The 57,671-nt window shown below is 54.9% G+C and carries 54 protein-coding genes and 1 pseudogene (2 of these 55 only partly in view); 21 read left to right on the top strand and 34 right to left on the bottom strand.

Features of this window, described 5'->3' with window-relative positions; genetic code table 11:
* Together recG and EV681_RS09910 are read right to left on the bottom strand one after the other, a co-directional pair.
* Nucleotides 1–1,247, bottom strand: the 5' portion of a protein-coding gene (gene recG / locus EV681_RS09915) for an ATP-dependent DNA helicase RecG (protein ID WP_130303838.1). The gene continues 802 nt to the left of window position 1, outside the view; only the first 1,247 of its 2,049 coding nucleotides appear in the window; it begins with the start codon at nt 1,245–1,247; the stop codon falls past the left edge of the window.
* Nucleotides 1,248–1,260: 13 nt separating this feature from the next.
* Nucleotides 1,261–1,647 (bottom strand): Rid family detoxifying hydrolase, encoded by a 387-nt coding sequence (locus EV681_RS09910; protein WP_128394259.1) that lies wholly within the window; start codon nt 1,645–1,647, stop codon nt 1,261–1,263.
* 407 nt (nt 1,648–2,054) lie between these two features.
* Here EV681_RS09910 and EV681_RS09905 point away from each other — a divergent pair, with 407 nt between their 5' ends.
* The 3 genes from EV681_RS09905 (at nt 2,055) to EV681_RS09895 (ending at nt 5,590) form a co-directional block, all read left to right on the top strand.
* A complete protein-coding gene (locus EV681_RS09905; protein ID WP_130303837.1) occupies nt 2,055–3,086 on the top strand; it encodes a Fe(3+) ABC transporter substrate-binding protein in 1,032 nt (343 codons plus the stop codon).
* Between the two features lie 138 nt (nt 3,087–3,224).
* Nucleotides 3,225–4,889, top strand: coding sequence for an ABC transporter permease (locus EV681_RS09900; protein WP_130303836.1), 1,665 nt, complete (start codon nt 3,225–3,227; stop codon nt 4,887–4,889).
* Nucleotides 4,889–5,590 (top strand): ABC transporter ATP-binding protein, encoded by a 702-nt coding sequence (locus tag EV681_RS09895; RefSeq protein WP_130303835.1) that lies wholly within the window; start codon nt 4,889–4,891, stop codon nt 5,588–5,590. Before EV681_RS09900 ends, EV681_RS09895 begins: the two co-directional genes overlap by 1 nt.
* Before the next feature lie 54 nt (nt 5,591–5,644).
* Here EV681_RS09895 and ntrC read toward each other — a convergent pair whose 3' ends face one another.
* The 6 genes from ntrC to rph form a co-directional block, all read right to left on the bottom strand.
* Nucleotides 5,645–7,210, bottom strand: a complete 1,566-nt coding sequence (gene ntrC / locus EV681_RS09890) for a nitrogen regulation protein NR(I) (RefSeq protein WP_130303834.1) — start codon at nt 7,208–7,210, stop codon at nt 5,645–5,647.
* A complete protein-coding gene (locus EV681_RS09885; protein ID WP_130303833.1) occupies nt 7,207–8,346 on the bottom strand; it encodes a two-component system sensor histidine kinase NtrB in 1,140 nt (379 codons plus the stop codon). The genes ntrC and EV681_RS09885 overlap by 4 nt, the downstream gene beginning before the upstream one ends.
* Nucleotides 8,347–8,534: 188 nt before the next feature.
* Nucleotides 8,535–9,947, bottom strand: coding sequence for a type I glutamate--ammonia ligase (gene glnA / locus EV681_RS09880; protein WP_128394265.1), 1,413 nt, complete (start codon nt 9,945–9,947; stop codon nt 8,535–8,537).
* A 251-nt stretch (nt 9,948–10,198) separates the two neighbouring features.
* A complete protein-coding gene (gene hemW, locus EV681_RS09875; protein ID WP_130303832.1) occupies nt 10,199–11,416 on the bottom strand; it encodes a radical SAM family heme chaperone HemW in 1,218 nt (405 codons plus the stop codon).
* Nucleotides 11,413–12,006: an RdgB/HAM1 family non-canonical purine NTP pyrophosphatase gene (gene rdgB, locus EV681_RS09870; protein WP_130303831.1), complete on the bottom strand. Its 594-nt coding sequence runs from the start codon at nt 12,004–12,006 to the stop codon at nt 11,413–11,415. Before rdgB ends, hemW begins: the two co-directional genes overlap by 4 nt.
* Nucleotides 12,007–12,320: 314 nt before the next feature.
* Complete coding sequence (rph, locus tag EV681_RS09865; protein ID WP_130303830.1) at nt 12,321–13,067, bottom strand: ribonuclease PH; 747 nt, start codon at nt 13,065–13,067, stop codon at nt 12,321–12,323.
* A gap of 161 nt (nt 13,068–13,228) precedes the next feature.
* On the opposite strand from rph, the gene EV681_RS09860 reads away from it, so the two are divergent.
* Nucleotides 13,229–14,161: a YicC/YloC family endoribonuclease gene (locus EV681_RS09860; protein ID WP_128394269.1), complete on the top strand. Its 933-nt coding sequence runs from the start codon at nt 13,229–13,231 to the stop codon at nt 14,159–14,161.
* 39 nt (nt 14,162–14,200) lie between these two features.
* Here the strand turns inward: EV681_RS09860 and EV681_RS09855 are convergent, their stop codons facing one another.
* The 3 genes from EV681_RS09855 to EV681_RS22530 form a co-directional block, all read right to left on the bottom strand.
* The gene (locus EV681_RS09855; RefSeq protein WP_130303829.1) at nt 14,201–15,094 is read right to left on the bottom strand and encodes a pirin family protein; all 894 of its coding nucleotides are present in this window, start codon (nt 15,092–15,094) and stop codon (nt 14,201–14,203) included.
* Between the two features lie 119 nt (nt 15,095–15,213).
* Nucleotides 15,214–15,975 (bottom strand): SDR family oxidoreductase, encoded by a 762-nt coding sequence (locus tag EV681_RS09850; RefSeq protein ID WP_128394271.1) that lies wholly within the window; start codon nt 15,973–15,975, stop codon nt 15,214–15,216.
* 101 nt (nt 15,976–16,076) lie between these two features.
* On the bottom strand, nt 16,077–16,235 hold the full coding sequence (locus EV681_RS22530; RefSeq protein WP_165392996.1) for a hypothetical protein: 159 nt from the start codon (nt 16,233–16,235) through the stop codon (nt 16,077–16,079).
* On the opposite strand from EV681_RS22530, the gene gmk reads away from it, so the two are divergent.
* The 3 genes from gmk (at nt 16,234) to EV681_RS09835 (ending at nt 19,473) form a co-directional block, all read left to right on the top strand.
* Nucleotides 16,234–16,842 (top strand): guanylate kinase, encoded by a 609-nt coding sequence (gene gmk / locus EV681_RS09845; protein ID WP_128394272.1) that lies wholly within the window; start codon nt 16,234–16,236, stop codon nt 16,840–16,842. The genes EV681_RS22530 and gmk overlap by 2 nt on opposite strands.
* 41 nt (nt 16,843–16,883) lie before the next feature.
* Entirely contained in the window at nt 16,884–17,090 is a 207-nt protein-coding gene (gene rpoZ / locus EV681_RS09840; RefSeq protein WP_100696355.1) for a DNA-directed RNA polymerase subunit omega, read from the top strand.
* Nucleotides 17,091–17,337: 247 nt separating this feature from the next.
* Entirely contained in the window at nt 17,338–19,473 is a 2,136-nt protein-coding gene (locus EV681_RS09835; RefSeq protein ID WP_423191201.1) for a RelA/SpoT family protein, read from the top strand.
* On the opposite strand, the gene EV681_RS09830 is transcribed toward EV681_RS09835, so the two are convergent.
* The gene (locus EV681_RS09830) at nt 19,445–20,140 is read right to left on the bottom strand and encodes an ABC transporter ATP-binding protein (protein WP_128394274.1); all 696 of its coding nucleotides are present in this window, start codon (nt 20,138–20,140) and stop codon (nt 19,445–19,447) included. The two genes, EV681_RS09835 and EV681_RS09830, sit on opposite strands and share 29 nt — an antisense overlap.
* On the opposite strand from EV681_RS09830, the gene EV681_RS09825 reads away from it, so the two are divergent.
* Complete coding sequence (locus EV681_RS09825) at nt 20,139–20,795, top strand: arylesterase (protein ID WP_130304060.1); 657 nt, start codon at nt 20,139–20,141, stop codon at nt 20,793–20,795. The genes EV681_RS09830 and EV681_RS09825 overlap by 2 nt on opposite strands.
* Here EV681_RS09825 and EV681_RS09820 read toward each other — a convergent pair.
* On the bottom strand, nt 20,770–22,734 hold the full coding sequence (locus EV681_RS09820) for a SurA N-terminal domain-containing protein (protein ID WP_130303828.1): 1,965 nt from the start codon (nt 22,732–22,734) through the stop codon (nt 20,770–20,772). The genes EV681_RS09825 and EV681_RS09820 overlap by 26 nt on opposite strands.
* A 233-nt stretch (nt 22,735–22,967) precedes the next feature.
* Between EV681_RS09820 and ugpQ the strand changes: the two genes are divergently transcribed.
* Nucleotides 22,968–23,729 (top strand): glycerophosphodiester phosphodiesterase, encoded by a 762-nt coding sequence (gene ugpQ / locus EV681_RS09815; RefSeq protein WP_130303827.1) that lies wholly within the window; start codon nt 22,968–22,970, stop codon nt 23,727–23,729.
* Between the two features lie 11 nt (nt 23,730–23,740).
* Entirely contained in the window at nt 23,741–24,598 is an 858-nt protein-coding gene (locus EV681_RS09810) for a 23S rRNA (adenine(2030)-N(6))-methyltransferase RlmJ (RefSeq protein ID WP_130303826.1), read from the top strand.
* Here EV681_RS09810 and greB read toward each other — a convergent pair.
* The 9 genes from greB to EV681_RS09765 form a co-directional block, all read right to left on the bottom strand.
* Nucleotides 24,579–25,136: a transcription elongation factor GreB gene (gene greB, locus EV681_RS09805; protein WP_128394278.1), complete on the bottom strand. Its 558-nt coding sequence runs from the start codon at nt 25,134–25,136 to the stop codon at nt 24,579–24,581. The two genes, EV681_RS09810 and greB, sit on opposite strands and share 20 nt — an antisense overlap.
* A gap of 4 nt (nt 25,137–25,140) precedes the next feature.
* A complete protein-coding gene (locus EV681_RS09800) occupies nt 25,141–25,989 on the bottom strand; it encodes a 3',5'-nucleoside bisphosphate phosphatase (protein ID WP_128394279.1) in 849 nt (282 codons plus the stop codon).
* Between the two features lie 214 nt (nt 25,990–26,203).
* Nucleotides 26,204–27,127 carry an alpha/beta fold hydrolase gene (locus EV681_RS09795; RefSeq protein WP_130303825.1) on the bottom strand — a complete coding sequence of 308 codons (924 nt, stop codon included), beginning with the start codon at nt 27,125–27,127 and terminating at the stop codon, nt 26,204–26,206.
* Nucleotides 27,128–27,263: 136 nt separating this feature from the next.
* On the bottom strand, nt 27,264–29,609 hold the full coding sequence (locus EV681_RS09790) for a DNA internalization-related competence protein ComEC/Rec2 (protein WP_165392995.1): 2,346 nt from the start codon (nt 29,607–29,609) through the stop codon (nt 27,264–27,266).
* Nucleotides 29,610–30,256: 647 nt separating this feature from the next.
* A complete protein-coding gene (locus EV681_RS09785; protein ID WP_130303823.1) occupies nt 30,257–31,057 on the bottom strand; it encodes a TatD family hydrolase in 801 nt (266 codons plus the stop codon).
* Nucleotides 31,058–31,102: 45 nt separating this feature from the next.
* Nucleotides 31,103–31,813, bottom strand: coding sequence for a lipoprotein-releasing ABC transporter ATP-binding protein LolD (gene lolD, locus EV681_RS09780; RefSeq protein WP_128394283.1), 711 nt, complete (start codon nt 31,811–31,813; stop codon nt 31,103–31,105).
* A complete protein-coding gene (locus EV681_RS09775; protein ID WP_242612226.1) occupies nt 31,806–33,038 on the bottom strand; it encodes a lipoprotein-releasing ABC transporter permease subunit in 1,233 nt (410 codons plus the stop codon). Before EV681_RS09775 ends, lolD begins: the two co-directional genes overlap by 8 nt.
* Nucleotides 33,039–33,780: 742 nt before the next feature.
* Nucleotides 33,781–34,407 carry an OmpA family protein gene (locus tag EV681_RS09770; RefSeq protein WP_242612184.1) on the bottom strand — a complete coding sequence of 209 codons (627 nt, stop codon included), beginning with the start codon at nt 34,405–34,407 and terminating at the stop codon, nt 33,781–33,783.
* Between the two features lie 4 nt (nt 34,408–34,411).
* Nucleotides 34,412–34,855: a hypothetical protein gene (locus tag EV681_RS09765; protein WP_128394284.1), complete on the bottom strand. Its 444-nt coding sequence runs from the start codon at nt 34,853–34,855 to the stop codon at nt 34,412–34,414.
* 552 nt (nt 34,856–35,407) lie between these two features.
* On the opposite strand from EV681_RS09765, the gene EV681_RS09760 reads away from it, so the two are divergent.
* Together EV681_RS09760 and EV681_RS09755 are read left to right on the top strand one after the other, a co-directional pair.
* Nucleotides 35,408–35,617, top strand: coding sequence for a hypothetical protein (locus tag EV681_RS09760; protein WP_130303822.1), 210 nt, complete (start codon nt 35,408–35,410; stop codon nt 35,615–35,617).
* 241 nt (nt 35,618–35,858) lie between these two features.
* A complete protein-coding gene (locus EV681_RS09755) occupies nt 35,859–36,191 on the top strand; it encodes a DHCW motif cupin fold protein (RefSeq protein WP_128394286.1) in 333 nt (110 codons plus the stop codon).
* 268 nt (nt 36,192–36,459) lie between these two features.
* Here EV681_RS09755 and EV681_RS09750 read toward each other — a convergent pair whose 3' ends face one another.
* Nucleotides 36,460–36,657, bottom strand: a complete 198-nt coding sequence (locus EV681_RS09750; protein ID WP_130303821.1) for a hypothetical protein — start codon at nt 36,655–36,657, stop codon at nt 36,460–36,462.
* A gap of 165 nt (nt 36,658–36,822) precedes the next feature.
* Between EV681_RS09750 and EV681_RS09745 the strand changes: the two genes are divergently transcribed.
* From EV681_RS09745 to lysS, 7 genes are all read left to right on the top strand, one after another.
* A complete protein-coding gene (locus tag EV681_RS09745) occupies nt 36,823–37,218 on the top strand; it encodes a hypothetical protein (RefSeq protein ID WP_128394288.1) in 396 nt (131 codons plus the stop codon).
* 440 nt (nt 37,219–37,658) lie between these two features.
* Complete coding sequence (locus EV681_RS09740) at nt 37,659–38,627, top strand: hypothetical protein (RefSeq protein ID WP_165392993.1); 969 nt, start codon at nt 37,659–37,661, stop codon at nt 38,625–38,627.
* Entirely contained in the window at nt 38,615–40,327 is a 1,713-nt protein-coding gene (recJ, locus tag EV681_RS09735) for a single-stranded-DNA-specific exonuclease RecJ (RefSeq protein ID WP_130304059.1), read from the top strand. The genes EV681_RS09740 and recJ overlap by 13 nt, the downstream gene beginning before the upstream one ends.
* 141 nt (nt 40,328–40,468) lie before the next feature.
* Entirely contained in the window at nt 40,469–40,615 is a 147-nt protein-coding gene (locus tag EV681_RS22525; protein ID WP_165392992.1) for a hypothetical protein, read from the top strand.
* A gap of 131 nt (nt 40,616–40,746) precedes the next feature.
* Nucleotides 40,747–41,851, top strand: a protein-coding gene (gene prfB, locus EV681_RS09730; protein WP_130303819.1) for a peptide chain release factor 2 whose coding sequence is annotated in 2 segments (ribosomal slippage) — nt 40,747–40,827 and nt 40,829–41,851 — 1,104 coding nt in all. Because the reading frame shifts where the segments join, the coding sequence is not laid out codon by codon here.
* Between the two features lies 1 nt (nt 41,852).
* Nucleotides 41,853–42,605: an SDR family NAD(P)-dependent oxidoreductase gene (locus EV681_RS09725; protein WP_130303818.1), complete on the top strand. Its 753-nt coding sequence runs from the start codon at nt 41,853–41,855 to the stop codon at nt 42,603–42,605.
* Between the two features lie 114 nt (nt 42,606–42,719).
* A complete protein-coding gene (gene lysS / locus EV681_RS09720; protein WP_128394292.1) occupies nt 42,720–44,246 on the top strand; it encodes a lysine--tRNA ligase in 1,527 nt (508 codons plus the stop codon).
* 184 nt (nt 44,247–44,430) lie between these two features.
* Here lysS and EV681_RS09715 read toward each other — a convergent pair whose 3' ends face one another.
* The 5 genes and pseudogenes from EV681_RS09715 to EV681_RS09700 all read right to left on the bottom strand — a co-directional run bounded on the left by EV681_RS09715 (nt 44,431) and on the right by EV681_RS09700 (nt 50,368).
* Nucleotides 44,431–46,110: a LysR family transcriptional regulator gene (locus tag EV681_RS09715; RefSeq protein WP_242612182.1), complete on the bottom strand. Its 1,680-nt coding sequence runs from the start codon at nt 46,108–46,110 to the stop codon at nt 44,431–44,433.
* A gap of 39 nt (nt 46,111–46,149) precedes the next feature.
* Nucleotides 46,150–46,332 (bottom strand): annotated as a pseudogene (locus EV681_RS22830) (helix-turn-helix domain-containing protein); the annotation flags it as partial.
* Between the two features lie 14 nt (nt 46,333–46,346).
* Entirely contained in the window at nt 46,347–47,696 is a 1,350-nt protein-coding gene (locus EV681_RS09710) for an MFS transporter (RefSeq protein ID WP_130303816.1), read from the bottom strand.
* Nucleotides 47,697–47,726: 30 nt separating this feature from the next.
* Nucleotides 47,727–48,992 carry a Zn-dependent hydrolase gene (locus EV681_RS09705; RefSeq protein WP_130303815.1) on the bottom strand — a complete coding sequence of 422 codons (1,266 nt, stop codon included), beginning with the start codon at nt 48,990–48,992 and terminating at the stop codon, nt 47,727–47,729.
* Nucleotides 48,989–50,368 carry a dihydroorotase gene (locus EV681_RS09700; RefSeq protein ID WP_130303814.1) on the bottom strand — a complete coding sequence of 460 codons (1,380 nt, stop codon included), beginning with the start codon at nt 50,366–50,368 and terminating at the stop codon, nt 48,989–48,991. The genes EV681_RS09705 and EV681_RS09700 overlap by 4 nt, the downstream gene beginning before the upstream one ends.
* 461 nt (nt 50,369–50,829) lie before the next feature.
* On the opposite strand from EV681_RS09700, the gene EV681_RS22520 reads away from it, so the two are divergent.
* Nucleotides 50,830–51,006: a hypothetical protein gene (locus tag EV681_RS22520; protein ID WP_165392990.1), complete on the top strand. Its 177-nt coding sequence runs from the start codon at nt 50,830–50,832 to the stop codon at nt 51,004–51,006.
* A 61-nt stretch (nt 51,007–51,067) separates the two neighbouring features.
* On the opposite strand, the gene EV681_RS09695 is transcribed toward EV681_RS22520, so the two are convergent.
* Both EV681_RS09695 and EV681_RS09690 read right to left on the bottom strand, forming a co-directional pair.
* Nucleotides 51,068–51,262 (bottom strand): helix-turn-helix transcriptional regulator, encoded by a 195-nt coding sequence (locus EV681_RS09695; protein ID WP_128394297.1) that lies wholly within the window; start codon nt 51,260–51,262, stop codon nt 51,068–51,070.
* Nucleotides 51,259–51,630: a hypothetical protein gene (locus EV681_RS09690; RefSeq protein ID WP_130303813.1), complete on the bottom strand. Its 372-nt coding sequence runs from the start codon at nt 51,628–51,630 to the stop codon at nt 51,259–51,261. The genes EV681_RS09695 and EV681_RS09690 overlap by 4 nt, the downstream gene beginning before the upstream one ends.
* Before the next feature lie 238 nt (nt 51,631–51,868).
* On the opposite strand from EV681_RS09690, the gene EV681_RS09685 reads away from it, so the two are divergent.
* Nucleotides 51,869–53,818, top strand: coding sequence for a PhoX family protein (locus EV681_RS09685; protein ID WP_130303812.1), 1,950 nt, complete (start codon nt 51,869–51,871; stop codon nt 53,816–53,818).
* A gap of 958 nt (nt 53,819–54,776) precedes the next feature.
* On the opposite strand, the gene fdx is transcribed toward EV681_RS09685, so the two are convergent.
* The 4 genes in view from fdx to iscA are tightly spaced (at most 24 nt apart) and all read right to left on the bottom strand, a layout consistent with a single transcriptional unit that may run on beyond the window.
* Nucleotides 54,777–55,118, bottom strand: coding sequence for an ISC system 2Fe-2S type ferredoxin (fdx, locus tag EV681_RS09680; RefSeq protein WP_130303811.1), 342 nt, complete (start codon nt 55,116–55,118; stop codon nt 54,777–54,779).
* Nucleotides 55,119–55,142: 24 nt separating this feature from the next.
* On the bottom strand, nt 55,143–57,005 hold the full coding sequence (gene hscA, locus EV681_RS09675) for a Fe-S protein assembly chaperone HscA (RefSeq protein WP_130303810.1): 1,863 nt from the start codon (nt 57,003–57,005) through the stop codon (nt 55,143–55,145).
* A 12-nt stretch (nt 57,006–57,017) separates the two neighbouring features.
* Complete coding sequence (gene hscB / locus EV681_RS09670) at nt 57,018–57,545, bottom strand: Fe-S protein assembly co-chaperone HscB (protein ID WP_242612181.1); 528 nt, start codon at nt 57,543–57,545, stop codon at nt 57,018–57,020.
* A 2-nt stretch (nt 57,546–57,547) separates the two neighbouring features.
* Nucleotides 57,548–57,671, bottom strand: partial view of an iron-sulfur cluster assembly protein IscA gene (gene iscA, locus EV681_RS09665; RefSeq protein WP_128394312.1) — the end only. It continues 200 nt past the right edge of the window; the window shows 124 of its 324 coding nt (coding positions 201–324); its start codon lies beyond the right edge, outside the window — the gene reads right to left on this strand; it ends in the stop codon at nt 57,548–57,550.

Below are 57,671 nucleotides of genomic sequence, written 5' to 3'. Positions count from 1 at the left end.
ATACTCAGTTGATGAGGCGCGACCGCCTCCTGTTCGCCTTTGCGGGCCAGGCTCAGGCGCTGTCCGACACCGAAACGATGCTGCTCATCCACAACCATCAGCCCCAGTTTGGAGAACGTCACATGCTGCTGAATCAGCGCCTGGGTGCCGACGACCAGTTGCGTGGTGCCGTCGGCCACCAGCGCCGCAGCCTGCTGCTTTTTTTTCGGCGTCAGACTGCCGGCCAACCAGCCGGTGCTGATGCCCAGCGGCTCAAACCAGGCGGACATTTTTCTGAAATGCTGTTCAGCCAGGATTTCGGTGGGTGCCATAATGGCAACCTGAAACCCCTGATCGATCGCGTGTGCTGCCGCAATGGCGGCCACCACGGTTTTACCGCTACCCACATCTCCCTGCAGCAATCTTTGCATGGGAAAGGTGCGTTGCATATCGGCCAGAATCTCCTTGCAGACGCGTTCCTGCGCTGCGGTCAAGGCAAAGCCCACCCGGGCAAGCAGGCGCTGTACCAGCCCGGAACGCTTGCGCTGCATGGCATAGGCCTTCTTGCTCTGTCGCGTGGCACGCGCCAGCGACATCGCCAATTGCTGAGCCAGCAGCTCATCAAATTTGATCCGCTCCCATGCTGGATGTGTTTTTTCAATCAGCGCCAGCGTATCTGCCTGCTTGGGTGGGTTGTGCAGCAGTTGAATGGACTCGGCAAAGGAAGCAAGCTGATATTTGCGCTGAACTGCCTCGGGCAGCGTATCGTCCAGCCGCACCCGGGACAACGCCGCATTGACCGCCTTGCGAATTTGCGGCTGGTTCAGACCTTCTGTCGCCGGGTACACTGGCGTTAAGCGATCCGAGAGCGACGCGCCGGCGCGGCTGACTTTGGGGTGCACCATTTCAAACCCCCAGAACGATCCGCCACGCACTTCGCCACGCACGCGAATAAGCCTTCCTTCTTCAACCGCTTTGATCTGGCTTGGATAAAAATGCAGCCAGCGCAGCGACAATTGGCCGGATCCATCATCAATCGTGGCGGTCAACTGTCTGCGGCCACGGATAAGAACCTGGGCTTTGCGCACGATCCCTTCGACCTGCGCCATTTGGCCTGGATACAGGGAGTCAATGCGATGCAGCGCCGTCTCGTCTTCGTAACGCAGCGGCAAATGCAAAACAAAATCAAAATCCTGGACCAGTCCGAGGCTTGCAAATTTCTTGCTAATGGCCGTAGGACTATCGGTTCTCGCGGAAGCAGCAGGCATGGCAACCAGATGGTCAGACGACGATGATAGCCTCTACCTCGAACAGAGCGCCTTTGGGCAAGGCGGCCACTTGAACGGTCGAGCGGGCGGGAAACGGCTCGGGGATCAATTCCGACATTACCGTGTTTGCGATGCCAAAGTCGGCCAGGTCGGTCAGAAACAAGGTAAGTTTCACAATACTGTGCAATGAGCCGCCGGCTGCATGAATGACTGCGCTCATATTGTTGAATGCCTGCCGAACCTGTTCTTCGACCTGTTCAGAAACCAGGTCACCGGTGGCCGGATCCAGGCCGATTTGGCCGGAAAGATAGACGGTGCTGCCCGCGGGTGCAACGACTGCCTGGGAATATGGGCCGATGGCGTTGGGGGCTTTGTCTGTCTGAATGACTTGTTTGGTCATGAGATTCTCCAATGAACGAGGCGTTTACTATAGGCAATAACAATAGTATATACACTTTCGGCCAAAAAAAAATCGTGTGCTGGCAGGCGCAGACCACCCAATTTCACGTTGCAGAACCCCACAGCGGGCGATGCATGTCTGCACCCTTGTGCCTGTATCAAGACTAACGTAACAAGCAAAACCTGACGGCCAGGTCAACACGCGTCGCATTTTTTGCTTTTTTGGCAAAATTTTAGAAAAAAAATTGATTTATTTCGTAGCTGAAATTTTGCTGAAGTAATATAGTGAAAATCATTCTTATTGTCAGCAACATTCGATTTGCCAATATCCGACGATATCTGACGATATCCGATTAACCGCAACGAATGGTCCGGTTGGATTTATTCTCACATTAATTAAAGGCAGTCATGAAATCTCTTTCTATCCTTACTCAGGCGCTCACATGCGCAGGTGTTCTTTGTGGCGCTCAGGCCTATGCTGCGGGTGAAGTCAACATCTACACGACGCGCGAACCCAAGCTGATTCAACCCATTCTGGACAATTTCACCAAGGAAACCGGCATCAAGACCAATACGGTTTTCATGAAAGACGGCCTGGCCGAGCGTGTAAAGAGCGAAGGTGAGCGTTCACCTGCCGACCTGCTCATGATGGTCGATTATGGCAACCTGATTGATCTGGTGACTGCCGGCATCACCCAACCGGTGCAATCGGACGCGCTGACCCAGGCTATTCCGGCCAGTTTGCGTGATCCGGGCGACCAGTGGTTTGCACTGTCGACACGGGCCCGGGTGCTGTATGCCGCAAAAGACCTGAACCTGGACAAGTTTACTTATGAAGAACTGGCCGATCCCAAGTGGAAAGGCAAGGTATGTATCCGCTCGGGCCAGCATCCATACAATACCAGCCTGTTTGCTGCGATCATTGCCCATGACGGCGCCGAAAAAGCGCAGGCCTGGCTCAAAGGCGTCAAGGCCAACCTGGGCCGCAAGGCAGCCGGCGGCGACCGTGACGTTGCCAAAGACATTCTTGGCGGGATATGCGATATCGGTATTGCCAATTCTTACTACGTCGGCCAGATGCGCAATGCAAAACCCGATTCGGACCAATATAAATGGGGCAATGCAATCAAAGTTATTTTGCCAACCTTTGCTGGTAGCAAAGACGGTGGCACCCATGTCAACGTGAGCGGCGCAGCCATCGCCAAACACTCAGCCAACAAGGACAATGCAGTCAAACTGCTGGAATACCTGGCTTCGGAAAAAGCGCAGGGTCTGTATGCCAGTGCCAATTACGAATACCCGGTACGCCAGGGCGTACAACTGGATCCGACGGTAGCCAGCTTCGGCACATTGAAAGCCGATACCCTGCCGTTAGCGGACATTGCCAAGCACCGCAAGCAAGCCAGCGAACTGGTTGACCAGGTCGGGTTCGATCAATAACTATCGCTTATTGCGCTCCGAGAACGGAAAGCCTGGCAGTCGTGTCAGGCGTCAACCACAGTCGATCAACCGTTCTCCTTTTTGTATTTTGCTGTCTGGCGGGCATCAAGCCCGCCGCATGCGTTTGGTAAACTCGGTATGGTCTCCCCCTCTTCTGCCGCCTTGTCCGCTACCCGTCGCTGGCCTCCGAGCCAGTGGATAGCTGCCGCTCTGGCATTGTGCGTACTTGCGCCGGTACTGGTGTTGACTGCGCTGGCGCTGTCCGGCGATACTGGTCACTGGCTGAACCTGTTGCACAATGTGCTCCCGGTTTCATTGTCGAACACCGTGCTCTTGTTGTTGGGTGTGGGTATCCTGAGCGCACTGATCGGCGGTGGCAGCGCCTGGCTGACTACCGCCTATCTGTTTCCTACCCGCCGGCTAGTCACCTGGGGCTTGCTGTTGCCCCTGGCCGTGCCCACGTACATCATGGCGTTTGCTTATCTGGATGTGCTGCATCCACTGGGACCGATACAAAGCCTGATCCGTGACCTGCTGGGCTACGACTCGCCACGCCAATTCCGGCTACCCGACTTGCGCTCCATGGCTGGGGCCATCATTTTGCTGGGGCTGGTGCTGTATCCGTATGTCTATTTAAGTGTCCGGGTCATGTTCATGACGCAGGCCGCCAGCCTGCTGGAAGCGGCCAGGACACTGGGATGTTCGCGTCGCGAAGCCTTCTGGCGCGTGGTGGTGCCACTGGCTCGTCCGGCCATGGCGGTGGGCTTGAGCCTGGTGCTGCTGGAAACCCTGAACGATGTGGGAGCCTCGGAATTTCTCGGCATCCAGACCATGACCATCTCCATTTATACCACGTGGATCACCCGCTCCAATCTGCAGGGTGCAGCGCAAATTGCGATTGTCATGCTGGCCGTGGTCACGCTGCTGATTTACATGGAGCGCTATGCGCGGCGCCGCCAACGCTACGCCATCACTCAGCGCATGCACCCGATACAACCGGTGCAACTGCGCGGCATTGCTGCTCTTGTGGCCATGCTGTTGGGTTGGTTCCCCATCATTACCGGCTTTATTATCCCCTTCTGGTTTCTGGTGAACGAATCAATCAAGCGCCTTTCGTCGCTGCAAGCGGTATCAATGGAGCTGCTCAGGGCCACATATAACACAGTATCCGTATCGCTGGCAGCCACTGTCGTCACCATCTGCTGCGGGTTGATTATTGCCTGGTCTGCACGTCATGCACGCAGCGGCACCGCACGCCTGCTTGCCCGTTGTAGTAGCCTGGGGTATGCCATTCCCGGCACCGTCCTGGCAACGGGCTTGTTGATTCCGTATTCGTGGTTTGACCGGCTCATTTCAGGCGCCATGACCGCGCTGGCAGGCATCCCGCCGCAGCTCTATATCATGGGCTCGGCAGGCGGCATCGTCTGCGCCTATACCCTGCGCTTTATGGCCATTTCGGTTGGCAGTATTGAATCGGGCCTGGCGCGAATTCCCCCTTCGCTGGAACAGGCCTCGCGCAGTCTGGGACACACTGCCTTTCGCAGCTTCCTGCGGGTTCACTTTCCGCTGCTGCGTCCGGCGCTGGGCGCAGCGGCGCTGCTGATTTTTGTGGATGCCATGAAAGAATTGTCGGCCACCCTGTTGCTGCGCCCGCTCAATTTTGAAACGCTGTCGACCTGGCTTTATGCCGAGGCTGCACGTGGCACCTATGACGAGGGGGCAATTGCCGCCCTGATTATTGTATTTGCCGGGCTGATCCCGGTAATCTTGCTGGCCCGCACCCAATTGAAGGCAAATTACTGATGCACGCAACACCCATTTTGCAAATCAACGATATCCGGCTGGGCTACAAACAGGACCGCCGGATGAAGGTAGTGGTCGACGGCTACACCATGCAGGTGCCTGCGGGTGAGATCGTTTGCCTGCTAGGCCCGTCCGGCTGCGGCAAAACCACGGTCCTGCGCGCCATTGCCGGATTCGAGCCGGTGTACGCAGGACAGATTCTGCTGGACGGTCAGGTCATTGCCGAACCTGACCGCATGGTCGAACCGGAACATCGCCGCATTGGCATGATGTTCCAGGATTATGCCCTGTTTCCGCATCTGACGATTGAACAAAATGTCGCGTTCGGCCTGCGAAAGCAAACCCAACAAGCACGCAGACAGCGTGTGGATGAATTGCTGGAACTGGTACGCCTGGCTGATCTGCGTGACCGCTACCCGCACGAACTGTCCGGTGGCCAGCAACAGCGCATTGCACTGGTGCGCTCACTGGCGCCCTCACCCAAACTGCTGTTGCTGGACGAAGCCTTTTCCAATCTGGATACGGAAATTCGCCGGCAACTGGTTGTAGAAGTGCGCAGCATTTTGAAGCACAGTGGCATCAGCGCCATTCTGGTGACACACAATCTGGAAGAAGCCGAAGCCATTGCCGATCATATCGGCACAATGAAAGATGGCAAGCTGCAGGCCTGGCGTCGCATGGACAAGACGCCAACTCAATAGCAAAGCTGCAGTAGACCGGCAGTTGAAGCGGCCGCACTACTGCCACACCGATGATCAGAGGTTCTCTATTCCCAGTTCCTTGAGCTTGCGCGTCACCGTGTTGCGACCAATGCCCAGCCGGGCCGCCGCGTCAATACGTCGCCCCCGGCAATTCTCCAGCGTTGTGGTCAGCACAATCCGCTCGAACTCCTGCGTCAGATGCGTCATGATGTCTTTCTCATTGCTTTGCAGGCGTTGCTGAACCTCAAGCCCCAGTTTGTCCAGCCAGTTCTGCTGACTGTTGTCGGCCCCCGGTTGCGGCATATGGGGCACATGACCTGTGGCTGCTGCAGTCGGCGCAGAAAACCAATGCGCCGCCGTATCAGAGGCGCCACCGACTGCGCCAGCCGTCGGTGCCACGCCATCAGAGGCCCGCTCCGTTCCAGGAGAAAAACTCAGGCTTGCCATAAGCTCAGGCGGCAGGTCGTTCCTATCGATCCGCTGCGCCGGCGACATGACAGTAAGCCAATGACAAAAGTTCTCGAGTTGGCGTACATTGCCCGGAAAATCGAACTGCTGGAGAATGTCCAGCGCCTCAGGGCTCAATTGCTTGGGCGCCACGCCCAGACTGCTGGCTGCAACCTTCAGAAAATGCCCTGCCAGTTGACCGATATCCTCCCGGCGCTCACGCAATGGCGGCACCCGCAAGCGGATGACATTCAGGCGATGGAACAGATCTTCACGAAAGGTACCCTGCTCGACCCGCACCTCTAGCGGCTGATGGGTCGCCGCAATAATGCGTACGTCCACACTCACTGGTTGTGAACCACCGATTCTGTAGAAATTGCCTTCGGCCAGCACTCGTAGAAGACGAGTTTGCAACTCCAGCGGCATGTCGCCGATTTCATCAAGGAACAGCGTTCCACCATTGGCCTCTTCAAAGCGACCACGGCGCTGTGCGCTGGCGCCGGTAAACGAACCGCGCTCATGCCCGAACAGTTCCGCTTCAAGCAGGTCACGGGGAATGGCCGCCGCATTCAGCGCCACAAAAGGTTTCCCCGCCCGTGTGCCATGCTTGTGCACTGCGCGGGCAATCAATTCCTTGCCGGTACCGGATTCACCCGTAATCAGCACGGTAACCTTGGACGGCGCCAGGCGGCCAATGGCGCGAAAAATTTCCTGCATCTGCCTGGATGACGATTGGGTCATCATCTTGTCGTAATCGGCGGCCAGCGCCGGCGCCAGGACAGATTGTTCGGCTGCATGTCCCGCGTTTTCACGGCCATGTTCGTAGGCCCGCTCAATCAGCGCCACCGCTTCATTCACATCAAACGGCTTGACCAGATAGTCAAACGCGCCTTCATGAAAAGCCGTCACCGTACTATCCAGATCGGTATAGGCTGTCATCACAATAACCGGCAAATCTGCCGCCCGCTGTTTGATCGCCTTGAGCAGATCAATCCCCGACATATCCGGCATGCGAATATCCGTAACCAGTACATCGGGTCGTTCCGTTTGCAACGCATCGAGCACGTCTCTGGCCCGCTCAAAACAGGTCGGTGCCATCCCGGCGCGCTGCAGCGCCTTGTCCAACACCCAGCGAATGGCCTGATCGTCGTCGACAATCCAGATTGTTTTCATACTTGCTCCAACGGTAACAACATTCTGAACTCGGTATGACCCGGTTCTGAATCAAATTCGATAATTCCGCCGTGCTGATGCACCAGCTCCTGGGCCAGGCTCAGGCCCAACCCGGTGCCCTCTGCGCGGCCGGTGACCAGAGGGTGGAAAACCCGGTCTTTCAATTGTTTTGGCACGCCTGCGCCGTTATCCACGACAGAGACCACGACCACCAGGCGGTGCACTTTATTGAGCAGATAAAATTTATTCAGTATGCGAGTACGCAGCGTCAGCAGCGGCCCAACATGCTCCAGGCTATCGTCGGTGCGTTCAATATACCCATTGCCTTCAGATGCCTCGTGCCCCTTGTCGGACGGCGATCGCGCTGCAGTGTCGCCAAGCAGCGACTGCGCGGCGTTGCGCGCCAGATTGAGGTAAGCCTGCACCAGTTTGGCCATATCGGCCTTCATATCCGGCACCGACGCATCGTAATCTTTCACAATGGTGATGCGATCCTGATACTCTGCCTTAATCAGTGCATGCACCCGTTCGCACACCTCATGGATATTGATCACAGACAGGGACAACTGGGACTGGCTCGGGCGGATCAGGCGATCCACCAGACCCTGCAAACGATCGGCTTCATCAATAATGACCTGAGTATATTCCTTGAGCGCCGGATCCTGCAGCTCCATCTCCAGCAACTGAGCTGCACCACGCAAGCCACCCAGCGGGTTTTTGACTTCGTGCGCCAGGTTGCGAAAAGTATCTTTGTAGATCTCGATTTCGTGAAACAGCCGCTCATTGCGCTCGGCCAGTGCATGCTGTTCGAACTCTCGTATTTCAATCAATATGCGCCACGGCATGGCCTCCAGTCGGGTCAACGTCACATTGGCAGGCACGTTTTCCAGGGCCTTGCGCAAGGTCAACGTCAGTCGCACGCTTGAGAGCTTTCTGCCCGATACGTAATCGAGCGCCTTGTTGAAGGCTTCGGCATCGGTAAACAGATCAACAGCAGCCGATCTTTCCAGAGATTTGAGCGATCGCTCGAGCAGGTCCTGCGCGGCACTATTAATATGCAGAAGACGTCCATCGTCATCTACCAGTAAAACGGATGTGGCAAGAAGATCGTAAGCGTCTGTGAGTTTCGTTGCCATTGGGAGTCCTGAAGTATCCGCGCTGCACACAGCGGATGATTGACGAAGCGTCATCCTTCCGGCCCGAAGCGGCGATACATGCCGGATTCAGCCTTGAGTTGACAGATGCCGGTCTGTCATGAGAGAAGCAACGGGCCGGATGGCAAACGCCATCCCCCTTTCAGGTATGACAGGCCCGTATGCAGCAATTACAACGAGTAGTACAGATCGTATTCGACAGGATGCGGCGTCTGGCGAAGACGAGTCACTTCCTGCATTTTCAGTTCCACGTAGGCGTCCAGCATGTCGTTGCTGAATACGCCGCCACGGGTCAGGAATTCGCGATCCGCATCCAGCGCAGCCAGCGCTTCTTCAAGCGATGCGGCCACTGTCGGAATTTTCTTGTCTTCTTCGGGTGGCAGATCGTACAGGTTTTTGTCTGCAGGATCGCCAGGATGGATCTTGTTCTGCACACCGTCCAGGCCGGCCATCATCAGCGCAGAGAACGCCAGGTACGGGTTGGCCAGCGGGTCAGGGAAGCGCGCTTCAATACGACGACCTTTCGGATTGCCTACATAGGGAATACGAATCGAGGCGGAACGGTTGCGGGCGGAATAAGCCAGCTTGACCGGGGCTTCATAGTGCGGCACCAGACGCTTGTAGGAGTTGGTGCCCGGATTGGTAATCGCGTTGAGTGCACGGGCATGCTTGATGATACCGCCGATATAGAACAAGGCGAATTCAGACAAACCGGCATAACCATTGCCGGCGAACAGATTCTGGCCATCTTTCCAGATTGACTGGTGAACGTGCATGCCTGAACCGTTATCGCCAAACAGCGGCTTGGGCATGAAAGTGGCCGTTTTGCCGTACATATGCGCAACATTGTGCACTGTGTATTTCAGGATCTGGTTCCAGTCTGCGCGCTGAACCAGCGTAGAGAACTGGGTACCAATTTCCAGCTGACCGGCGCCGGCCACTTCATGGTGGTGGATTTCTACCGGCACGCCCTGCTCTTCCAGAATCAGGCTCATTTCGGAACGCAGGTCAGCAAAGGAATCAACCGGTGAAACAGGCACATAGCCGCCTTTGACGCGCGGGCGGTGTCCCAGGTTGCCAGACTCTGACTCAGTGCCTGATGACCATGGCGCTTCGTCAGATTTGATTTTGAACGAGCAGCCGGACATATCGTCGGTCCATGTGATGCCGTCAAAAACAAAAAATTCCGGCTCAGGACCGAAGTAGGCAGTGTCGCCCAGGCCACTGGATTTGAGGTAGGCTTCGGCACGCTTGGCCAGAGAACGCGGATCGCGATCGTATCCTTTCAGATCAGACGGCTCAACCACGTCGCAGGTCATGATCAGCGTTGGTTCTTCACGGAATGGATCCAGACGCGCAGATTTGGCATCAGGAATCAGCAACATATCGGAAGCCTCAATGCCTTTCCAGCCAGCAATGGACGAACCATCAAAAGCCTGGCCGGACTCGAACTTGTCTTCGTCCAGCAGTTTGGATGGAATGGTCATATGGTGTTCTTTGCCGACCGTGTCCGTAAACCGGAAATCGACAAAAGTCACTTCGCGATCACCAATCAGCTTTAGAACGTCTTGAGGGGTTGTCATACTATCTCCATGAGTAATGTCCAATGACAGGGCCTGAGCCGGCCGTATGCCGTACTTAAAAGCAAGTATCATGCCAGCTTTCGATGACCGGATGCGTGGCAGATTCGTGATATATGCGCACCATTTTAGTGCTTTCAATTATTCTTAATGCACATAATTGGTGCTTTGTGGTGAAAATGCACCAATATCGTACAGGCAAAGCTGGCAGTAAAGAAACAACGAGCAGTTATACGAGCGCAGCAAACAAGCCTTCAGGATGTCTTCTTTTCAGGCAGAAACATCGCCTGCAGATCATTAAGGAATGCCTGACCGCGCTCGGTGGGCCGAATGGTCATCGGATCGGACTCAAGCAGCCCGCGCTCAACCGCCTTGCGAATGATCGGGGCCACGGCCAACAGTGAAAGGCTGGTTCGCTCCTCAAACAGCGTCGCGGGAACCCCCTGGACCAGTCGCAACGCATTGAGCATGAACTCAAAGGGCAACTCTGCAACCGTCAGGGTCTGCTCGCGCATGATCCTGCCAGCGCCGTCTGCCTCCAGCGCGCGATCCATCCAGGTCTGCGGGTTCTTGACATTGGCCCTGCGGATAATGCGGTCCTGAAACGACAACTTGCCATGTGCCCCCGGTCCGATACCGATATAGTCGCCAAACTCCCAGTAATTCAGATTGTGGCGCGCACGGCAACCCGGACGAGCGTAGGCCGAAATTTCATAATGCTCGAAACCGGCATCTCTGGTTTGCTCAAAAAGCATATCCTGGATGTCGGCAGCGCTATCTTCATCAGGCAGGTCTTTTGGTGGGAACTTGGCAAAGACCGTGTTCGGTTCCATGGTCAGATGATAAAGCGACAAGTGCTGGGTACCAAAGGCCAGTGCCCGCTGCACATCAGCACGGGCTTTGGCGACCGTCTGCCCGGGCAACGCATACATCAGATCGATATTGACTTGGGATACGGCATTCATGGCCAGCTCAATGGCTTTTTCGGCCTGGCGGGCATTATGAATGCGACCTAGCTGCTGCAGCGCGTTGTCGTCAAAACTTTGCACGCCCAGGGAAAAACGGTTGACACCGGCCGCCGCATACTGTGCAAAGCGGTCTGCCTCGGCCGTTCCGGGATTGGCTTCCATGGTAATTTCGGCTGATGGCGCCAGTGGCAGATACGATCGCACCATGGCCATCATCTGCTCAATCGCCTCACCAGACAAGAGACTGGGTGTGCCGCCGCCGATAAATACAGTATAAACCGAACGGCCCCACACCAATGGCAGCGTCTCTTCAAGGTCGCGACGCAGTGCCGCCAGAAAACGCGCTTCGGGAATGTCCTGCTTTTTCTCATGAGAGTTGAAATCACAGTACGGACACTTGCGCACGCACCACGGCACATGGATATACAAAGACAGGGGTGGCAGGCTGATGTTGAAGTTGATAGCCGGCTTCAGCCGTTGCAGAGGAACGATATTTTCGATCACGCGGCACCCAGGTCCGCCAGCAAACGCTTGAGCGCCATGGCACGATGACTCACACTGTTCTTGACCTGCGGATCAAGCTGAGCAGCGGTTTTCCCCAACTCGGGAATATAAAAATAGGGATCATAGCCGAATCCGTTGTCACCAGCAGCCTGCTGGGCGATTTCACCATGCCAGGTACCCTGCGCGATGACCGGACAGGGATCATTGTCGGATCGCACGAAAACCAGCACAGCTATATAGGCAGCCCGGCGGTTTTCATGATTTTGCAGCTCCAGCAGAAGGCGGCGGTTGTTGGCCGCATCGGATTTTTCCTCACCGAACAACGTGGCATAGCGCGCCGATAGCACGCCGGGCGCGCCTCCCAGGGCATCAACCGACAGACCGGAATCGTCAGCCAACGCCGGCAAACCGGTTTGTGCACTGGCATGGCGTGCCTTGCCTAGCGCATTTTCGACAAAAGTATGAAAAGGCTCAGGCGCCTCCGACACATTCAATTGCTGTTGCGGAATAAGACGCATGCCCAACGGCGCAAACAGCGCACTGAACTCGCGCAACTTTCCCTTATTTCCGGAAGCCAGTACAACATCCATATATTTACACTCTATATTCAATAATAACAATCTACGAAGACGCCCTGCATCAACGCGGGTCAGACGCCCGCCCTGGACTCGACTGGCACCGGCAAGCAGCCATCGCGCAATGCGTGCCGTCCACTCGGCACCTGGCTCAGCACTTACCTATTAAGACGTATGAATCACAATTCACCCAACGCGAATCGCGAACGGCACTTTCACCAGTTGCAGACAGATATCACAGTCGCCATAAAGGGGGCGCACCTCAGCAGCACCACGCTGCTGCCAAGTAACGCGATTGGCTCAATGTACCAGGCCGGCCCGTTGCGATGCTACGCCGGCCACGCCGACTGTTGCTCGCGCAGTAACCGGGCAATTCCCGATTCGGCCAGCGCCAGCAAACTGTCCAGATCCTGGCGACTGAATACCTGGCCCTCGGCCGTACCCTGCACTTCCACAAACTGGCCTGAACCGGTCATGACCACGTTCATATCCGCATCGCAGGAAGAATCTTCTTCGTAATCCAGATCCAGGACGGCATGTCCCTTGTACATGCCGACTGAAATGGCGGCAACCCTGTCTCTGAGCGGATTGGTTGTCAACCGCCCATCCTTGAGCAGCAGACTGACCGCGTCGGCCATGGCGATCCAGGCGCCGGTGATGCTGGCGCAACGGGTCCCGCCATCGGCCTGGATAACATCGCAGTCAATCTGAATGGTACGCTCGCCCAGCTTTTGCATATCCATGACGGCACGCAAGCTGCGCCCGATCAAACGCTGAATTTCCTGCGTGCGCCCGTTCTGTTTGCCGCGTGCGGCCTCACGATCGGAACGGGTATGGGTTGAACGCGGCAACATACCGTATTCTGCCGTTACCCAGCCCTGGCCTTTGCCGCGCAAAAAAGGCGGTACGCTCTCGATCACACTGGCATTGCACAGCACGCGGGTATTGCCAGCCTCGATCAGCACGGACCCTTCCGCATAGTTGGTGTAACGCCGTGTAACTGAAAGCGGACGAATCATATCGTGTTCCCGGCCCGAGGGACGAGCAAAGTTTAGGTTGAGATCTGCGCTGGGCATAATATCCTCATCGATTATCAATAGTTACATTGTAGTGCGCCGTGCGCATAAAATGGTCATTTGCATCACTTATAATCGGATCAGTCGTCCAGTCGCTTTTTTGAATCCGCTGGAAAGACACGTTACCATGGACACCTAATCTTAATAATAACGGACAACATATGATCCACAGCATGACGGCTTTCGGTAGTGCCCGTTCCGAATTTCTGCTTGGCAGCGTAAGCGTAGAACTCAAAGGCGTCAATAGCCGCTACCTTGATCTGACCTTCAGAATTCCCGATGAACTGCGTCATGCGGAAACCGCGCTCAGAGAACTGCTTGGCAGCCATCTTAAGCGCGGCAAACTGGAGGTGCGCGTCTCTTTTACCCGATCCGGTAGCCTGCAACAGCGCGCGTTCGAGGTCGATCAATTGACACTGATTAACGAACGCTATCGGGCTGCGCGCAAAATTATTCCTGATCTGGCTGCGCCAGGCATGACCGATCTACTGCACTGGCCTGCCCCTAACGAGTACAACGAGGACGACTCGCCTGCCATGTGGCTGAACCAATGCATGCAAGCGGGACGCAGCGCCCTGAAGGAGCTGATTCTTGCCCGCGCCAGGGAAGGTGAGCGTCTGGCCACGGCAATGCTCGAAGCTGCCGAAGAAATGAAAAAAGTAATCGACACCATTGAGCGGCGACTGCCCGGGATTCTTGAGGAATACCGCAAGAAACTTGCCGGCAAACTGACCGACACGCTGAACGCCGCCTGCCCCAACGGATTTGAGCAAATCAGCGGCGCCGAGCTTTCCGCACGTATTGCCACAGAGTCGTCCCTGTTTTCCCTGCGCATTGATGTGGCAGAAGAACTCACGCGGCTGGACTCCCACCTGACCGAACTTCGCGTTATTCTCTCTTCAGGAAAATCCGAGTCTAAATCTGCCGCCAAATCGCTCAGCCTGGGCAAACGCCTGGATTTTCTCTTCCAGGAAATGAACCGGGAAGTCAACACCCTGGGTTCCAAGTCAAGCTCGCTGGAGGTGACGCAATTGGTTATTGACCTTAAGCTGCTTATTGAACAGCTGCGCGAGCAGGCACAGAATATCGAATAAGCAGCGCCTGCGGCAAGCAGACGGCCGTGGCTCGCCGGTTCAAGACGCCGGCTGCGCCTTATCTACCCAGGGCAAATCGGGCGGCGTCAAGCGCTTCATATCCGTGTCCACCTTCCCAAACCGCGGGTCATGAGCGTTCCAGTCCTTTTGTGCCTGAATAATGTCGTTGCGCGAACCGACGAAATTCCACCAAATCTGAAAATCCGGCACATCAATCGGTGTGCCGCCCAGTAACAATAGACGTGACTCGGCCGTCGTATTGATGCGCACTGTATTTTTGCCCGTACCCAGAAATGCCACTTCATTCAATTCAAACAGCTCGTCATTGATACTGGCCGGGGCGCCGGTGATCAGGAACAGGCCGTATTCAAATTCCGGATTCAGTGCCAACTCGACGTTGTCCGGTCCCAGCGCCTCAATATCAACACAGACCAAGGGCGTGAACTGGCGGGTAGGCGCAAGCCGTCCCGCAAATTCGCCCGTCAGCAACGTGAATCGCGTATTGGCCTGCATCCATTCCGGCAATTGGGGATAATGCTCAAAGGCCGGAGCAATAGGCGTTTCGGACTGGGGCAAGGCAATCCACAACTGCACCGCATGCAGCACGTTAATGCCTGGCGGCGTTTGTTCGGTATGCGCGATACCATGGCCGGCAGTCATCAGATTGACCTGCTTGCGGCGAATCAATTGCTCGTTGCCCAGACTGTCCTTGTGCAGCACTTCTCCTTCAAGCATCCAGGTAAAGGTTTGAAGGTTGATATGCGGATGTTCGCCCACCTGCATACCCGGATTACCTTCTTCAAAGCGGGCCGGGCCGGCATGATCCAGAAAACACCAGGATCCGATAGTGCGTCGTTCACGGTTGGGCAGCGCACGGGCAACGGGAATGCCGCCAACATCGGCGATACGCGGTTTGATTTTCTGAATGGTCATGCCCTACTCCTGTTAGCTAAGATTAGCGTTGCCTATAAGGCTGGCGTTTTATACGCCGGGGCATACCAGCACCCGGCCATGTACTGGCAACCTACGCTGCCGCTTGCATGCGGCCCAAATCAACCGCGTCCGACATAAGGCATCTTGGTGGCCATGATGGTCACAAACTGCACGTTGGTTTCCAATGGAAAATCACACATGGCCCGCACAGTCTGGGCCACGTGCGCCACATCCATGACCGGCTCCACACGCGTCTCGCCATTTGCCTGGATGATGCCCTTTTGCATACGCTGCGTCATGTCGGTACCGGCGTTGCCGATATCCACCTGGCCGCAAGCAATATTGTAGGCACGTCCGTCTAGGGATAGCGATTTGGTCAGCCCGGTCACTGCATGTTTTGTGGCGGTATAGGCAATGCTCATGGGCCGCGGCGCATGGGCCGAAATTGAACCATTATTAATAATGCGGCCACCCTGCGGGTCCTGCTGTCGCATGACACGAAACGCTGCCTGAGCACACAGAAACATACCGGTCAGATTCACATCAACAATATCACGCCACTCCTGCACCGAGAACTCATCAACAGGAACCGGCGTACCACCCCGCCCGGCATTGTTAAAAAGCGCATCGACGCGTCCGTACTCACGCTGAGCGGTATCGAACAGCCGGCGCACTTCCTGCTCGCTGGTCACATCAGTTGGCACCACCAATGCTCGGGTAGCATCGGCCCCGGCCGCAGTGCGGGTCTTCTCCAGGGCATCGGCGCGCCTGCCGGCCAGCACAACGGCGTAGCCGGTGCCCAGCAGCTCTAGCGCCACTGCACGCCCGATGCCGGATCCTGCTCCTGTGACCACGGCAACTTTAAGGGGGGGTGTATTCATTCTTATTACTCCTTTGGAAACGGTACCGCTATGCTATCAGGTTTGAAATAATTCCTACAGGCACGCACTACCTGGTTTTTTCATGCTGTTTCGTAATGCGCTCAATTTGCAACGTGCGCGCCAGCCGATCCGGCCTGTTCACCATATGACAAAAAATGCAGCGGTCCAGGCAATTGCCGAAAAGTGCTGTTTTTTTTGCTATGATTTTCTTTTGCCGCCACCGTCATCATTATGCTTAAATTTCCCGGTAATGTCTTCATGATTATCGCACCCAGCGGTGCGGGCAAATCAAGCCTGGTCAATGCGCTGCTAGCACAGGACGACAACATTTCCCTGTCCATATCATGCACGACGCGCGATCCGCGTCCCGGTGAGCAGGAAGGCCGCGAGTATTATTTCACCACCAAGCAAGACTTTCTGCAATTGCGCGAGACCGGGCAATTGCTTGAATGGGCCGAAGTCCATGGCAATTTTTACGGTACGCCACGGCCACCAATAGAAAAAGCCATTGCCCAGGGCAAGGACATTCTGCTGGAAATCGACTGGCAAGGCGCGCGCCAGGTCCGACAGCATTTCCCGGGCGTAACGGGTATTTTCATCCTGCCACCGTCCATCGAGGTGCTGGAAACCCGGCTGACCCAGCGAGGTCAGGATTCGGCCAGCGTCATCACCCGCCGGATACTGGCGGCAGGAAGCGAGATCGCGCACGCTCCGGAGTGCGAATATGTTATTATCAATGAAGATTTTGCCACAGCCCTGAATGAATTACAGAAAATCGTTGCAGCCGCAAGGCTCCGATACCAGTCCCAGGCCGCCCGGCATGCCCAACTCTTCTCCCAGCTCGGAATTTCCGATTCCGTTCGGTAATTTGACTTTAACTTTTTTGCTTACCCGCTAAGGACAATACCATGGCTCGTATTACTATCGATGATTGCATGATGCACATCCCAAACCGCTTCAATCTGACGCTGGCGGCGACCTACCGCGCCCGCGAACTGGCTCAGGGCCATGAACCACGCGTCGATCCGGACAAGGACAAACCGACCGTGATCGCGCTGCGTGAAATTGCCAAAGGACTGACCGGAGCGGAAATGCTGCGTAAAGTGCCTACCTGATTGTCAGGCACAGGCAGGTCATATGGGACTCAAGGACGCATCTTCCTCGTTGTTGCACGCGCTGCGTGCCGGGTCCCCTTTCCGCCGACGAAATCGAAACAGCCACCGGCAGTCTGCGCAGGCTGCCACCTCTATTGCAAACGCATCCATATTGCAGGACGACGAGCAACGCATTCCCCCGCAAGCCGTCCCCAATAGCGCCACACGCCATGAACCGGCCATCGCTTCGCTGGCCCATTTGACCGAAATGCTGTCCACCTATATGGACAGCAAGGAAATCGATAAGGTACGGGAAGCCTACCGCTTTGCTGATCAGGCGCATCTGGGCCAGTTCCGATCATCTGGCGCACCTTATATTACCCACCCGATTGCGGTTACCGAAATCTGCGCCGGCTGGAAGCTGGACTCCAACGCCCTGATGGCTGCGCTGCTACATGACGTTATCGAAGACCAGAACGTATCCAAGGCAGAGCTTGCCGAAAAATTCAATCCGGACGTGGCCAACCTGGTCGACGGCCTGACCAAGCTGGAAAAGCTCAATTTTGCCACCAAGGCAGAACAGCAGGCAGAAAGCTTTCGAAAAATGCTGCTGGCCATGGCCAAAGACGTTCGCGTCATTCTGATCAAACTGGCCGACCGACTGCATAATATGCGCACGCTGGATGCGGTCGGCGCGGAAAAACGCCGACGAGTGGCTAACGAGACGCTGGAAATCTATGCACCCATTGCACACCGGCTGGGCTTGAATGCACTGGTGCGGGAGTTGCAGGACCTGTGCTTTGAAGCCAGCAACCCGAATCGCTACAACGTATTGAAAAAGGCCGTGCTGGCCGCACGCGGCAATCGACGCGAAGTGCTCACCCGCATTGCCGAAAATATTACTTCTGCCATGCCTGCCAATGGCATCGAGGCGGAAATCAGCGGCCGGGAAAAGTCGCTATTCAGCATCTACAACAAGATGCGCGAGCAAAAGAAATCCTTCTCCGAAGTGCTGGACATCTATGGTTTTCGAATCATTGTGCATACCCTGCAGGAATGTTACCTGACGCTGGGCACCATCCACCAGCTGTACCGACCGGTGCCGGGCAAGTTCAAGGACTACATTGCCATCCCCAAAATCAACGGCTATCAGTCCCTGCATACGACGCTGGTCGGCCCCTATGGCACACCCATCGAGTTTCAGATTCGTACGCGGGACATGGACCACATTGCCGAAAAAGGCGTCGCCTCGCACTGGATGTACAAGGAAGACGATATCTCGCTGAACGACCTGCAAAAGCAGACCCACCGCTGGCTGCAGTCGTTACTGGACATCCAGAGCCAGACCGGTGATTCTGGTGAGTTTCTTGAGCACGTCAAGGTCGATCTGTTCCCCGACGCGGTCTATGTGCTGACACCGAAAGGCAAAATCGTCTCACTGCCACGCGGTGCAACGCCAATTGATTTTGCTTACGGCATTCATACGGATATCGGCAATCAGGCGGTCGCGGCAAAAATCAATGGCGAATTTGTCCCATTAAAAACTGAAATCAAAAGTGGCGATACCATCGAAATTGTCACCTCGCCTGCTTCGGAACCCAATGTACAGTGGCTCAACCATGTACGCACCGGCAAGGCGCGCTCCGAAATCCGTCACTTTCTGAAAACCGTCAAATATGAAGATTCCATTCATTTTGGCGAGAAAATGCTCAAGCAGGCCTTGCAGGAACTGAACATTCCCCTGCCCGATGCCGATAATGCCGAATGGGAAAAACTGGCGCGCAGTTCGGGCGCCTCCTCACGCGAAGAGATTCTGGCCGACATCGGTCTGGGTCGCAGGCTGGCTGCCGTGGTCGCACGCCGCTTTGCAGTCGAAAATGCCATGCTCGCCACCAGTGCCGCAGTCATTGATGAAGTGTCCATTGCTCATGCCGGGATGATTTTCATTCAGGGTAACGAAGGTCAGGCCGTCCAGCTCTCGGGCTGCTGCAGCCCTATTCCCGGTGACAGTCTGATCGCACTGATCCGCCCCGGGCATGGGCTCGTCGTTCATACCGATGACTGCCCGACTGCGATGCGCCTGCGCTCCCGGGAACCTGACCGCTGGGTACAAGTGTACTGGGATGAGGAAACCGCCTCGCACTTGCCAGTGCGCATGGAAATCGTTATTCGTAACGAAAAAGGCGTGCTGGGCCGTATTGCCGCGCAGATCTCTGCCGCTGACTCTAATATCCTGACGATGTCCATGAATGAAGATGCGCAGAATCTGGCCGTGGTGCACCTGACGATCCAGGTCCATGATCGTAAGCATCTGGCGCGCGTTTTCCGCATGGTCCGCCACGTCTCCCAAGTACAGAAAGTGGCGCGGCTCAAAGTCAGACCAAATCAGGATCCGGTACTGTAGCGGCCAGCCGGCCCGAGATCAGCGTAATTTTCTGGTCACAGCGCGCAGCCAGTTTCTGGTCGTGCGTTACCAGCACCAATGTGGCCGCTTTTTCCCGATTCATCTCAAACATCAGATCCGCAATGCGCTGGCCGGTTTCCGTATCCAGGCTGCCTGTTGGTTCATCGGCGAACAAGATTGCCGGGCTCACCACAAAAGCACGGGCCAAGGCCACACGTTGCTTTTCTCCCCCAGACAATGTTTTGGGATAATGATGCGTTCGTGAGGCCAGCCCGACCCGCTCCAGCATCTGCTGGGCTGCGTCCCGCGCCGGCTGCCCCTGCAATTCCAGCGGTAGCATGACGTTTTCCAGCGCAGTCAAGTTTGGCAGCAGTTGGAATGACTGAAATACAAAACCGATACTCTGAGCCCGCAACACGGCGCGTGCATCTTCATTCATCTCAAAAATATTTCTGCCCATCAATCGCACCTGCCCGGACGACGGTGTATCCAGGCCAGCCAGAATACCCAGCAACGTCGATTTTCCTGATCCGGAACTGCCTGTAATGGCTAATGTCGCACTGCGTTCGAGCTCAAAGGAAATATCATCTAAAATATCCAGCGTACCAGTTGCCTCGGCAACGTGTTTTTTCAAATGAGAAACTTCAATGACAACATCTGCATCCATGATTCGTGTTCTGTCCATTCTGATAAGTCTGTGGGTGTTCGTCTGGCCGCAAGTGGCCAAAGCCCAGGAAAAACCGGTATCGGCCAACGCACCGGTCATTCTGGTCGTGGGTGACAGCCTGTCTGCCGAATATGGTATCAGACGTGGTGCCGGCTGGGTGCAGTGGCTGGCGGAGAATAAAAAAGAGGCACTGGGCGATGCTCAACTGGTCAATGCCAGTATCAGCGGCGACACCACCGCAGGGGGACGCAGCCGCTTGCCTGCCCTGCTGAAAAAACATCAGCCTGCCATCATGATACTGGAACTGGGCGCCAATGACGCGCTGCGCGGCCTCTCGCTTGAAGCCAGCCGTGACAATCTGCAAGCCATGATCGAGAGCGCCCAGGCCGTCAAGGCCGAAGTGGTCCTGATCGGCATGCAGATTCCGCCCAATTTCGGACCCGATTACGCCCAACAGTTTCAGCAGATGTTTGGTACGCTGGCAAAAGAAAAGGACACCTATCTGGTGCCCTTTCTATTTGCCTCATTTGCCTTGCAACGGGATATGTACCAGGATGATGGCATTCACCCCGCCGAACAGGCCCAACCGCTGATGGCCCAGACGGTCTGGCCTATTCTGGAAAAAGCGCTTACTGATTACCGGCAGCGTCGTTAACCACTTTCTCGGCATCGGGATACACTTTAACGTCATGTGTCTGGCGAATCAGTCGGGTCACGCTCTGGGCCACTTGCGCCCCGGTCCCGGCGATCATGGCCTGGCGCAGATACTGGTCAAACATACTGCGGGCCTCGGCAGTGGGTTCGGTCACTTTTTCGATCTGGGCAATGGCATAGCCATTGGGCAGTTCAAAGCCAACAAAGGCGGGCAGATTATCGGCAGGTGCGCTCATGATGGCATTGAGCATGGCTGGTGGCAACTGTGACTGTGTCAGGCGGCTGATGGTGGTTTCCTTGCCAAAGCCGGTCAGCTCGCCCGGTCCTTTTTCCTTGAGCATGGCCAGTTCTGCTACACCGTCTTCGCCGGCCTGCTGTTTCCCTTTTTCGTCGCGTATGCGATTTAGGACGGTCTCACGGACGTCGTCCAGCGCAGGAACCGCGGCCGGAACGTCCTTGGCCACACGCACAACCATCAGCTCGGATGGGGAAATCTCGATCACCCCGGAGTTCTTTTTCTGCTTGAGCACCTCATCGGAAAACAGCGTTTCTCGAACCCGGCCTGATTCAAAATAGGCGGCATCCTTGCCGCCAATCGCGGCATTGTCGCCCACCTGTTCTTTTGGCAGCAAAGCCGTCTGGCTTACACCGCTGACATGGCGAATCTCCAGCGCAAGGGCATCGGCCAGCGGCTGCAGGGAATCGCGTTCGGTGCTGGACAACTGGGTCAATTTGGTCGACAAGTCGGCAAATTTTTCAGATGCCTGCTGCAACGCAATTTCTTTTTTCAGGCTTTCCTTCAGTTGCGCCAACGGTTCAACCTGGCCGGGCTCGATATTGGCAATCTGCAGCACATGCCAGGCGTTGTCGATTTTGACAGGATCAGTAATGCCGGGGGCCTGCGGGCCAAAAGCGGCATCGTCCAGAGGAGCTATATCGCCTTTGGCCAGGGTGCCCAGGCTACCGCCCTGATTTTTTGAACCGGCATCGTCGGAATAGGTTTTTGCCAGTTCGGCAAAGGAATCAGGATTCTGCCTGGCCTTTTCTGCCACCTCAATTGCCTTGTCCTGAGCTGCTTTTTGTGCAGCTTCATCGGCGCCGGCAGGAATCTGGATCTGGATATGGTTGATCTGGCGCCGCTCTTTTTTGGTGTACTTGGCGATATTCGCTTTGTAATAGCTTTCAATATCTGCGTCGGAAATCTCGCCTACGGTTTTGAGGGCCGCATCCTGGTTCAGGACCACATAATCGACATTGACATACGCAGGCACCTGCAGCGATTGCTTGTTCTTTTCGTACCAATCGGCCACTTCCTGGTCACTGACCTGCACCGACTGCTCATAGGCCGCTGCCTCGAAGGTTTTGAGCCTGACGGTGCGCTCCTGCGTCATGGCCGTCTGCAGCAGCGCCGCCGTTTGCACTGGGATGCTTACCGTGCTGGCAACCGGCTCAAGCAACTGCGCAAATGCCAGGCTCTGGCGCACATACTGTTCATAATCGACATCACGAATATTGCGCTCAGCCAGAAACTGGCTGTATTTCTGAAAAGAATACTTGCCGTTGTCCTGAAAATCGGGTGTGCTGGCAATGGCCTGACGCACCATATTGTCTGTCGCATTGAAATGCTGGTCGAGCATTTCCTGCTGCAGCACCTGATTGTCCACCAGTTGGTCTAGCCAGGCCTGGCGATTGGCCGGGGTATCGACGGCATTGATGTTGAAATTGCTGCCATTTTGCTCGCGCAACTGGTTCAGACGCTCACGCCAGGACTGGTCAAACTGCGCCTGGGTAATGTCGTTTTTCCGGACCGAAGCCAGTTTCACGTCATTATTGGTAAACGACTGGTAGTCGGCAACACCTAAAAAGACGAAAGAAGGCACGACCAGAACGAACAGTACAACGAGCAATAAACGTTTATGCGTGCGAAAGGATTCTAGCATTGTGTTCCCGACCAAATTGAATGTCTTATGCGAAAGCGAAAAGCCGCCTGTTTGGCAAAGCGATTCAGAATAACCGCTTATTTTAAGCGTTTTTTCAATTAAAATAAAACTTTAGCATCAATTCAGGCAATTGGCTGGCATGAGGCTGCAGCATGCACTGCGCCAGCCAGCGTGCGACAATGCCTGTTATTGCCCTTTGCTGTTGCCCTTATTTCACGACCCCTGGTGCCTGCATGTCTTCAAAATCCCCTGTATCCTGGCCGTACCCCGCCGTTATTGCACATCGTGGCGGCGGCTGCATTGCCCCTGAAAACACGCTTGCCGGCCTGCGCTGCGGCTACGACCATGGCTTTATCATGTCGGAGTTCGACGTCAAGCTCAGCGGCGACGACGTATTGATCGTGCTGCACGATGACACAGTGGATCGTACCTCAGACGGCACCGGCGCAGCAGCCGACATGACCTTCAAAGCGCTGGGCCAGCTGGATATGGGAAGCTGGCATTCGGCCTGGTACGCCGGCGAGCCATTGCCGACCTTCAGCCAGTTTGCCCGCTTCATTCTGGAAAACGGCCTGCTTTGCAATATCGAAATCAAACCGTGCCCTGGCCGTGAAGCGCAAACCGGCTCCGCAGTGGCACAGGCCGTTACGCAATTGTGGGCCAATGGCGGCGTCGCTCCGCTGGTTTCGTCCTTTTCACGCGAGGCGTTGGCTGCATTTGCACGCGATGCTGCCGATGTACCTAGGGCGTTCCTGATCGACACCCTGCCCGAAGATTTTGAAAGCACGCTCGAATCACTGGGCTGCCATGCCATCAATCTGAATCAGAAATATCTGGACGAACCAACCATCGCGCGGATCCACGCCACAGGCTACAAAGTGTGCGCCTATACCGTCAATGATTACCGTCGGGCCAAACAGCTACTTGCCTGGGGCTGCGATGCCATTTTCACGGACGAACTCGTCCGCATTCCTGCCGATCTCGGCGCCTATTAAAGTACTGCCACATGTTCAGTTATCGTCACGCCTTTCACGCCGGCAATCATGCCGACGTGCTCAAACACGCAGTCCTGTTGCATATCCTCGATTATTACAATCGCAAGGACGCGCCCTACTGGGTTATTGACACGCATGCCGGTGCCGGCGTCTATGATCTGACCGATGCATGGGCGGAGAAAACCGCCGAGTTTCGCGACGGCATCGAGCGGCTGTGGCACTTGCCCCAGTTACCCGCACTGCTGGCCGACTACATCGACCATGTACGACAGCTCAATGATCAGGGCGGCCTGAGTGTCTATCCTGGCTCGCCATGGATCGCATTGCAGTTGATGCGCCCAGCGGACAGGCTGCGCCTGTTCGAACTGCATCCCACTGAAATCACGCATCTGGATGAAAATATACAGATGCAGTCGCGGGATGTGGCAAGACAGGTCAGCGTCTTTGAAAAAGACGGGTTCACCGGCCTGCTCTCGCAACTGCCACCCGCCCCTCGGCGCGGCATTATCCTGATTGATCCATCCTACGAAGACAAGAATGACTACCGCCATACCCTGACAGCTGTCAGGGAAGGTCTGAAGAAATTTGCGACTGGCTGCTTTGCGGTCTGGTACCCATTGGTGCGGCGCAAAGAAGTGCACGATATGCAAAAGCAGCTGGAAAAGATCAGCGACGCCAGCTGGGTGCACGTGCGCCTGGCGGTAAAAAGGCCACCGGAAAACGGCTATGGCCTGTATGGCAGCGCCATGTTTGTCGTCAACCCACCGTATACCCTGGTCACGGCACTGCGCGAGGCCATGCCCGTACTGGAAAAACAGCTGGCACAGGACGATCAGGCGCAGTTTTCACTTACTCATCAGGATAAATAATTTCCAGCACTTCCAGTTGTTTGACACCTGAAGGCGTGCGTAATGTGACCGTGTCGCCTTCCTGGGCCTTGAGCAGCGCCCGGGCGACCGGTGAAATCCAGCTGATTTTCCCCTGCAGAGGCTCGGCTTCGTCAACGCCGACAATGGTGATTCGAAACTCTTCGCCCAGTTCATCGCAATAGAGCACCTGGGCGCCAAAAAATACACGGTCGCGATCAGGCTGCTTGCCTGGATCCACCACTTCGGCCATCTCCAGCCGCTTGGTCAGAAAACGAATCCGGCGATCAATTTCGCGCAATCGTTTCTTACCATAGTGATAATCGCCGTTTTCAGAGCGATCCCCGTTTGAGGCGGCCCATGACACGACCTGGACCATCTCTGGTCGCTCTTCATTCATCAGATGCGTCAATTCATTGCGCAGCATAGTGTAGCCATCACGCGTCATGTAATTGCGGGTGCCTGGCGGCAGGGCAACGGCCTCGGGACTCTGATCGTCCTCGTCGTCGTCGTCCTTTTCCTTGACAAATGCTTTATTCATAATTTCAGTTGAATGCTTTCCACACGGGAATAAGGTCGCTGGGCATGGGGGGCAATCTGCCCAGGTCCATGCGGCTTTCCTTGGGGCTATGAAAATCGGATCCGCAGGACGCCAGAAAACCATACTGGCGTGCCACATTGGCGTACTGGTGGTACTGATCGGGCGTATGTGAACCGGTGACCACTTCGATCCCCTTGCCCCCCATCAGCTTGAACGTGCGAAACAGCGTCGTAAACTCCCGGCGTGAATATTTATAACGACCGGGGTGTGCAATGACAGCGATGCCACCGGCCGCATGGATCCAATCGAGCGCCTCATCCAGCCCGGCCCATTCTCCGGCCACGTAGGCCGGCTTGCCATCGGCCAGATAGCGATCGAATACTTCCTGCATACTTTTGCAGTATTCCTGCTCAACCAGATAGCGTGCAAAATGGGTTCGGCTTAGCAAGTTCGGGTTTCCGGCATAACTGAGGGCACCGTCATAAGATCCGGCAATACCCAGTTCAGCCAGCTTGTCTGCCATCTGATGGGCACGGATCTCGCGATCTCGCCGAATCTGCTCAAGCCCCTGGTTGAGCCGGGTGTTTTCAATATCGATATTGAGTCCGACCACATGCAAGGTGCGTTCGGCCCAGCTCACCGAGATTTCAATGCCCGAAACAAATTGCATGCCCAGCGACTGGGCGGCTTGCCTGGCTGGCGCAATCCCGCTGATTTCATCGTGGTCAGTCAGGCTCCATAGGGTCACGCCATTGGCGTGTGCGCGCGCTGCTACTTCGGCAGGCGCCAATACGCCGTCCGATGCGGTAGAGTGGCAGTGCAAATCTGCCTTAAATGCGAGCGACTCTGTCATGGCCCTTCCTGTCATGCTAATTGGTGTTCTATGTCATCCGGCAACCCACATAAACCGGGTGGTCGAAGCCGGATTGTTGCGAACGACTGTTCAAGACAGGCGCCCTGCAAAAACGTCTGTATAAAAGCGGTCATCCTGCTGACATTTTACGCCCTCTGCCCTGCAAAGACAGCTTTTGGATGGTTTTCTGACGCCAAGCTGTCCCCGCCGCGGCTCAGGACAGCAGAAACTGGCGCACGGCATGTACCTGTGGCTGCGGCAATAATGAAGGCGCATGGCCGGTTTCGGGGATTTCGATCATTTGCAGGTGCTTATTGCGCGCCTGCATTTGCTCCGCTGTCGTTTTGCTTAACAAATCGGAACGCTCGCCTCGTATCAACAGAATCGGGCATTGCAATGCGTCAAAAGCCCGCCACAGCATGGCTTCGCCGGCTTTGAGCATTTTTTCGTCTTTCAGGCTCGCAAAGGCCTGGGCGATCGCCAGGTCATAGTGCTGAGTCCAGACCTGCCCTTTTTGCACCATGGCCGCCTTGGTAAACGCCACCCACTGCTCATCGCTTAGCGGACCGAAAGAGGCCGCATTGGTTTTCATATGGTTGACCGCAGCCTCGAATGAGTCAAATTGCAGAGGAAGGCCGACATAGCCAGCGATCCGCTCGATAGAGGCCAGCTCGATCGCCGGCCCGACATCATTCAGGATCAGCTTGCCCAGGGACAGGCCGGTGGTCTTGGGCAATGCGCTATTGCCCGTCGCTGCTATGGCCGCGTGCTTGGCGCCGACCACGGCGGAAAAAGCCAATGCGATCAGGCCGCCCATGGACGTGCCCAGCCAGTCGAGCGATTGCGGCTGCAACCTTGCCAGCAACGTGGTGATGTCCGAGACATACTGAGGCACGACGTAGCTGGCAGGATTGGCCAGGAAATCGGATGCGCCGCGTCCGGCGATATCCGGGCAGACCACACGATACTCGTCGGACATGGCCTTGGCCACTTCATCGAAGTCATTGCCATTGCGCGAAAGCCCGTGCACGCATAACAGCACCCGCCCGTTGGCCGGATCGCCCCATTCCCGATAGGCCATGCGATGAATACCGGCAGGACTCATGCAGTTGACGAAATTCAAACGGGGCGATTGCATAAAAACTCCTTGAATGGCATAGCGTTAATCGGGATGCAAGACAACGTATCCTGAAGTGTGGGCGCATAAACTCAAGCGCATTGCTACAGAAATATCTGTCGCCGGCATAGGCGTGCCTGGGCCTGTTTATCATAAGCTAAAAGCCATCCCAATAACGTTGCCGCGATGCCCTTGCGCAATTTACCCATAAACCAGTAGCGCCGGATCGGATCTGAATCGCGCCGGCGTCGATGGTATCCAGATACAGCTGCGCGGTAGCGCGCCAACGTGCCGCCACATTGCTGGCCGGATGCCCATAACGATTCAAATACCCTGCCTGGGCAAACGCGAGGGTCGGCCGCATGGCCTGAACCAGCGCCATCGACGATGAACTTGCAGAGCCGTGGTGCGGCGCCATGATCACATCACTCGCGGGAATGGGCGATGGCGCCTGCAGCAACCGGGCTTCAACAGCAGCGCCGATATCGCCGGTCAATAACGCGGAATGATGCCTGCCCTGTATCCGCAAGACACAACTGTGATCGTTATCCGCCTTGGCGGGCATCCCCTTGATTTCGAAAGGATGATAGAAACGAAATTGAACACCATCGTATTCAAAGCTCACATCTCGCCGGCAAAAATCAAAGGTCGCTTGCGGGTTTTTCACAAGAAGATTTCGCTGCAGGGCATCCTGTTCGTGTTCCAGGTAGCGATTAAGTGCAAACGAGGCATAGGCGTGTTTCACATTTATTTGCTGCAACACACTGCCCGCTCCGCCGACATGGTCAAGATCGGAATGGGAAATGATCAACTCGTCCAGCGCATGAATGCCCGCTGCCCGCAGATAAGGAACGATAACCAGGTTGCCGCTATCGTTAACGACACTGCCGCGCAGACCAGTATCAAACAGCAGGTGATGCTGCTGCGTACTGACCAGCACCGCAGCGCCCTGCCCGACATCCAGCACGGTCATAAACCAGTCTCCCGCCAATGGCCGGGGTGGTCGAAAAAACAATACAGGGATCAGCAAGATCAAACCGAGCCCACGCCCAGGAACGCCCTTGGGCAGAACGAACACCAACAGCCCCAGCATACCCAGACCAATCCAGTGGCCAGGTACCGCAGGAAAATCGAGCGTCGCCCATTCGATGCCAGCTAACACACGCGCCCCAGCTAGCACAGTCTCAAGCAGCCGATGCACGCCATCGGCCAGCCAGCCGGCCGCTGATGGCCACAAGCCGGTAGCGCAGAACACGGCCAGCAGCAGCGCCAGCGGCGTAACCAATCCACCGATAACCGGAATAGCAAAGGCATTGACCAGCGGCGACACAAAAGCATACTGTTGAAATAGGCCTATGAGCAAAGGCGCCAAGGCAACACTCATGAATAGCTGCATTTTTGCGACGTCCCACAAGCGCTGCAAACCCCTGCCCACCAGACCTGGCGTTGCCGACACGTGTTGTTTGCTACGGTATCCCCACAACATCAGACTGGCAATAGCAGCGAAGGACAGGCAGAATCCGATAGACAGCACTGCCCACGGATCCAGCAACAGTATGCACAAGGCTGCGAGGGAAAGCAGGGTTGTACTTTTTATACGGGCCCGCCAAATGACAGACAGCCACAATAGTGCAAGCATCATGAAGGTACGCTGCGCCGGGACGCCCCACCCTGCCAGTACTGAATAGGTGGCTGCCACCAGCAGCCCCCCACTGGCGGCCACGATCTGGGCCGGTCTGCGTTCAGCCAGTTGCTTGCCTTGAAGACGCAGCCGTCGCCACAGCCGAAACACCCCCAGACTGCCCAGAGCAGCCAGCATGGTAATATGCGAGCCGCTGATAGACACCAGATGTGTAATGCCAGTGAGATTGAAAACCTGCCAATCCTCGTTGCTTATGCCGTTCTGGTCTCCCATGACAAGTGCGATAATCACCGCACCGTAGCGCTTATCCTGCAGGACCTGGTTCAATGCGCGGCGCAGAACGAACCGAGCCCGTTCAATACAGGGTCGCCATGCGCTGCAGATTTCATCACGCAGCAGGCGTGCGGAACCGATGACCGTGCCGCTGGCGCGCACACCTGCAGCAAATAGAAAGGCATCGTAATCGAATCCATGAAAATTGCGTAGTGCATGATTGCGTTTGAGCTTTACCGTCATTTGCCATATCTGTCCCGGACGCAGGTCGGGCAAACCTGCTGCCGGCCGTTGCGGTGGTGTAAATGGTCCGCTGCGCGCGCCCGTATACCAGCGCAGCAGCACCCGTTCAGGCACGCGCTGCGCAAGCGCACCCGCGACAATACGCGCCTCGAATGCCCATCCGTTGATCAGATCACGCGGCAACCCGGTCACTTGCACCTGCACCGACAACGGACGATTTTCCAGTCGCAGATCAAGGCTATCTGCCAGGCGCCATTGCGCCCGCCAGACTGAATACAGCATACCACTGACCAGGCACAGGCCCAGCACACTGAGTAGCAATGCGACCCGGATGAGGATTGGCATGAACCGCCAAGCGCGTGTATCTGTGTGGCTAATTGCGCTGCTATCTGTGTGGCTAGCTGTGCGATGCGGGGCGTTGCCTCGTGCTGCCCGGGTCGCTGCCCACACCCGCTTCAATAGCCAATTTTGTTGTGTTCGGCCCCCATTTAATGATGCCTGCACTGACGCCTTCGACAGCCACCAGAGACACAGGCAGGCCAGCCATAGCGGAATCAACAGACGTAACGCAGGCAGCACCGGGCACCATTGCACAATAGCAATGCCCAACGCAACGCTGCAAATCCATACAAATGCGGGTATACGCAATGGCTGCGCAACCGGATCCGGAGCGCTTGCCGGTAACCCGTCACGCGCAGGAGAAAACTCAGTAGCGCACTCAGGAAGTGAACGATGAAAAACGGGAAGCGTCGCGCGCGCATGCATAAGGCCGGGTCAGGATCAACAATCTTGCTACTGACATTGTTCACCTGCCCGCCCTGCACTGCAAGATGGCCGTGACCGATTTATCAATCAGGCAATACAACAAGCGCCAACTAGAATAGGTTGAGTGCCATGCGTACCGCCAGGAAGCAGTCCGGCCTTTGCCATTGTGGCAAACGGCGGCGTACGGCGGCAGCCCGACATTGGCCAGGCCCGCCTTTTTTTGAATATCAGGCTGTGGCCAATCGCGGCAGAACCTTCGATGAAGTTGCACCAGTTGCCTGGGCAATCTCATCGACTGACAGGTTACGCAAGTGAGCCAGCACCTGGGCGATGGCAGGAATCTGCTCCGGCGTATTGCGAGGGCGATCCTCGTGCAGCCAGGCCGGGGGAATATCCGGAGCGTCGGTTTCCAGCACGATATTGGCCAGCGGTACGCGGCAGGCCAGCCGACGGATCTGATGCGCGCGGGTAAACGTCATAGCGCCACCAAAGCCCAAGGCAAACCCCAGGCCAACAAAATGATCAGCCTGCTGATCACTGCCATTGAAGGCATGGGCAATACCGCCGATGCCCGGGTAGCGACGCAGGTACTTCAAAATAATATCCTGAGAGCGACGCACATGCAGCAGCACGGGCAAATCGTACTCGCGCGCCAGTCTGAGCTGTTGCTGGTAGAAATACTCCTGGCGTTCACGCGGCGGTCCCTGGGCAATCTCCTTGACGAAAAAATCCAGGCCGATTTCACCGATGGCGACAAATCGCGGATCAGACAGGGACCGCTCTATTTCCTGCGCCAGGACATCCAGATCTTCGTTCGCCGCCTGCGCAACGAATAAAGGATGAATGCCAAGCGCGTAATAGCCACCAGCAAAAGAGTGAGCCAATTGCCGAACCGTGGAAAAATTGCTGCGCCCGATGGCGGGGATAACGATCCGCCTGACACCGGCGTGGTCTGCACGCGCTATAACCGCATTGCGATCGTCATTAAATTCGGATGCGTCGAGATGACAATGTGTATCTATGAACATGCTCTCTCCTTCGCGCTGCAGGGCATGGCAGTGCGCTGCGCGCGATTAGGCTGCCTGCAATACGCCCCGTTCCATCAATAGTTGCCGGTCGGCCAGTGACGCCAGTTTGGCGTCGTGAGTCACAATGACAAACGCCGTTCTGAATTCTGAGTTCATCTGCTTGAGCAAGGCAAACATGCTGGCAGCCGTTTCACGATCCAAATTCCCTGTCGGCTCATCGGCCAGCACACACACCGGTCGCGTCACCAGGGCTCGCGCCAATGCCACACGCTGACGTTCACCGCCCGACAATTGTCCTGGCGTATGATGGATCCGCTCTTTGAGACCTACACGTTCAAGTACGGCCTCAGCCTGGGACCGTGCCTGCTTGCGATCCATTCGTCGCACGATCAATGGCATGGCCACATTATCCAGCGCATTGAATTCATTGAGCAGATGATGAAACTGATAGACAAAGCCCAGGCTTTCGTTGCGAATACGGCTGATGGCCTTTTCAGGCAGCGCATGGGTCTGCTGTCCATTGATCAGAATCTGGCCTGAGGTCGGTTTGTCCAACAACCCCAGCATATGCAGCAAGGTGCTTTTTCCCGAGCCTGATGCGCCGATGATGGCAACCATTTCGCCCGCAGACACCTGCAACGATACACCCTTTAGAATATCCAGGCGCGCATTGGCATCTTCATAGTATTTGACCACATCGCGCGATTCCAGGGCATAGGAACCCTGCTGCATGGGGACATTTTCCGGCTTAATCATGACGCAGCACCTCTGCAGGTTGCAAGCGGGAAGCCCGCCAGCTTGGGTAAATAGTAGCCAGCAACGACAGCACCAGCGAGGTGATGCCGATCAGACCGATGTCGTCCACTTCGGGGTGCGATGGCAACGTACTGACAAAGTAAATGCTGGGATCCAGGAAATGGATACCGAACAATCGCTCAATAAAAGGAATCACTACATCTATATTGTAGGCAACCAGACAGCCGCACAACACGCCCAGGAAGGTTCCGATAAAGCCGATCAGCGAGCCCTGTACCAGAAAGATTTTGCCGATCTGAAAGGGGCTGACGCCCAGCGTGCGCAAAATCGCAATGTCCGACTGCTTGTCCTTGACCGCCATCACCAGGGACGATAACAGGTTGAATGCAGCGACCGCGACTATCAGAACCAGGATCAGGAACATCATGCGTTTTTCGGTTTTGACCGCAGCAAACCAGGTTCGGTTATCCATGGTCCAGTCACGCGCCACGACGCCTGGCGGCAGTGAATTGGTCAATTGCGTGGCCACTTCGGGGGCATTGATCATGTCTTGTATTTTCAGCCGAACCCCGGCAGATCCGACATCGCGAAACAACACGGCCGCATCCTTGACGGCAATAAAGGCCATATTCGAATCATATTCGTAATGGCCGGACGAGAAAATACCGGATACGGTGAATTGACGCATGCGGGGCGAAAAGCCCGAGGGATTGATTGAACCCTGTGGCGTCATGAGCAACAGCGTATCGCCAACCGTCACGCCCATATACTGAGCCAGGTTGCTGCCGATCACCAATCTGAAACTGCCCGGTTCAAGGCTGTCGAGCGAGCCATTGATCATTTGCTGGGGTAATTCCGAAACGTTGCCTTCGTTTTTCGGATCGATGCCGCGAATCTCCACTCCTTTGAGTACATCGCCCCGCGCCAGCATGCCGCCCGCTGCGACAAAGGCCGAGGCGCCCTCTACTTGCGGATTCTGCTTGGCCTGCTCGGCCAGCTTCTGCCAGTTATCCGTAACCGCGACCGGATCTTCATTGGGAACGACCAATTGGATATGCGGCAGCACCGATAACATGCGATCGCGCACATCAACCTGGAAACCGTTCATGACCGAAAGCACGATAATCAGCGCGGCAACGCCCAATGCAATCCCGACCATGGAGGTGCCTGCGATAAAAGAAACAAACCGGTCGCCTTTTCTGCCCCGCCCACGCGTGCGTGTCAGGCCGGCGTACCGGGCACCAATCCATAATTCAAAAGGTATTTTCACGTATATTGTTCTTTACAAAGAGTAGCATTCCAGTATGGAACAACCGAATTAAAAGAAAATTTCGTTTATCTATCAGGCGCTTACTGCATAAGCAGCAGATCCGGCCTTCAACGGCGGGCGCAACTGAAAGAGATCAAGCCCCCGATGATATCTGAAAACCCCTATGGCTGACAGGCAAGCCCAGACTCCTCCATAAGATTGTATTTCAGTGTATTTTGTTCCGTGCAATTTGCAATCCCCATACCGATACCCGTTACCCTGTAATACGAACTGCGCCCCTGGCAGCACCGATCGCAGCTCCGGCCAGCGCACTCAGGACCGCTACTTCGGGCTGCTACAGCCCTTCTGTATATCAGGTAATGTCGGATAATCGGCGATCGCCGTTATGCTGGCCGAGCTGCGCTTTGTCCGCGGCCGCGCTCTTGTTCGGCGTCAGCAACATGCAAAAAAAACGCCAAACGCTGCGCTCAACAAAAAATGACTAATGAAATATTGTGCAGAAAAAATCCGCCATCCGTAATCGCTGTCATGTCGACGCAGCGGCACAAATGGCGAACATGGTGAACATGGCGTGGTGCCTGAACGAAAAACCCGCAGGATGCTCAGCGTGATTCGTATAAAAACAAATGAACATCCTGGGGTAGATCGCAACAAAAGAATAGATATCACAGGCGCAGCGGCTCAGGACGGAATACACCTACTTGGGCAGAACGAATTCAACCCGCCGGTTTTTCGCACGTCCTGGCGGATTATCCTTGCCGTTGAGTTCATTTTCGGCCACGGGTTCGGCTTCTCCACGCCCCTGCGACCTGATCCGCGATTGCGCCACTCCCTCCTGTACAAGGAACGCTGCTACCGATTGCGCTCGGGCCCTGGACAGTTTCTGATTGTAGGCGTCTGTACCCCTGGCATCCGTATGACCGATCACTTTGACCTCCTTCACCTGGCTGTCATTGATGATGGCGCTGATATCCTTCAGTGTTGCCTGAGCCTTGGGTGACAAGTTTGCGCTATCGAATGCAAACAGAATATCACTGGCAACAGACAGAATGGTGCCGCCATTGGCTTTGCGCACGGTGATGCGGCCATTTGCTTCAATAAGCTTTTTCGCGTTCTCGGACAAGTCGCTGGTTGCCGCGTTCAAATCAGATGAAGCTATCTGTAAATCAGAGGAAGTGGCCTGCAAATCGAGTACCTGAGGCACCAGATCCAGAACGTACTGGTCACGATCAATAGCGGTTTGCGCGATCGCCAGGCCTGGCAGCCCTAGCGCCAGCAGCATCGAGGATAACCGTGCCACACGGGTAAGATAACCGCGCTGCATTGGTTCATTCATCCGCGATGGAGAACGGGCCAAGCGGCTCGATATTCGGCAGGAATAACATCAGGCTTTCGCCTGCTGGCGGTGCGGGAAAAGTGCCGTACCAAATGCCGCGTAATTTCCCCTTTCCAGCCAACACCAGTTTTTCGGGAGCCAATGGCTTGCCTGCGGAATCCTTCAACAATAGATACTTTTTATCTCCAGCCAGAAGGTAAAAATCATTTTCATACGCTGATTTATCCAGCCGCGAATACACCACACTGATCTTGTTTGCTTCCGGGTCCGTTTCCATGAAGCGCACTTTGACCGTCACGCGATTACCCGTTTTTACTACCGAAGTCAGCTCTGCCGATACGCCGCCATCGGACACCAGACCGCTTGCCAGAGAACTTTGCTTGGCGTCCGGCGCTGCGGTCTGTGAAAAAGAAGACAAAGGAAATGCGGCTGCCATAAGCACAGACAGCGTAGTGATGGTAGTGCGAAGTTTCATCTAATTTTAGTCCTCGTTGGTCAGTCTGGTGGATCAGGATATCGGGAAATTTCCAGCATGAAAGGTAGGCGGCAAGACATCGCCATTACCAATAGGCCGATTATATTAATCCGACTATTCCCATATACCGATATGGCAACAGAGTGACAATTATTACATTTGTATACAACCCACTTTGGCGGACCACCCAAGCGCATTCACCTTGATCTCGATGCCTATTTCACTTGTGATTAATTTTTTCGCAAACAATTTTTTTACTATCACTACCGAGCCCGATGCCCAGTCAAGTGGCACAACGCTCTGGCAATCAAATCAAATTGCTGATGAGTAAATGACATATGGGGTACCGTTGACCAACCGGAAACGAAATTGCCCCCCGCCCGCGCTGCTCTTGATTATTCCGGCAGTGACCTCATATGAATACTATAGGTCTATGGGTGATCCCATATAAGTGACGGCGACCAAAATCTACAATGTACCGCCGCGCTTATATCAGTTCATCTGGAGGTCTCTATGAACCACATTCATTCTGTAAGCGTACTTTATGAATACGGCCATCCCGGCGTTAAGTTTCATTATCAAAATGGTGACAGTCGTACGTTGCGCGACAACGAAGCCGAACAATTTATTGCAATGGTAGAAAGGCAACGGCATCGACAGGACATTGATTTTCTGAATATGTCGCGGATGCGGCGTTACGTTGCCAATCAGCATTTCCATTAGAAGCCGCCCACGGGTTTTATAAGAGTACGGCGCTTTTGAGCAGACCCATGGGGCGTGCCCGTTTGACAACCTGGCTCTGCCAGCTATGACTCTGAAGCCGGCAGCTGTCCGAACGCAGCAATAAGATGGCGCCATTGACCGTCTTGTCATGGAAGCCATCCTGGTCACTTTTGTTTGATAAAAAATGCAATGGCCGGGCTATAATTGCAGGCATACAACTCTTTTCGTGCAAAGGTTTACTTTGAAGATACCTGCCCTGGCCTTTACCGTTACCGATTGGGAAAAATTACCAGCTACCGAACATCCGGGCGAGCAAGGCAAGGCATTGTGGCGCACGCTCAATATTGGCGACATTCGCGTGCGTATGGTCGAATATACCCCCGGGTATCTGGCAGACCATTGGTGCGACCGCGGGCATATCCTGTATGTACTTGAAGGCGAACTGGAATCACAATTGAAAGATGGACGCACATTCATGCTCACGGCGGGCATGAGCTATCAGGTCTCGGATTTTGGCGATGCAGCCCATCGCTCGTTCACGCGTACCGGCGTCAAACTGTTTATTGTGGACTGACAGTATAAAAATACCATCTTCCATTGCGCGCCGGATCGGCGCCCCTGCCCGCTTTTTTGTAGTCTGATCACAAAAGGCACTGGACACAAAGAACGGATGAGCGCTTTTGATGACCACTTAAATTGCCTGGCAACATCACCGTACCACAATGGGCTGCAATGGTATGATTTGACTGCCCACCATCATGATGCAACAACACAGAATGCTCTGCTCGCCTTGTCCAGGGTGATAAAGCCGGGGGCGCACAGATAGCGTGACTTGCTCGCTGTCACCCTTCTTTGAGCGCTTCGTCATAGTCCCCTTGAGGCAGATCCGGCAGCTTGGTCCATTCTGACCATTTATCACTTAATGACGACGTGTTTTGCCTGTTCGATTGCCAGATGGAACCGTCATTGGCCACAGTGATTAACACGACGCCACCTGCATTTAACGGTGATGTTGATATTTGTATGGCTTTTCTGCTCATGTCGAATCCATTATGATGATTGGACTAACCATTATGCCCCCATGAGGCCGGATCAATGCCATAAACCTTGTAAAAGCAAAAACGGTTCTTCATAAAAGGCCAATACCTTACCTAAGTGAGCAAATGATAGGTAAGATCCTACCCTTACCCAAATGAGGACAACCAATGAGTATTGATAGCGTATTAATTATTGCAGGCATAGCTGCATTCCTCATTTTTAATTATTTTTTCCGCCCGAAACACAACACTGAAGAACAGATCTGGAAACTGATTTCCCGGGAACGTATCTGTCGCGATGCCCAGGTTGACCAGAAAGACCTCAAGATATCGGTCACCAGCTACTACGAGGTAGGTGAGAGCAAGAGCCGCCTTCCGGCGCAAAGCCAGTACAATTTCAAGGTATCTTGCAAAATGGCGGGACCAGGCAGCAAGCGCAGCAAATGGGTGAAGATTGGCGACGGATACAGCGTTAACATCACTTCAGACGCCGAGTTGATCGAAGAGAGCATCATTCAGGATATCAAGCACGCACAGAATGCGTTAATACAGCCCGGAAAATGACCATGCAAGTCAGACTGACCCATCTGACCGCCCTTATCTTACCGGCCCGACCGTCCTTTACTGTTAAGCCGTCTTTCCCTCAGGTGTCCGGAGCCTGGCAGCATTTTTTGTGACTGCGCTCCCCCACGTTGCCCGTACACCACGCTGTTGTTCACAGCCAAAACACAACACCGGCTATAACCTGCATTCAGGAACCAGCCCATCCCCGTCCTGGCCCAGATACGCTTACTGCCGTAACTTAGCCGTTATAATCCCCTGATTGGTCACTTAAATTGAAGCCCTCTGAGCGCCCTGCAAACAAACCCCGAACCGGGATGCGATGCACTGGCAACGAATGGCGCCTCATGCAAATCCATGTCCGAAGCTATTTCATTCTCACCATTTTTCAAAAAGCCAGAATTCCTGGCGCTGCATAGAATCAGGATTGTCATTATGTGCGCATGTCCAGCATGGAACTGATCATTTCCGGGGCGCTTCCCCCGCATTCGGTGGCAGGCGAAACCGCCGTCCATTTGGAAAAAACCGCAACGCTGCTGCGACGCCTGTTCGAATATGCCACCCCGCATATTCACCTGGCCGATCCAGACCTGACCGGCTGCACACCATACGAAGCATGGCTGGTGCAGCATTATCAATTTGCGCCCACGCCTGGTCAGGCGCCCTGCGCCGCCCTGGCGCCCATTTTGGTGCCAGAAGCACAAGGCACTGATCCCGTCTGGCTGTTTCAACTGGCGCACTTTGGCCTGAGTAACAGCGGCGCGCACATGCTGACCGCGAGCGACATTGCTGTGACAGAGCAGGAAAGCCTGGCACTTTATGAAAGTGCGGTTGATATATTTACCGATACCCCGTTCTCCCTGACAGGTCACACCCGGCAAGGTTGGACAGTGGCGGTACCGGAAGGGTTCAATTTACCCTCACGCAGTCCGACGCTGATTGCCAGCGCCGATCTGGCACACGTCTGGCCTCAGGAGGATGCTTTCAAACCCTTGCGTCGCCTGCTTAGCGAACTGCAGATTGCGTGGCATCATCACCCCGTGAATGAGGCGCGACGCGACAGGCAAATGCCGCTGATCAATGGCGGCTGGTTGTTTGGCGGCGCTGCAGCGTCACAATTGACTGCACCATCAACGGCAATGCCGATCGTGATACGCGACCTGGAAGCGGCCCATCGCCAGCGCCAATGGGGCCACTGGCTGGCGCTGTTGCCCGCAGTGGAGCAGGCACTTACACTTGAACTGGCGGCAGCCCTCAAAACCCAATCTGGGGGCAACCCTGTTACCATGCCAGTCAGCCTGATCCTGACCGGCGATGACCGCTGGATCACGCTTACCCTGGAACCTACACCGGCGCTGCTCAAGTGGCTGCCCGGTAAACGCAAGCAATGGAAGCAATGGTGGTCTCAGTAAAAATCACAGCCCGTCCGGTGAATCCGGACCATGAAAAACAATTGCAGGAAAGTGGTATTCACGCGCTGCTGGCCCGCCTGTGGGCCGCCCGCGGCGTGGCCTCGTCCGAGCAGACGCGCCTGTCCTGGAGCGACTTGATCAACCCGTCGGAACTCAATCAGGCCGACAAGGCTGCGGCCATTCTTGCCGATGCCATCGCCGCCAGGAAAAAACTGCTGATTATTGCCGATTACGACTGTGATGGCGCCACTGCCTGCGCTGTCGCTCTGCGTGGTTTGCGCGCCTTTGGCGCCGATGTGGATTTTCTGGTGCCAAACCGATTCGAAACCGGCTATGGCCTGTCGCCTGCGGTGGTGGAACTGGCCAGCCGACACCATGCCGGCAAGCCGGATATGCTGATTACGGTGGACAACGGCATTGCCAGCATCGATGGAGTACAAGCGGCCAACGACCTTGGCATGCAGGTACTGGTCACCGACCATCACTTGCCAGGGGATGCGCTGCCCGATGCCATCGCCATTGTGAACCCCAACCATCCCGAGTGCCAATTTCCATCCAAAAACCTGGCCGGCGTAGGCGTGATTTTTTACGTCCTGTTGGCGCTGCGCGCGGAGTTCCGCCGCCGTGGCTGGGTTGATGCCAAAGCAGGTCCCAGGCTTGACGCGCTGGCCGATCTGGTCGCACTGGGAACTGTGGCCGATGTGGTGCGGCTGGACCCCAACAATCGCCTGCTGGTATCGCAAGGATTGAAAAAGATCCGGAATAATCAGTTGCAGCCGGGTCTGAAGGCCCTGTTCCTGGTCGCCAGTTGCGACAACCGTGAAGCAACCGCACTGGACCTGGGTTTTCGCATCGGCCCGCGCATCAATGCCGCTGGTCGTCTGGCCGACATGAGCATCGGGATCCGCTGCCTGACGACGGATGACGAGGCTGAAGCATTGGCGCTGGCCCGCGAACTGGATACGATGAACCATCGGCGTCGCACCATCGAACAGGATATGAGCGAACAAGCCTTGGTCAGCCTGGAAGCGCCTGAAAAGGCCCGCAATGCCACTGTCTGCGTTTTTCATCCTGACTGGCATCAGGGCGTGGTCGGGATCGTCGCCTCACGGCTAAAGGAAAAATTCTGGAAGCCCACCCTGGCCTTTGCCCCGGGGGATCCGGGCGAGCTGCGCGGTTCCGGCCGGTCAGTACCCGATGTGCATTTGCGCGATGTACTGGATCTGGTGTCCAAAACCCATTCGGGCATGATTCTCAAATTCGGGGGCCACGCCATGGCCGCCGGCCTGACGCTGCGGCAAGAGGCTTTTGCCGAATTCGAAGAAGCCTTTGACCTGGCAGTACGCCGCATCAGCGGCAAAGACAGCTTTGAGCCGCTGATCGAGACCGACGGGTCGCTGGATCCCCTTTTTACGACAGCAGAAGTGGCCGGTATGTTGCATGAGCACGTATGGGGTGCAGGTTTCCCTCCCCCGCTTTTCCGGGACACGTTCAGAGTGCTCAATCAGCGCCTGCTTAAGGAAAAACACCTCAAATTGCGCCTGGAACGCATGAACCAGCAATACGATGCGATCTGGTTCAATCATGCCGAGGCCTTGCCGGAATACACTGATCTTATTTATGAAATTGCGCCCAATGCCTGGAATGGCGTTGTAAATGTGCAACTGATGGTGCGTCACGCCGAGCCTGCTGCCTTCTAGTGCTGCCACTGCGGCCAGCCATTTATTACGATCGCTATCAAACGGGCGGTTTTCGGGTATTCTTGTTACAACGTTTACCGTCCCGACAAGGCAAGCAGACGGCAATTTGTTACGCTGCCTTTTTATTTCCCAAGAAAACTTATGAAACTTACCAGCGCCCTTCTGTTTACCCTTCTGGCTTTGAGCGCCTGTACAACAACCGGCACACCCGGGCAGCATATCGACGGTGTGGTTGGTACGGTCGGGGGCGCCTTCGGCAATGTGTCCGGCCAGCAACCTGCGCGCTAGGGGAATGAGACACGCCCTGCAGGAGCACTGAGCAAGTTTTGCAGCCCAATGTCGGCATTCGGCCAGCCATGGCACGCGGGTGCGCTAAAATAAAGGGTTAAGCAAAATTACTCAGCAAGGGAATAACACGCATGGAAGCAGAACGTCAAAACCAACTCGCCGCCCGTCTCGAAGACTACGCAGAGCGCGAGGACGCGCTTCGGAGGTATCTTTGACGTCGAATCCAAATCGGAACGACTGCAAGTAGTCAACCTGGAGCTGGAAAACCCAGACGTCTGGAATAATCCCGAGAAAGCCCAGGAACTGGGCCGGGAGAAAAAGACGCTGGAAAATGTCGTCCTGGTCCTGGATGAACTACAACAAAATATCCGCGATACACAAGAACTGTTCGAACTGGCCAGTGCCGACGATGACGATGCGACCCTGCTTGCCATCGAAGAAGATACCGACGGCTTTGGCAAGATCATCGAAGGCTTCGAATTTCGCCGTATGTTCTCCAACCCGGCCGACCCCCTCAATTGCTTTGTCGACATCCAGGCCGGTGCCGGCGGCACCGAGGCTCAGGACTGGGCTTCCATGCTTTTGCGCCAATACCTCAGATATTGCGAACGCAAGGACTTCAAAACCGAAGTGCTGGAAGAGTCAGATGGCGACGTAGCCGGTATCAAATCGGCAACCATCAAGGTCGAAGGCGAATACGCATTCGGCTATCTGCGCACGGAAAGCGGTGTACACCGGTTGGTGCGCAAAAGCCCGTTCGATTCATCCAATGGACGCCACACTTCCTTTGCCAGTGTTTACGTCTACCCCGAAATCGATGACTCCATCGAGATTGAAATCAATCCAGCGGATTTGCGGGTCGATACTTACCGCGCCAGTGGTGCGGGAGGTCAGCACATCAACAAAACCGATTCGGCCGTGCGGCTTACCCACATGCCGACAGGCATTGTTGTACAGTGCCAGAATGACCGTTCGCAACATCGTAACCGGGCCGAAGCCATGTCTATGCTGCGCTCCAAACTGTACGAGCTGGAAATGCGCAACCGTCTGGCCGAACAGCAGAAACTGGAAGACGCCAAGACCGAAGTGGGCTGGGGTCATCAGATCCGTTCCTATGTGCTGGACAATAGCCGCATTAAGGATCTGCGCACTAACGTCGAAATATCCAATACCCAAAAAGTACTGGACGGCGATCTTGATCCGTTTATCGAAGCCAGCTTAAAGCAGGGAGTTTGATATGAGTGGAACCATCGCTATCGTGACCGGCGCTTCGCGTGGCCTGGGTGCAGCACTGGCCCGCAGCCTGGCCGGTAGCGCGCGCCAGCTCATTACCGTATCGCGCAACATCGACCCGCAAACGCAGCAGTTGGCCGAGGCATCCGGGTGCCAGCATATTCATTATGGCCATGACCTGTCAGATGTGCAGCATATCGAAGCAGCTGCATTGGGTATTTTTGCCCAGCTGGATCAGACCGCAGACCAGTATCTGCTGATCAACAACGCCGGTTCGCTGGGCCCGGTCGCCCAGTACGATACGCTCGACGACGCCCATGCCATATCCAGCACATTCAATCTGAATGTGACCAGCGCCATGCTGCTGACCACCGCCCTGCTACGCGCCACCCGCGCGCTGGGCGCAGATGTACGGGTCGTTAACATCTCTTCGGGCGCCGGACGCTCGCCCACCGCCGGCTGGGGCGTCTATTGCGCTACCAAGGCTGCGCTGGACATGTACACACGTGTCGCCCGTCTTGAAGCGCCGCACGCCAGGCTAGTTTCGCTTGCCCCCGGCGTCATCGACACCAGCATGCAGGCTACCATTCGGTCCGGCAATACAGACGATTTCCCAGATCTGGCGCGCTTTAACACAATGAACGAAACCGGTGTGCTGCGCAGCCCCCAGGCCGTGGCAGAGAATATTATTCGGTATATCAATAGCGAGCACTTTGCCAGCAAAGAACTTGATGATATACGCCAGTACAGCCAGTAACCAGGCAATAGCAGCGTCGTTGCCCTATCCGGGCGGCGCGCCGCAATGTTGTAACCCATTCACCCTGGCATGTCACATGTGTCTGACATGCCAAGCTAAACATCAGCAAACCCTATGAACGACAACCAGAAAGACGCGCCCGTTACCGAAGTGGACGAAAACAAACTCATCGCCGAAAGACGAGGAAAACTGTCGCGCCTGCGCTCGGCAGGTGTGGCTTATCCCAACAGCTTCAAACCGCAACACAAGGCACAGGCCCTGCACGAACAGTTTGACCAGTTCGACAAAGAAACCCTGGACCCTCAGGCAAATCCTGCCTGTGTTGCCGGCCGCATGATGCTCAAGCGTGTTATGGGCAAAGCCAGTTTTGCCACCATCCAGGACGCCAGCGGGCGCATTCAGATTTATCTGGACAAAAAAGGCGTGGGTGAAGAGGTTTACGAACAGTTCAAGACCTGGGACATCGGTGACATCATCGGCGTCAGTGGCCGCGTCTTCAAGACCAACAAGGGCGAGCTCTCGATTCACGCTGAATCGATCAATCTGATTTCCAAATCCCTGCGACCCCTGCCCGACAAATTCCACGGCATTGCCGACCAGGAACTGCGCTATCGCCAGCGTTATGTCGATCTGATCATGACCGAAGAATCACGCAACACCTTCAAGGTGCGCAGCAAAGCCATTGCCGCTATGCGTTCGGTCATGAACGAATCGGGCTTTCTGGAAGTGGAAACCCCCATGCTGCACCCAATTCCCGGCGGTGCCGCAGCCAAGCCGTTTGTGACCCATCACAACGCGCTGGATATGCAGATGTTCCTGCGTATCGCACCCGAGCTGTATCTGAAACGGCTTGTCGTAGGCGGCTTTGAACGGGTCTTTGAGATCAACCGCAACTTTCGCAACGAAGGCGTCAGCCCGCGGCACAATCCTGAATTTACGATGATGGAGTTCTATGCGGCCTACACCGACTATCAGTGGCTCATGAACTTTACCGAGCAATTGCTGCGCGATGTTGCCATTGAAGCGACCGGCAGCGCGGTTCTGACCCATCAGGGCAAACCTCTGGACCTGAGCCAGCCGTTCGATCGCCTGACGATCACGCAGGCCATCATGAAGTACGCCGAAGGTTATACAGAAACACAGCTCAATGATGTGGATTTCCTGCGAACCGAGTTGCGCCGGCTGGGCGCCGAGGTTGATGGCCCGGTATTGGGGCGCGCCGGTATTGGCGCATTGCAACTGGCATTGTTTGAAGAAACGGCCGAATCACAATTGTGGAATCCGACCTTCATCATTGACTATCCGGTAGAAGTCTCTCCGCTGGCGCGCGCCTCGGACAGCAACCCGGAAATCACTGAGCGCTTTGAACTGTTCATTACCGGTCGCGAAATTGCCAACGGGTTCTCCGAGCTGAATGATCCCGAAGACCAGGCGGCACGCTTCCAGGCACAGGTTCTTGCCAAGGATGCAGGCGATGAAGAAGCCATGTATTACGACGCCGATTATATTCGTGCGCTTGAATACGGTATGCCTCCCGCTGGTGGCTGCGGCATCGGCATTGACCGATACATTATGCTGCTGACTGACAGCCCGACCATTCGTGATGTACTGCTCTTCCCGCACCTGCGCAAGGAAGACTGATACCGCACTGATGAGCGACGTAATGTTGCACGGAAAAGGTGGCGATCTGAACTGCACCCCAAAAGTTGAACTTAAATTCAACCTTTGGGGTGTTTTTCATGAAAAAGTACAACGAAAATTTCAAACGGCCTGCAGCGCGCAAGTATTGCCGGCAAAACCGACCACCTGGGGCAACACCTCATGCTCAGGCGCGCGACGTATGGTGCTTTCCTGGCACGTCTTCCAGTTCGAGTTGCAGGTAATCGATCAGATTTTTTTCCACAGGATTAAGCTGGCGATTTTTCAAATATGATAATCTTATCGTCCGATGCAGCACCGGGGTCAGCGGAATGAACCATGCTTTGCACACGGATATCAGACTTTCGACCGCCGACCGGGGCAATAGCGAGCCATACTTTCCCTCAGCAATCCAGCGCTGGTTAATATTCAGGCTATCGGACTCCACATCAGCAACCAGCGTAACGCCCTGGCCGACACAGTGGTCGTCAATAAGCTTACGCAACCCTGATTCGCGCCTGGGTAATACCAGTGGATAATCACCCAGTGAATGCCAATCGAGCGATTGACCTTGCACAATACCCAATCGGTTCGCCAGTTCTGGCGCAACCACCAGGCCGATGGATTCTGGCGCTGATACCGCTTCCTGCACCAGCCAGGAAACGTTGTCTTCGACAAATGCCAAATGGATATGCTGGCTGCGTAACAGCCCGACCAGCACTTGCTGCTTATCTTCGACAATTTCGAGTCGCACATCCGGATAATGCGCCTGCCATTTTGCCACCTGATTCACAATCAGCTCGCTGAGTCTGCTATTGACGTCTGCGCTTGGCACCACACCCAGGGACAATCTCTGATTTTGTTGTAATCGCCGGGTCTGCAAAAAGGATTGTATGGCAGCCAGCATATGCCGCATACCCTGCTGCACGTCCAATACAAACGCGCCTGAAGGCGTCAGGGCCAGTTGCCGGGTGCCCTGGTGCCGATCAATCAGGACCGAGCCCAGAGAAGATTCAAAACGTTTGAGCTGCGTGCTCAGCGCTGGCTGGGCCATATACAGCTGGGCCGCAGCCTTGCGAATTGAACTTTGCTCGGCGACCAGGCCAAAATAATGCCATTGCCTTAGCGTGGTTTCGGGCGAAAAAGGCTGTGAGCCGGACGCCGGACGATCCATGACACGGCGCAAATTATGGAGCAACAGTTGCGCGCCGGGATGATCATCGTAGTCACGAAGTTCAACCGCAGACATCAGCGTACTGTCCACAGGGCTAAGCTGCCAGTTTGCATCAAAAGTCGCATCCAGACAAAGCTGGTTGACCAGAAAAACACGGTTATCCTGGGGCGGACGCATCATGATTTGCAGATAATCACGATCGTCATATTCATAGTCTAGTTGCAATTGTGCACATACCTGCATGGCCTGCTGCAATAGCGCCCAGGGCATGCGCGGAATGCAAACCCTGCCTTCATACCGGCTATCTGTCCCGGCGCGACCCGAAGTCGATTGCACCGCTTGCGAATGCAACAGGAGCCAGCCGCCAGCCTTGAGAATTGAATTGGCGCCTGGATTTTCCAAAATCGGGCTGATCACAATATCAATTTGCGCAAGCCGTGGCCAGGGGGGAGTCCATTCCTCCCGACTGTCGAACTCCTGAAGATAACTGTCGTAAAACTCAACACTGAAAAGTGTATTTTGGTACTGCCGCTGGGTCCTTAAGATCGCATCGAAAAAAGCAGCGCTGGTTTGTCCGCGATAAGCGGTATAGGGAAAGCGGATGCGGATCCAGCCCCTCTCATGGCAGGCTGCTTGTGTGTATCGACAGGCAAAATCTTCCAGCAGGCACAGTCGCAAAAAATGATGACTCAAGATTAACGCCGAATCATCGGGAATGAACTGTCGAAATTCGCGCCGAAATAACGGCAGGCCACACACCCCTTCTAACGTGCTAATCGAGTCGCTAATGCCCGACCGCGCAATACCCAGCTGCGCAGCCGTCTGTGCCAGACTTCGCGTCTGGCACAGATGACAAAAACGGATGAGATTCCTGAATTCAAGCTGCTGCAGGATATGGCTTGGTTTAAGGGTCATAACACTATTATGACTTACCTTTTGAGCCTGTACATTCCTATCGTCGCAAGCAGACCAATCGCAGATGCAATAAACATGTAATAGCTCGGCGCCATGACATCTACTGTGGTCGCCCATGTCATCAGAGCAGGAGTAAAGCCCGCAAAGAAAATCGCAGCAATATTGTATGAGACTGCCATGCCGCTGGACCTGACTTGTATGGGAAACAGTTGCGCAAGTGCTGAAGGCGCAACCCCGGCAAATAGCGAGACTGCAGAACAATGCAAAATCTGGACTATGATCAGGTTGGTCATGGTCGGCGACTGATGTAACCAGGTCAGTAGCGGCCAGGAAATAAACATCAGTGTCACGCACCCGGCACGCAATACTTTGGATGCGCCGATACGGTCTGCCAGTCTACCGGCAAAGACACAGCCAATCACCATGAATATATTGCCCAACAGCGATGCGGTAAACGCCTGATTCCGGGAGAACCCCAAGCCAATCACCGGTGACGCATAATAGGTCGGCATATAAATGACCAGCACATACACACACACGGTCCATAGGATTGAAAACAAAACGCCCAAGATCATATGACGCGGATAGAGGCGGACAATGTCCAGCAACGGTTTTTTGTCTGCTGGCCGCATCTTCTTTTGTGCTTCGAACTCCGGAGTTTCATCCAGCGTGCGACGGATATAATAACCCAGAGGTACGATCAGCAATCCAACGACAAAGGGAATGCGCCACGCCCACAGAGAGATGGTCGCATCATCAAAATACGTTGTGATCATCATGCCCATGAACGCGGCCAGAATGTTTGAGACCCCCATGCTTGCCTGGAGCCATGCCGCATAACTGGCGCGCTTTTCCACAGGAGCGCTTTCCACCAGAAACGCTGTCGCGCCGCCAATTTCACCGCCGGCAGAGAATCCCTGGAGCAGCCGCCCGGCTAGCAACAGAATAGGAGCGCCCACACCAATCATCCAGACTGGTGGCGCAATCGCGATGATCAGCGTACCCACTGCCATGATTCCGATCGTCAGCGTCAGTGCCGCCTTGCGCCCTACCCGATCACCATAGGAGCCCAGGTACAATGCCCCGATGGGTCGCGCGATAAATCCGACAGCGAACACAAGAAACGTACTGATCAGTGCCGATACCTCGTTGCCATCTACAAAAAAACTGTGCCCGATATAGCTGGCGAAAAAAGCAAATACACTGAAGTCGTACCATTCAAGCGCATTACCTATGGAGGCCGCCGCCACAGCCTTGGCCGTTTTACCGTTGCCGTTTTTCGTGGTCGCCTGAGAGCTGGCTGGGTAGGCCGGCACGCCGTCATCCGTTGCTCCCGTCCCCCGGTAATCTTGAATTTTATCCATATTTCGTCCTTTGATACTCGACGATCAACGTCAAGCTGATTGTTTTAATTTTTTTGCTGAACCGTCGAATCGCTCTATCGCATCGATCAGCACGCTGATACCCTGGGTGAGCTCCTCTGCCGACGTCCACTCGTGCGCGCAATGACTTTTACCCCCTTTACTGGGCACGAAGATCATTGCTGAAGGACTGATATGGCTTAAAAATGCTGCGTCGTGGCCAGCACCGCTGGGCATCACTTTGTACGGCAACCCAAGGCTGTCGCTGGCATCACGAATATGCGCCATCAGTTGCGGGGCACAGACGACGGGCTGGGTATCGGTGACCGTCTCGCAAGATAGCAGCGTAACCTGATTCATTGCTGCGGCCTGAGCAGCAATTTGCTCGAGCTGCCTGTGCAAGGCCTCCATGCTGGGCCGATGATCCGAGCGCATTTCAACTGAAATTTCGGCAAACCCTGGCACGACATTACTGGCATTCGGTTTGACATTGAACTGGCCACAAGTGGCCACAACGTAATGCTCTGGCTTGTCGCTGGCCATTTGAGCTGCAAATTGGCGAATATCACAGGCGGTCTGTGCTGCAGCGAGCAGTGCATCACTACGCATATGCATGGGCGTCGTCCCCGCATGCGCAGCCTGCCCCTTAAACTTGATGCGCACCCTGATAATGCCGACAATGGCGCTGACCACGCCAATCGGCAAGGCCTCGTTTTCCAGCACGCAGCCTTGCTCAATATGAATTTCAAAAAATGCCTTGATATCGTCTCGCTTGACCAGGGCATTTGGCCTGCCGCCCATACGAACGATTGCGTCTGCAAGCAGTTCTGCGGTCTGCGGGTGTGGACAACGCAGAATATCCTCTGACAAATGACCACTAATGCCCCTGCTGCCAATGCATGACTGGCCCCACTCACTGGGTTCTTCTGCCAGGAAATCAATCACTTCGAGCGTATGATTTAACTTGATATTGCGCTCCTGCAGCGAGGCCACGCATTCGAGCCCGGCAACAACGCCGGCGACGCCATCAAAGCGCCCGCCGCCGGGCACCGTATCGCTATGTGAACCGACAGCGATCACTGCCCCGTTTTTATCCGTACCGGCCAGGCGCCCCACCAGATTGCCAGCCGCATCCACATGCACCACCATGCCCAGTTGCTGCATCCTCTCGGATATCCACTGGCGCCCCTCCAGGAAAGTCTCGCTAAAGGATCGCCTTGTATAAGGCAGCGCCGCATCTGTAATTGCGCCCAGTTCCATCAGGGCATCCCAATAGCGCTGCTGATTGGCTTTCATCATGACGATAATCCTGCTGTTGATAAGGGACGAATAAACTGGCCACTGCCTGGCTCAGCGGTAACATTACTGCCATCGAATACCCAGTTGCCTCGCACCATGGTTTTCTTCACCTTAAAGTCGATCGTACGCCCATCGTACGGGCTCCAATCCGAGAAATTCTGGCCACTGGCCTTGCCGTCGTATACGTATGGATCCTTTTTCAGAATGGCAAGATCAGCGTCACGCCCTACTTCCAACGCACCCTTCGTATCCTGGATGCTGAAAAGCCGTGCCACGTTGTAGGTCAATACCTGTACAACCTTGCTCAATGGAATATTACGTCTTGCCGCTTCAGTGACCATCATGGGAAGCAACACTTCCAGGCCAGTTGCACCGGATGCATTGTCAAACATATTTGTACTGGTCTTGCGATCCAGCGACCAACTAACGTGATCAGTCGATACGACCGTCAAATTGCCGGCTGCCAGATGCTGCCAGAGCGCTTCGCGCTCGCGCTTGCCGCGAATAGGCGGATTGACTTTGCCCCGCCCCACCAGACGGCTGACATCCTCCTCTTCGGACAACACCATATAGTGCAGGCAGGCTTCCATCGTCGCGGGATACCCCTGGCGCTGGTATGACGCGCAAATCTCATAGCCACGGCCATTGGAGCAATGCACGACATGGGCACGACAGCCGGTATCAGCCCCCAGTTCATATACCTGGAGTACAGCCAGATTCTCCGCATATACGGGCCGGCTGGCAGAGTGGCCGGAATAATCTGTCTGGCCCCGGCCCCGAACCCGTTCAATCAGGTGCTTGACGACTTCATCATCTTCATTATGAACCCCTGCGATCAACCCGTATCCGCTGATGGCAGCAAAACAATCGTGCATGGTAAAGGCTGGAATACGGGGAAAACGCTCTGGATCAGTTCCGAACGTAGAAAACTTGAAGCCGATCGCGCCGGCAGCGACGATTTCATCGATTTTGCTGGCCCCTTCATCCGGATGTACGGTTCCATATAGCGCAAAATCCACCCTTGCCTGCTGCTGGGCCTCCTGTTTTTTCAGCTCAAACCGCTGCGCATTGCAAATCAGCATTCCTGCATCGTAAGGCATATCTACAATCGTTCCGACGCCGCCGGCCGCCGCTGAGCGGGTGGACCAGAGGAAATCCTCCTGCCCTTTCTGGCTGCGACTATGCACCTGTGAATCTATGGCTGCAGGAAATATATAGCAATCTGTGAACTGCTCTGTCCGCTTCGCAGCCGGCAGTCCATGCTCGACCGACCCTACATGAGCCACTTTGCCCTTGTGGATGGCTACATACCCGTTGGAAATTTCTCCATGCGCCAATACCAGATGGCCAGTGACCAGCAAATCAAATTCAGTCATACGTTCTCCTAGATTTTTCATAAGAGTGCCACAATCGGTTGGCGCTGTCGTATTCTGAATTTCGATCGAACCTATAGTTTTTTTAGAACAACAAAATACTGACTATAAACTGAACATGCGGATTGCATGCATATACGGCTCGGCAGGAAATAGACTAATATTTAAAAATGAACTACAAAACAGGGATCCTGGCATTTGGGGAAGTTCAGAGTGAGCTGCACGCGACGACCGGGTTAGCACCCGGTGCCCACTTTCTCTGTACCGGACTGAAATTCGGCTTACAACTGAGCAATACATATCGAAGCTGATCCTGTTTACTATATCGGCAAAATAAACAGGGAGAACTTCAATGAAAAAACTGCTTGTAATTATTGGCTTTCTGGCCATTTTTCTGACCGGTTGTGTAGTGCATGATCGCAATTATGGGTATCGTGATGGTTACCGCTACAGCGGACCAAAGTATGAAAGAAAATACAACCATTACAGTCGTCACCGATACTATCGCCCTCGGACCCACCACAGAGAATATCGTGGGCACAGAGAGTATCGCGGCCACAGAGACTATCGCGGCGGTCGGGACTATCGCGGTCATCGGTCACACCACCGGCGCCATCACCGCGATTAATGCGTTTTGCTAGGGCGTCTGCTTCAATGGTTTTTATAGTGCCGTTACTCGTGTGAGACACCTACTATTGGGGCCTATGAGTCTTCCTTAAATATGGTTTCGATAGACTTGTCAAATACTCGTGCAATTGTAAACGCCAGAGGCAGACTGGGATCATATCGCTCGTTTTCGATCGCGTTCACAGTTTGCCTGGATACTTCTAGCAGTGCAGCCAAATCGGCCTGAGACCAGCCTTTTTCAGCTCGAAGCTGCTTAATTATATTCTTCATGAATATCGCCTGAGGCTAACGAAAATTCCAATTATCCAAAAGACTGCCATTAATGGCCAAATAAAGAAATAGGACAATTTCGGATATCCAACGGTTTCAAGAAACCCGTAGCTGAATGTAGCCACTGCTGTTAAGCCGAACGCCCAGCTCAAGGCTTCGAATTGGATTTTTCGTTGTAGTTCATCTAACCGCCGAAGTTGACGAATGACCACCCAACATATGCCAACGGCTGGAATCATTGGCAACAGTGCAATTGCCACGCGTATGGGCGAAGCGTCGCCAATAGTGTCCAATAGATAAGTTGAGACAAAAATCGCGATCATATAGATTACTATGCTCGACCCCAGTTCTAGAAAATAGCGTTTCATAAATAATCGCCTTAGATTACATGTAAAGGAACCTTTACTATACCATTGACTCAAATGTAATGTAAAGCTTGTTTTACATAGCAATATTGCCACAGCTATCCGTTAAGCCGTGCTTTTTTTATCTTCAGCAACATTTAAAGGCGATACGGTTTTACAAAATTTTCGGCAGCCACCGTACGAATTCCTGTCATATTAAACCTGTAATATCTGCGCATTATTGTCAACAGGATCACGTCATATGAAATCCGCTCAATTCTCCCCATCCCGTCGTCGCAGCCTGATGGCCCTGGCCAGTGCGCCCATGTTGCCGCTTACTACCGGTGTGCTTGGCAGTTTCGCCGGCTTTGCTACCGCCCAGACAGCCGACGCTGTAAAAAAAGCGTTTGCCTCTGCCGAGTTTATCGGCATGCCCGCACCCACACTGGATAATCCTGCCGCGCTGGCTGACACTACAGTGGGCTCGTCCCTGAAAATAAACTGGGCCGACAACACCGACACCACGTTTGAACTGGCTTACAAACCGTTCTTTCTGACCGGCGATAAAGTACCCGATGGCAAAGGCGGTGAAATCATCGCTGGCGGTTACTTTGATATCAATAACAAACCCATCATGGACACGTCGGTTGCTGGCAAAGAGCGCCAGATTTTCTCCGACAGCCCCGATGGCACGTCGTTGCTCAAGCTGGACAACGCCAAGGTCGAAGGCGTCAAAGGCAATACAGTATTTGCAGTGGTGCAATTCGAATACACCACCCGCAACCTGAATGGCGACGACATGTACGGCAAACTGCCCTCTCCTATCGCCGTGCTTACACTGGACCAGGATCCGGATACCGGACACCTGTCGCTGGTGAAATATCACAATGTCGATACCTCTGGTGTGCATGGTCTGTGGATCACCTGTGGCGCCTCACTCTCGCCATGGAACACGCATCTGTCCAGTGAAGAATATGAACCGGATGCCTTCAAAGTGGCCAAGAACGACGAATTCAAAGGCTTCAGCAAGGCACTCTTCGGCGACGAGAAAAAAGCCAACCCGTATCACTACGGTCATATGCCTGAAGTCACGGTCAACCCCGACGGCACCGCCACCATCAAGAAACATTACAACCTGGGCCGTATTTCACATGAATTGATTCAGGTGATGCCGGACAACCGTACCGCATTGATGGGCGACGATGCCAACCATGGCGGCCTGTTCATGTTTGTTGCAGACAAAGAAAAAGACCTGTCTGCCGGTAACCTGTATGTCGCAAAATGGCACCAGACCAGCGGCGAAGGCCCTGGCTCGGCCGATCTGACCTGGATTCATCTGGGTCATGCGACCAGCGATGAAATTGAAGCGCTGGCTGACAAGCTGGCGCCCGAAGACATCATGGAAGTGAAAACGGAAGACCCCAATGATGATTCCTTCAAAAAAATCGTCTTTGACAAGAAGGTCAACTGGGTCAAGCTGAAACCCGGCATGGAAAAAGCCGCCACGTTCCTGGAAACCCACCGTCACGCCGCAGTTGCCGGCGGTAGCATGGGCTTTTCAAAAATGGAAGGCACAACGGTTAACGCCAAGGATAAAATCGCCTACTCAGCCATGTCCTATGTGCGCGATGCCATGCTGGATGGCTCCAGCGACATCAAGGTCCAAGGCCCGTATGCCGGCGCCGTCTATGCCCTGAATCTGAAAGCCGGACAGAAAGACAATACTGGCAAGCCAATCAACAGCGAATGGGTTCCAGTCGACATGAAACCACCGGCAGAACTGATCGGCGAAGATCTGAAAACCCCCGATGCGCTGGGCAATACGGCCAACGCAGATAAAATTGCCAATCCGGACAATATCAAGTTTTCAGAAAAACTGCGCACGCTATTCATTGGCGAAGACAGCGGCACACACGTCAATAATTTCCTGTGGGCCTACAACGTGGATACCAAGCAACTGGCACGTCTGCTTTCCTGCCCTGCCGGTGCCGAATCCACCGGCCTGCAGTCGGTAGACGAGCTCAACGGCTGGACCTACATCATGAGCAACTTCCAGCACCCCGGTGACTGGGAAAAAGGCAAAGGCGGCAAACCCGGCCTGCATGACGTAGTCAAGGACAAGGTCGCCCCGCTGATCGATGAAAAATATCACGATCGCTTCAGTGCAGCGGTTGGCTATCTGACCGGCAAGGAAAAAGCCGTCAAGATTTAAAAATACCGGTTCTGCCGGTCACTGGAGCCTGTGCAATGCAGGTTTCGATGGCCGGCTTTGTTTGCCTGCACTCACGGAGATGGCGGGTTTGCTAAAGACCCAGATGCATCGTTATTGCACACACCACTTGCTGATAAAGCGCTCACAAACCAAGCGTGTTTAATCTAAGGCAGTACCCAGCGTTTGGCGGCGCCAGCACCCGTTGGCTACCTTGTCCGCCTGAAACGTGGCTGCCTGTATATGAATTTTACCGATTGTCTTCTTTTTCTTGATCCATATCAATTCAATTTCGGATCACATGCGTCATACTTGCGCCTTTGCTGCGTATTCATTTCGGCTTGCACCTGCGGCGCCACAATCGTGTTGTCACGCATAGGCCGCAGCCCATTTCCGAATTTTTAATCAAACGCTGCATATGACGCTGTCCCCACAAGACAGGCACTGCCTTTACAGCTATCTTGAGAGAAAAAGACGAATTATGAGTCCGAACCCATCCAACAGGATAATGACTAAACCCGGCTTAGAGGCACACCATGGGTTATAAGACGTGGGCGATGTTTGTATTGCTGCTGCTGGTCATTTGCCGGGTATTGGTCAATGCTACGCCGCCAGTCCGCACGCATCCACAGGCAGTTCCTCCTACAATGGTCACGGGCTTGCTTGGTGTCATCTGTCCCAGATTCTTTTAGCAAATGGCTTTGGGAGTAATCAGCAATAGCCAGCCACGCAACTGACGCTGCCAGTCAGGCCACAAGATTACCGGGATCAATCGTCGATGCACTGCGAACGGCGTTGAACGATCATCAATAACCTTGAACAAGATTAAACAAGAGCACAGGCACACAACCCATGCCAAGGCACTGAAAAGCGCGTCCAGAAAAAAAAATGCCCCTGAAAAATCACAAATGAATTCAGGGGCATTCTTTGTTCAGCTGATACGGCAGCTAGCGGCTAGCTATTAGTGGTTTTCCTTGGCATGGTTGATCGTGTACTTAGGAATTTCCACAACCAGATCCTTATCAGCCACAAGCGCCTGGCATGACAGACGTGATACCGGAGTCAGGCCCCAGGCTTTGTCGAGCAGATCTTCCTCGTCGTCACTGGCCTCTTCCATTGAATTGAAGCCTTCCTTGATCACAACGTGGCAAGTGGTGCAGGCACAGGACAATTCGCAGGCGTGTTCAATCTCAATATGATTGTCCAGCAGAATCCTGCAAATGGATGTGCCTTCAGGTGCATCGCTAATGACGGCGCCTTCCGGGCAGACATCGGGATGCGGCAATACGGTAATCTTGGGCATAAACTTGGGTCCGTTATGAGGTCGTTAAGCGATATCGTTAAGCGATTTGCCAGCGAGTGCATCGCGAATGCTTCTGTCCATGCGACGAGCGGCGAAATCTTCGGTGGCCTTGGCCAGCCGGTCAGTGGCGTCACGCCAGTCGACAATATCATCGGTATCGGACAGACCCGATAGCGATTCAATCTGCTCGGTAATGTCGCGAATTTCCTCTTCGCTCAACAGGTCCCGGTCTTTTTCCATGGCAGCCTTGACTGAATCGATCAACTGGCGTGCATCTACCTGCTGTTCGCGCAGCATACGCTGTGCTGAATCTTCGCCGGCGTTCTGCATGCTTTCCTGCAACATGGCGGTAATCTGCTCGTCGGTCAATCCGTAAGAAGGCTTGACGGTAATCTGCGCTTCTTTGCCCGTGCTTTGTTCTGCGGCAGTGACACTGAGCAGTCCATCGGCATCCACCTGGAAAGTCACGCGGATGCGCGCTGCGCCGGCCACCATCGGTGGGATGTCACGCAGTTCAAACCGCGCCAGCGAGCGACAGTCGGTGACCAGGTCGCGTTCGCCCTGCAGCACATGGATGCTCATGGCGGTCTGGCCGTCTTTGTAGGTCGTAAATTCCTGAGCCCGGGCTACCGGAATGGTGCTATTGCGTGGAATGATTTTCTCGACCAGACCACCCATGGTTTCCAGTCCCAGCGACAACGGCGTCACGTCCAGCAGCAGCCAGTCTTCGCCAGGGGCGCGATTGCCGGCCAGCAAGTGGGCCTGGCGCGCTGCGCCCAGCGCCACGACTTTGTCCGGATCCAGGTCGGTCAGTGGTTGCTGACCGAAATACTCGCGCACGCGGTTGCGTACGACCGGCATACGGGTCGCACCGCCAACCAGCACCACGCCATCGATCTGTTGCAGGGTCAGCCCTGCGCTATGCAGCACGTCATCAACCAGCGTCAGCGTCCGTGTGATCAAGTGACGGCTGATGTTTTCGAAATGATTTTGCGGGAACATCTGGTCAATATTCAGTCCGTTGGACAATGACACCTCAAAGGCAGCCTTGGTGGCGCCAGAGAGTTTTTCCCGCATCTGACGTGCGCGGCTCAGCATAAGCCGGCGATCTGCGACAGTCAGTTGCTCCTGGCTATGGTGCTTCATGATATCGGCCACAATGGCTTCGTCAAAATCGTCGCCACCCAGTTGCGTATCACCGCCTGTAGCAACCACTTCAAACACGCCTTTGCTCAGGCGCAGAATAGAGATGTCGAACGTGCCGCCGCCCAGATCGTACACAGCGAACACCCCTTCAGAGGCATTATCCAGCCCATAGGCAATCGCTGCCGCTGTTGGTTCGTTCAGCAGGCGCAGTACGTTCAGGCCAGCCACGCGTGCGGCATCGCGGGTTGCCTGGCGCTGGGTATCATCAAAATAGGCGGGCACAGTAATGACAGCACCCACCAGATCGTCGCCCAGCACATCTTCAGCACGCTGACGCAACTTGGCCAGGATCTGTGCCGACACATCTACCGGCGTTTTGTCGCCCTGGCGGGTGCGAATGCGCACGGTACCCTCGCCTGGAGAAAACTCGTAAGGCAATTTCATGCTGATCGCTTCGTCATAGGAGCGGCCCATAAGCCGTTTGACGGAAACCAGCGTATTTAACGGATCGGTGTTTTGCTTGCGAACGGCCGGGTAGCCGATTTCCACACCCTGGCCATCCAGATAACGCACAACAGACGGCAACAGTTCCTTGCCGTTCTCGTCGGCCAGGACTTCGGGAATGCTGTTGCGCACTGCGGCAACCAGCGAGTGGGTCGTGCCCAGATCAATACCAACAGCAAAACGACGTTGATGGGGGACCGGAGAGTCTCCGGGTTCGGAAATCTGTAAGAGTGCCATGCTTTGAAAATTCTATTTAGGTTGACGCAGCAACGCTTTGGCGTCCTGATGGATTTTCGAAATGAACATGCCTTCGCGCACTTTTGCGGTTGCCGCAGCAATGTCCTTCTGGACATCAAGCAGCGTGTGCAACTGTGCATACAAGTCGTTCTCGGCCTGCTCCAGCGTGTGTAAAAACTCGCGCACGCGCTGTGCGTCAGGCTGGTCACGCAATTCGTCCAGCGCTTCGTGCCACTCCATTTGTGCCATCAGAAATTGCGGGGCCATGGCCGTATTGTTTTCCGCGCCAATGTCAGCCCCTGCCCGTTCACATAAATAGCGCGCCCGCGCCAGCGGATTTTTGAGGACCTGATAGGCTTCATTGATGCGCGATGACCATTGCATGGCGATCCGTTTTTCGGCAGCCGAAGCTGTGGAATAACGGTCGGGATGCACCCTGGCAGACACGGTTTTCCATGCCTGTTCCAGGTCGGGCAATGATACGGCGAACTGCTCAGGTAAACCGAATAACGAGAAATGCGATGCTGCCTGCTCTGTCACGTTTACACCGTAAATGATTCGCCGCAGCCGCAGGCTGCTTTTTCATTGGGATTGGTGAATTTAAATCCTTCATTCAATCCCTCACGGGCATAATCAAGCTCGGTGCCGTCGATGTAGGGCAGGCTT

It is taken from the genome of Advenella incenata (assembly GCF_004217095.1).
GTDB lineage: Bacteria > Pseudomonadota > Gammaproteobacteria > Burkholderiales > Burkholderiaceae_B > Advenella > Advenella incenata.
The sequence above is the reverse complement of the archived record's forward strand: the minus strand, read 5'-3'. Positions and strand labels throughout refer to the sequence as shown.

What these genes read in the sequence shown, in the direction of transcription:
- EV681_RS09910 (WP_128394259.1), bottom strand. Translation starts at nt 1,647, where the DNA reads ATGACCAAACAAGTCATTCAGACAGACAAAGCCCCCAACGCCATCGGC.
- EV681_RS09905 (WP_130303837.1), top strand. Translation starts at nt 2,055, where the DNA reads ATGAAATCTCTTTCTATCCTTACTCAGGCGCTCACATGCGCAGGTGTT.
- EV681_RS09900 (WP_130303836.1), top strand. Translation starts at nt 3,225, where the DNA reads ATGGTCTCCCCCTCTTCTGCCGCCTTGTCCGCTACCCGTCGCTGGCCT.
- EV681_RS09895 (WP_130303835.1), top strand. Translation starts at nt 4,889, where the DNA reads ATGCACGCAACACCCATTTTGCAAATCAACGATATCCGGCTGGGCTAC.
- ntrC (WP_130303834.1), bottom strand. Translation starts at nt 7,210, where the DNA reads ATGAAAACAATCTGGATTGTCGACGACGATCAGGCCATTCGCTGGGTG.
- EV681_RS09885 (WP_130303833.1), bottom strand. Translation starts at nt 8,346, where the DNA reads ATGGCAACGAAACTCACAGACGCTTACGATCTTCTTGCCACATCCGTT.
- glnA (WP_128394265.1), bottom strand. Translation starts at nt 9,947, where the DNA reads ATGACAACCCCTCAAGACGTTCTAAAGCTGATTGGTGATCGCGAAGTG.
- rdgB (WP_130303831.1), bottom strand. Translation starts at nt 12,006, where the DNA reads ATGGATGTTGTACTGGCTTCCGGAAATAAGGGAAAGTTGCGCGAGTTC.
- rph (WP_130303830.1), bottom strand. Translation starts at nt 13,067, where the DNA reads ATGCCCAGCGCAGATCTCAACCTAAACTTTGCTCGTCCCTCGGGCCGG.
- EV681_RS09860 (WP_128394269.1), top strand. Translation starts at nt 13,229, where the DNA reads ATGATCCACAGCATGACGGCTTTCGGTAGTGCCCGTTCCGAATTTCTG.
- EV681_RS09855 (WP_130303829.1), bottom strand. Translation starts at nt 15,094, where the DNA reads ATGACCATTCAGAAAATCAAACCGCGTATCGCCGATGTTGGCGGCATT.
- EV681_RS09850 (WP_128394271.1), bottom strand. Translation starts at nt 15,975, where the DNA reads ATGAATACACCCCCCCTTAAAGTTGCCGTGGTCACAGGAGCAGGATCC.
- gmk (WP_128394272.1), top strand. Translation starts at nt 16,234, where the DNA reads ATGATTATCGCACCCAGCGGTGCGGGCAAATCAAGCCTGGTCAATGCG.
- EV681_RS22530 (WP_165392996.1), bottom strand. Translation starts at nt 16,235, where the DNA reads ATGAAGACATTACCGGGAAATTTAAGCATAATGATGACGGTGGCGGCA.
- rpoZ (WP_100696355.1), top strand. Translation starts at nt 16,884, where the DNA reads ATGGCTCGTATTACTATCGATGATTGCATGATGCACATCCCAAACCGC.
- EV681_RS09835 (WP_423191201.1), top strand. Translation starts at nt 17,338, where the DNA reads ATGCTGTCCACCTATATGGACAGCAAGGAAATCGATAAGGTACGGGAA.
- EV681_RS09825 (WP_130304060.1), top strand. Translation starts at nt 20,139, where the DNA reads ATGATTCGTGTTCTGTCCATTCTGATAAGTCTGTGGGTGTTCGTCTGG.
- EV681_RS09830 (WP_128394274.1), bottom strand. Translation starts at nt 20,140, where the DNA reads ATGGATGCAGATGTTGTCATTGAAGTTTCTCATTTGAAAAAACACGTT.
- EV681_RS09820 (WP_130303828.1), bottom strand. Translation starts at nt 22,734, where the DNA reads ATGCTAGAATCCTTTCGCACGCATAAACGTTTATTGCTCGTTGTACTG.
- ugpQ (WP_130303827.1), top strand. Translation starts at nt 22,968, where the DNA reads ATGTCTTCAAAATCCCCTGTATCCTGGCCGTACCCCGCCGTTATTGCA.
- EV681_RS09810 (WP_130303826.1), top strand. Translation starts at nt 23,741, where the DNA reads ATGTTCAGTTATCGTCACGCCTTTCACGCCGGCAATCATGCCGACGTG.
- greB (WP_128394278.1), bottom strand. Translation starts at nt 25,136, where the DNA reads ATGAATAAAGCATTTGTCAAGGAAAAGGACGACGACGACGAGGACGAT.
- EV681_RS09800 (WP_128394279.1), bottom strand. Translation starts at nt 25,989, where the DNA reads ATGACAGAGTCGCTCGCATTTAAGGCAGATTTGCACTGCCACTCTACC.
- EV681_RS09795 (WP_130303825.1), bottom strand. Translation starts at nt 27,127, where the DNA reads ATGCAATCGCCCCGTTTGAATTTCGTCAACTGCATGAGTCCTGCCGGT.
- EV681_RS09790 (WP_165392995.1), bottom strand. Translation starts at nt 29,609, where the DNA reads ATGCCAATCCTCATCCGGGTCGCATTGCTACTCAGTGTGCTGGGCCTG.
- EV681_RS09785 (WP_130303823.1), bottom strand. Translation starts at nt 31,057, where the DNA reads ATGTTCATAGATACACATTGTCATCTCGACGCATCCGAATTTAATGAC.
- lolD (WP_128394283.1), bottom strand. Translation starts at nt 31,813, where the DNA reads ATGATTAAGCCGGAAAATGTCCCCATGCAGCAGGGTTCCTATGCCCTG.
- EV681_RS09770 (WP_242612184.1), bottom strand. Translation starts at nt 34,407, where the DNA reads ATGCAGCGCGGTTATCTTACCCGTGTGGCACGGTTATCCTCGATGCTG.
- EV681_RS09765 (WP_128394284.1), bottom strand. Translation starts at nt 34,855, where the DNA reads ATGGCAGCCGCATTTCCTTTGTCTTCTTTTTCACAGACCGCAGCGCCG.
- EV681_RS09760 (WP_130303822.1), top strand. Translation starts at nt 35,408, where the DNA reads ATGAACCACATTCATTCTGTAAGCGTACTTTATGAATACGGCCATCCC.
- EV681_RS09750 (WP_130303821.1), bottom strand. Translation starts at nt 36,657, where the DNA reads ATGAGCAGAAAAGCCATACAAATATCAACATCACCGTTAAATGCAGGT.
- EV681_RS09745 (WP_128394288.1), top strand. Translation starts at nt 36,823, where the DNA reads ATGAGTATTGATAGCGTATTAATTATTGCAGGCATAGCTGCATTCCTC.
- EV681_RS09740 (WP_165392993.1), top strand. Translation starts at nt 37,659, where the DNA reads ATGTCCAGCATGGAACTGATCATTTCCGGGGCGCTTCCCCCGCATTCG.
- EV681_RS22525 (WP_165392992.1), top strand. Translation starts at nt 40,469, where the DNA reads ATGAAACTTACCAGCGCCCTTCTGTTTACCCTTCTGGCTTTGAGCGCC.
- EV681_RS09725 (WP_130303818.1), top strand. Translation starts at nt 41,853, where the DNA reads ATGAGTGGAACCATCGCTATCGTGACCGGCGCTTCGCGTGGCCTGGGT.
- lysS (WP_128394292.1), top strand. Translation starts at nt 42,720, where the DNA reads ATGAACGACAACCAGAAAGACGCGCCCGTTACCGAAGTGGACGAAAAC.
- EV681_RS09710 (WP_130303816.1), bottom strand. Translation starts at nt 47,696, where the DNA reads ATGGATAAAATTCAAGATTACCGGGGGACGGGAGCAACGGATGACGGC.
- EV681_RS09705 (WP_130303815.1), bottom strand. Translation starts at nt 48,992, where the DNA reads ATGATGAAAGCCAATCAGCAGCGCTATTGGGATGCCCTGATGGAACTG.
- EV681_RS09700 (WP_130303814.1), bottom strand. Translation starts at nt 50,368, where the DNA reads ATGACTGAATTTGATTTGCTGGTCACTGGCCATCTGGTATTGGCGCAT.
- EV681_RS22520 (WP_165392990.1), top strand. Translation starts at nt 50,830, where the DNA reads ATGAAAGAAAATACAACCATTACAGTCGTCACCGATACTATCGCCCTC.
- EV681_RS09695 (WP_128394297.1), bottom strand. Translation starts at nt 51,262, where the DNA reads ATGAAGAATATAATTAAGCAGCTTCGAGCTGAAAAAGGCTGGTCTCAG.
- EV681_RS09690 (WP_130303813.1), bottom strand. Translation starts at nt 51,630, where the DNA reads ATGAAACGCTATTTTCTAGAACTGGGGTCGAGCATAGTAATCTATATG.
- EV681_RS09685 (WP_130303812.1), top strand. Translation starts at nt 51,869, where the DNA reads ATGAAATCCGCTCAATTCTCCCCATCCCGTCGTCGCAGCCTGATGGCC.
- fdx (WP_130303811.1), bottom strand. Translation starts at nt 55,118, where the DNA reads ATGCCCAAGATTACCGTATTGCCGCATCCCGATGTCTGCCCGGAAGGC.
- hscA (WP_130303810.1), bottom strand. Translation starts at nt 57,005, where the DNA reads ATGGCACTCTTACAGATTTCCGAACCCGGAGACTCTCCGGTCCCCCAT.